This is a genomic window from Amycolatopsis thailandensis (assembly GCF_042723255.1).
GTDB lineage: Bacteria > Actinomycetota > Actinomycetes > Mycobacteriales > Pseudonocardiaceae > Amycolatopsis > Amycolatopsis thailandensis.
This window is the reverse complement of record NZ_JBHXJK010000018.1, coordinates 9,393-64,976: the sequence shown is the minus strand read 5'-3', so window position 1 is coordinate 64,976 and position 55,584 is coordinate 9,393. Positions and strand designations below refer to the sequence as shown.

The window sequence follows — 55,584 nt, the reverse complement described above, 5'->3', positions numbered from 1 at the left end:
GGACCGGGACGCGGCGAGCACCGTGTGCCCGCGCGCGGTGAGCGCTGACGAGACCGCGGCCCCGATCGTCCCGGTGGCACCGACCACGAGGATCTTCATCGGCGTCTTTCCCCCTTCAAGGTCGTCCGGGCGTGATGCCGGGAATGGACTTCAGCTCCCCCAGAAGCATCGAGCTGACCGCCACAGGATAGTCGTCGAGCGCGTACAGCGACCCGGCGAGCTCCACCCGGACCGGGGTCTCCCCCTTGTGTGCCAGCAAAGTCCGCCTCAGTTCGAGGACCACGTCCTCGGTCAGCCGCGCGGCGACGGCGTGCAACGTCAGGGGCGGTTCTTCGTCCCCGGCCGCGGAAAGATCCAGCGGCACCAGGCCTCCGCCGAACACGGACATCTTGTCCTCCCGCCAGTTCACCCGGCCGCTGACGCGGACGGCGTTGTCCTCGGTCAGATCCGCCACGAACAACGCGTACGCCTTGGGAAAGAACAGCACTTCGAGCGCGGCGTCCAGATCCTCGATCGTGCAGACGGCCCACGGCTCGCCCTTCTTGTTCACCCGCCGCTCCAAGGAGGTGATGAGCCCGGCGACGACCAGTTCCCCCTCCCTCGGCGGATTGTCGAGGATCGCGGCGATCGGGCGGGGCGCGTGCCGGCGCAGGACGCGTTCCGCGCCGTCGAGCGGATGCGCGGAGACGTACAGCCCGAGCATTTCCCGTTCGTGGGTGAGCAACTCCTTGCGCGGCCACTCCTCGACACCGAACCTGAGATGAGCCAAGGGTGAGGTGTCTTCTTCGCTCTCCTCGTCCGCGCCGAAGAGATCGAACTGGCCCATCGCCTGCTTACGTTTCAACGGCACCACGGCGTCCACCGCGTCCTCGTGCACCCGCAGGATCGAGAGCCGCGTATGCCCGAGCGAGTCGAAAGCTCCCGCCTTGGCCAGGGACTCGACGACACGTTTGTTGCAGGCCAACAACTCCGCCTTGTCGAGGAAGTCCGTGAACGACGCGTACTTCCCCTTCTCCCGCCGCGTCGCGATGATCGAATCGACGACGTTCGCGCCGACGTTGCGCACCGCGCCCAGTCCGAAGCGGATCGCGTCCCCGACCGCCGAAAACCGGAGCCCCGACTCGTTGACGTCGGGCGGCAGCACCTTGATCCCCAGTCTGCGGCATTCCGAGAGGTAGACCGCCGACTTGTCCTTGTTGTCCCCCACCGAAGTCAGCAGGCCCGCCATGTACTCCGCCGGGTAGTTCGCCTTCAGGTACGCGGTCCAATAGCCGACCAGGCCGTAACCCGCGGCGTGGGATTTGTTGAACGCGTACCCGGCGAACGGCAGGATCGCGTCCCACAGGGCCTGTACGGCGTCGCGCGAGAACCCGTTGGCGACGATGCCGTCCCGGAAACCCTCGAACTCCTTCTCCAGCACCTCTTTCTTCTTCTTGCCCATCGCCTTGCGCAGCACGTCGGCGCGGCCCATGGAATAGCCGGCGACGTCACGCGCGATCCGCATGATCTGTTCCTGATAGACGATCAGGCCGTGCGTCTCGGCCAGGATCTCGCGCAGCGGCCCGGCCAGTTCCGGATGGATCGACTCGACCGGTTGCCTGCGGTTCTTGCGGTCCGCGTAGTTGTTGTGCGTGTTCATCGCGATCGGACCGGGCCGGTACAGCGCGTTCACCGCGATGATGTCGCCGAAACCGGTCGGCCCCATCCGGCGCAGCAGATCCCGCATCGCGCCGCCGTCGAGCTGGAAGACGCCGAGACTGTCGCCGCGGGCGAGCAGTTCGTAGGTCGCCCGATCGTCGACGCCGAGCGTGTCGAGATCGATGTCCTCGCCGCGGTTTTCCTTGATGTTGTCCAGCGCGTCGCCGATGACGGTGAGGTTCCGCAGGCCGAGGAAGTCCATCTTCAGCAGGCCGATGTTCTCGCACGACGGGTAGTCCCAGCCGGTGATCACCGCGCCGTCGTCCCGCCGCCACAACGGGATCGCGTCGAGCAGCGGTTCGCTCGACATGATGACGGCGCAGGCGTGCACCCCCGCGTTGCGGATCAGCCCTTCCAGCCCGCGGGCGGTCTCGAAGATCTTGGCCGCCTCGCCGTCCCCCTCCAGCAGCGCCCGGACCTCGGCGGCTTCGGCGTACCGCTCGTGGTCCGGCTCGACGATCCCGCCGAGCGGGATGTCCTTCGCCGCGACCGGCGGCGGCAGCGCCTTGGAGATCCGGTCCGCGATCGCGTATCCGCTCTGTCCATAGTGGACGCGTGCGGAGTCCTTGATGGCCGCCTTGGTCTTGATCGTGCCGAAGGTGATGACCTGCGCGACGTGCTCGGCGCCGTACTTGTCGGTGGCGTAGCGGATCATCTCGCCGCGCCGCCGGTCGTCGAAGTCCATGTCGATGTCCGGCATCGACACGCGTTCGGGGTTGAGGAACCGTTCGAAGAGCAGGCCGAGGTCGATCGGGTCCAGGTTGGTGATGCCGAGCGCGTACGCGACGAGCGAGCCCGCCGCCGAACCGCGGCCGGGCCCGACCCGGATGCCGACGCGGCGGGCGTGGTTCATCAGGTCGGCGGTGATCAGGAAGTACGCCGGGAAGCCCTTTTCGGCGATCACGCCGATCTCGAAGTCGGCACGGGCGGCATAGGCGTCGGGGACGCCGCCCGGCAACCGGCGGCGGAGCCCGGCGGCGACCTCCTCGCGCAGCCAGGACTCCTCGTCGTGTCCTGCCGGGACTTCGAAGACCGGCATGCGGTCGACATGCCGGTACACGTCGTCGTACGGCTCGATCCGTTCGGCGATGAGCAGCGTGGAGTCCGCCGCGCCCGGGACCTCGGCGTCCCAGTACCGGCGCATCTCCTCCGCGGACTTGAGGTAGTAGCCGTCGCCGTCGAACTTGAACCGGCCGGGATCGTCGAGGGTCTTGCCGGACTGGACGCACAGCAGTGCCGAATGCGCGTCCGCCTGATCCTGGGTGACGTAATGCGAATCGTTGGTGGCCAGGGGTTTCAGGCCGAGTTTGCGGCCGATGTCCAGCAGCCCGTCCCGCACGGACCGTTCGATCGGGAGGCCGTGGTCCATCAGCTCCAGGAAGAAATCGTCCGCGCCGAAGATGTCGCGGTAGTCCGAGGCCGCCCGGATCGCCTCGTCCGGCTGACCGAGCCGCAGCCTGGTCTGCACCTCGCCGGACGGGCAGCCGGTGGTGGCGATGACGCCTTCGTGGTGCCGGGCGAGGAGTTCGCGGTCCATCCGGGGCTTGCGGTAGTAGCCCTCCAGGCTGGCCAGGGAGGACAGTTTGAACAGGTTCCGCAACCCGGTCGCGTTCTCCGCCAGCATCGTCATATGCGTGTAGGCGCCGCCGCCGGACACGTCACCGCCGTCGCCACGCCGTCCCCAGAACACCGGCTTCTTGTGGAAACGCGACTCGGGCGCGAGGTAGGCCTCGATGCCGATCACCGGTTTGAGCCCGGCACGGACGGACTGCCGGTAGAACTCGTCGGCGCCGTACATGTTCCCGTGGTCGGTCATGCCCACGGCGGGCATGCCGAGCCGTTGGGCCTCGGCGAACAGCGGCGCGATCTTGGCCGCGCCGTCGAGCATCGAATACTCGGTATGAACGTGCAGGTGCACGAAGGAGTCCACCGGCCACTCCCCACGGTTGTACGATTCCGGTCCGACACGGCGATTGGACCCAAGTCACGCAGGTGATGTCCAACAAGCGACACGCGATCGGCGACAACCAGAAGTTGTAGGGAGAGCAAGGTGGAGCTGGACCTGGGCGCGGTGCGCGCGTTCCTCGCGGTGGCCGAGGACCGGTACTTCAGCGAGGCTGCGATCCGGCTGGAGGTGAGTCAGCAGGCGATCTCCAAACGGGTCGCCAAACTCGAAGCGGATCTCGGCGTGCGGCTGCTTTCGCGGACCCGCGGCGGCGCCGAGCCGACCGAAGTCGGCGAGGAGTTCCTAGTCCACGCCCGGGCGCTGATCAGCCTCGCGGACCAGGCCGTCGAACGTCTTCAAGGCAGGCGCCGCCCCCTGCGTGTCGACGTCCTCGGCACCCGGCTGGCGACCATGGAGGTGATCCGTGCCTTCCACGCCGACCACGACGACGAACTGGAGCTCGTCACACCGGGTTTGGGCGCGGTGCGCCGGTCGATGCTGCCCGATTCGGTCGACGCGGCCTTCGCCCGCGTAAACACGGTGAAAGACCCCGGGATCGGCCGGATACCGGCCTACCTGGAGCCGGCGAACCTGCTGGTGGGGCGGCGGCATCCGCTCGCACGACGGCGCCGGGTCACGATGGCGGAGCTCGCCGGTCTGACGGCGTGGATGCCGTACAACGCACGGGCCAGCGAATGGGCGGAGTTCTGGCAGGAGCTGTGCCCGGCGTTCGGGATCCTCGTCGACACCGACGGCCCGAACTTCGGGCTCGAACACCACATCGAGGTGCTCGGCGAGTCGAAGGACCGCCTGGGTTTCGTCGGCGCGAAGATGCACGTGCCCTGGCATCCGGACGTCGTCCAGATCCCGCTCGTCGACCCGACGCCGGTGTACCCGTTCTCTCTGCTGTGGCGGCACGAGAACCGGCACCCCACGCTGCCGCTGCTGATCGAGCACGTCCGGTCTCATTACCGGCCCTTCGACCCGGATCGCCAGTGGCTCCCGGTGGCGGACCGCGAGGCCATGACCCCTGTGCACGATGCCAACGGTTCGGAAAAGTGAAGCCGTGGTCACCGGCGAGGACGTGCGGGCGAACCTGCCGGACATGCGGGTGTCCGAGAGCCACGCGCCGGGCGTGGACAAGGTGCGATATCCCGGTACCAGTTCATCGTAGACGCGGCACGACCCTGGAAGTCCGTGAAGGCCTCCTTCCCTACCTTCAGAGTAGGGAAGGAGGCCTTCACGGACCTCCAGGTTCAGCCGATGATGTCGATCTCGAACTCCACGTCCGAGCTGTATTCGTAGTCCGCCCACACCGCGCCCGGCAGGGCGTACCGCCGGTGCGACACGGTCTTGGGGTTGAATCCGGGTGTCTTCAAGGGATTCCCGCCGACGCCGACCTTGTCGCTGCCCCAGGCGTAGATGTTGCCCTGCCATACGGGCGAGTCGGTGACGCCGTCGCCGTCGACGCGCGGGCGGACGACGATCGCTGCCGACTCGCTGCCGGAGAGCAGCAGCCGCACGGACGTGGTGGCGGTACTCGCCGGAATGGTCCTGCGTTCCATGAGTTCTGAGCTCGCCTTCCGTTTCGGGGCGGCACCGCCGCCGGTCAAGTGGGCGTTCGTGTAGGACTCGTCGAGGTCGACACTGCTCGCGCGGATACCGGGGACCTGACCGGATTCCGTGAACTGGTGGATGTCGTAGCGGCCCGCGGCCGGATCGGGTTTCGCACCGAACCGCGCGATCCAGATGACCAGGTCCCGCACGCCGAACTGGTCCGGGCGCAGCATCTTGGCGTGCGCGTTGTTCATGTAGACACCGGGACGGAACCCGTGTTCCGCCACGCGGTTGCAGAACCTGATCGCGAAGTCGCGCTTGCGCCCGTCGGGGATGTCCGGCATACCCGAGCCGGGCGGGTTGTCTTCGAGGTCGAGCATCGGGACACATCCGGTCGCCCCGAGCCGCCGGACCTCGTTGATCAGCACGTCGGCCTGCGCTTCCGGCGAAGGATTCGCCTGGGCGAAGTGATAGCCGCCCACCGGGATTCCCACCGATTTCGCGCCTGCCACCAGCGCCTCGCCGGTGTTGCGGCCGCCGTTCGGCAAGCCACCACCGTCGGTGAGCTTGACGAAGACGAACGTCACCCCATGATCCTTGACGGCTTGCCAATTGGTAACGGTCTGAAAGCGACTGTAGATATCTATTCCCAGCGCCATCGTTACAGCCTGACGGGTGTACCTGTTGGACAAAAGGGCCTAGTGGGCGATTACAGGTACGTCCGATTCGCCCTTTTGGGCGGCCCCTCCCTGGCTGACCCGGCTCACCCATACCCGTACTGTGAGTGTCATGGCGTCTCGAAGCCCCTTTCGCTGGATGACCCGGTGGGCGGACTGGTTCGAAGAGCGCGGCGTCTACGTCCCGGGCGAGGAGAGCCGGGCGGTCGATCCGATGCGCGATTTCGGCTGGTTGATCGTGGCCTGGGTGTCCGGTCTGGCGATCTTCATCCTGTTCTTCGCCTTCGCCGTTTGATCTCGGCGGGTGTGTCACCGAGGTGACGGCTGTCACTAGCCGTGCCCTTCCGATCACGGATCGGCCACGGCTGTACACCAGGTGCGCGTCAACCCGGCCGTGCCGCTCCTCTCGGCTGCGGAAGACCGTCACTCTGGACTCTTCGGCACTAATGACTACCTCGAACGGCCCACCCGCACCGCCGACTGGAGTAACCGCACATGGCGCCCCCGCGCACCCCGAAGCTCTTGATCGCCGCCTGCTCACTGATGCTGGCGGCCGCGTGCGGGGTTCAGGCACCGGAAAAAGGGGCCGCCGTGCTCGGCGCGGACGCCCCGGCACCGGGGCTGGCGGCGACGCACGCGGAGGGTGACCTCGCGTTCGGCGCCCCGCACCGGTTCGCGACCGGGGTGACGATCGCCGTGTCCGCGCCGAAGTCGTTCCGCCCCAGCGCGTCGGCGTACCCGCAGAGTCCGCGCGCGGTGGCCTTCGGCATCGAGGTGACGAACGCGGGCGACGGCACGTACCGGCTCTCCGGCCTGTCCGTGACCGGCGAGGTGGACGGCGAAAGCCCGTCGGTCAAACAGGTCGTCGACCCCACACAGGGCTACAACGGCATCGCGGACGCCGGCAAGGACGTGGCGCCCGGCCGGTCGGTCCACTTGAACCTGGCGTTCGCCGTGCCGGACAGGCCGGTGAAGCTGCGCCTCCAGGTGCGGCCGAGCCCCTCGGAGCCGGTCGCCGCGAAGTACTGCGGGAAGGTCTGACGCCGCCGGTTCGCTACCGTGTGCGTCATGACCGAGCAGCGACTCTCCCCCGGCGACAAAGCGCCCGACTTCACCCTCCCCGACAGCGAGGGCAACGACGTCAAGCTCAGCGACTTCCGCGGCAAGTCGGTCGTCGTGTACTTCTATCCGAACGCCGGCACGCCGGGCTGCACGAAGCAGGCCTGCGACTTCCGGGACAGTCTCGCCCAGCTCAACGACGCCGGTTACCAGGTCCTCGGCATCTCGCCGGACAAGCCCGCGAAGCTGGCGAAGTTCGTCGAAGCGGAAGGGCTGACCTTCCCGCTGCTCTCCGACACGGAGAAGACCGTCCTCAAGGCGTACAGCGCCTTCGGCGAGAAGAAGAACTACGGCAAGGTCTACGAAGGTGTCATCCGCTCGACGTTCGTCGTCGACGCCGAGGGCAAGATCGCCGTGGCGCAATACAACGTGCGGGCGACGGGACACGTCGCGAAGTTGCTGCGGGACCTCGACCTGGCGTCCTGAATCGTGAGTGGCGATTCGGGTCAGAACCCGGATCGCCACTCACGACCACCTCAACCGGCCAGCTTCCGCAGCTCCCCCACCAACGCGCGCAAAGCTTTCCCCCGATGCGAAGCACCGTCCTTTTCGGACGGATCCAGCTCGGCCGAGGTCCGCGTCCCGCCCTCGGGCACGAAGATCGGGTCGTACCCGAATCCGTTGGCACCACGGCGTTCCCGGATCAGCGAACCTCGCCATTCCCCGCGCACCACGGTCTCGTCGCCGCCGGGGACGACCAGCGCGGCCGCGCAGACGAAGGCCGCGCCCATCCGCTCGTCGGGTGTGTCGGACAGCTGCGCCAGCACGAGGTCCAGGTTCGCTTCGTCGTCGCCGTGCTTGCCCGACCAGCGGGCCGAGAGCACGCCCGGCATGCCGTTGAGCGCGTCCACGGCGATGCCGGAGTCGTCGGCGATGGCCGGAAGGCCGGTCGCGGCGGCCGCGTCCTGCGCCTTCGCGAGCGCGTTGCCTTCGAAGTCCGGAGCGGTTTCGGGTGCTTCGGGGAACTCGGGGACGTCGGCGAGGCCGATGACCTCGACGCCTTCGATCCCTTCGGCCACCAGGATGCGCCGGAGTTCTCCGAGCTTCTTCGCGTTGCGGGTGGCCAGGAGCAGCTTGGTCACTTCGCGCCCTTCTTCTTGTCCGGGCGCGGCTCGGGGAGTTCGCCGGGATACGGCAGCGCGAGGGCCTCGGTCTGGAGCCGGGTCAGCTCCTCGCAGCCCGCCTGCGCTATGTCCAGCATGGTGTCCAAAGTGGACCGCGCGAAGGTGGCGCCCTCGCCGGTGCCCTGCACCTCGATGAGGGTGCCCGCGTCGGTGGCGACGACGTTCATGTCGACCTCCGCGCGCGAGTCCTCTTCGTAGGGCAGGTCGAGGCGCACCCGGCCGTCGACGACGCCCACGCTCACCGCGGCCACGGAGGACGAAAGCGGCTGCGGGTCGGCGAGGCGGCCCGCGGCGCCGAGCCAGGTGACGGCGTCGGCGAGCGCGACGTAGCCACCGGTCACCGCGGCCGTGCGGGTGCCGCCGTCGGCCTGGATGACGTCGCAGTCGATGACGATCGTGTTCTCCCCCAGCGCCGCCAGGTCGATGCAGGCGCGAAGGGACCGGCCGATCAGCCGGGAGATCTCGTGGGTGCGGCCGCCGACGCGGCCCTTGATGGATTCGCGGTCGCTACGGGTGTTGGTCGCCGACGGCAGCATCGCGTACTCGGCGGTGACCCAGCCGAGGCCGGAACCGGCCCGCCAGCGGGGGACGCCTTCGGTGACGCTCGCCGCGCACAGCACCCTGGTGTCGCCGAATTCGATCAACACCGAGCCCGCGGGCCACCGCTGGAAACCGCGGGTGATCTTGATGTCGCGAAGCTGGTCGTCGTTCCTGCCGTCTTTTCTCGCCACGGCCGCCACTCTAGAACCCCGCGTCAGAGGTCGTAGACGGCGCCCTGTTCGACCAGCTCGGCCGCGGGGTACGCGACGGCCGCCTCGGCGAGGACGGCGGCGCGGTCGGTCCAGGGCGCGACGTGGGTGAGCAGCAGCCGCCCCACCTCGGCCTTGCGGCCCAGCTCCCCCGCTTCCTTGCCGGACAGGTGGACACCGGCGGGCCGGTCGGGCGAGTCGGTCCAGGACGCTTCGGAGAGCAGGACGTCGACACCACCGGCGAGGTCGGTGAGGGTGTCGCAGACGCCGGTGTCGCCGGTGTAGGCGAGGGTCTTGCCGCCGTGCGCGATCCGCAGGCCGAACGCCGGGGTCGGGTGATCGACCGGGACCGCGGTGATCTCGAACGGACCGATCCGCTCGGGCTCCGCGCTCAGCGGGTGGAAGGCGAAGACGTCGGAGAGATCGGTGGTCGCCCGCTCCTCCTCGTTCGCCGCGTAGGCGTAGGCGAGCCGCTCGTGCACGTCGGACGGCCCGTACACCGGCAGCCGGGCCGGCCTCGCCGGATACGGCAGCGCCGGGTGGTAGCGCCGCAGCACGGTGAGCGCGCTGACGTCGGCGCAATGATCGGGGTGGAGATGCGAAAGGATCAGCGCGTCCAGGTCGAACGGGTCGCGCAAGGCCTGAAGCCTGGCGAGCGTCCCGTTGCCGAATTCGAGCCCCAGGACGAACCCGTCCGCCTCGAGCAGATAGCCGGACGCGGCGGCGTTGGGCCCGGGGATGCTGCCTGAGCAGCCGAGGATCGTGAGACGCACTGTGACACCTTAAGCACGGAATCGGCGATTTTACGCACTGGTGGGAGCGAGCACACCCGGCGCGAAGCCCATGAACCGCTGAGCGAGCCTGGTGAACGGCTCGGCGGATCCGGTGGCGACGAACTCGTGCCGGGGCGGGGTGTCGCGCTCGGCGAGGAGATCGTCCTCGGTGAGGACACGCACGAGGTCACGCGCGGTCTCTTCGGCGCTGGACACCAGCGTGACGTCCTGACCCATGACGATCTGCAGCACCCCGGACAGCAACGGGTAGTGCGTGCAGCCCATGACCAGCGTGTCGACTTGCGCGTCCAGCAGTGGTTCCAGGTAGCCCTGTGCGAGCCCGAGCACCTGACGTCCGGTGGTGATGCCGCGTTCGACGAAGTCCACGAACCGCGGGCACGCGACGCTGGTGATCTCGACGTCCTGCGCGGCGTTGAAGGCGTCGTCGTAGGCGCGGGACCGGACGGTGCCCTCGGTGCCGATCACGCCGATCCGGCCCGAACGCGTGGCGGAGACGGCCCGGCGCGCGGCCGGGAGGACGACCTCGACCACGGGGACGTCGTAGCGCTCCCTCGCGTCCCGAAGGCAGGCGGCGGAGGCGGTGTTGCAGGCGATGACCAGCGCCTTCACCCCGCCTTCGACGATGTCGTCCAGCGCTTCCAGCGCGTACTGGCGTGCCGTCGCGATGGGAAGCGGCCCGTACGGGTTGCGGGCGGTGTCGCCGACGTAGCGCAACTGCTCACCGGGCAGCTGCTCCAGGATCGCCCTGGCGACGGTGAGCCCGCCCACCCCGGAATCGAAGACGCCGATCGGGGCGTCGGCGCTCGGCTTGGTCACCCGGCGAGGTTACCGGGACCGGTCGCTTTCCTGGCCTGGGACCTGTCCATCCGCGCGACCACCCAGGCCGCGAAGATCCCGGACAGCGCGCCGAACAAGTGTCCTTGCCACGAGACGTTCGGCGTACCCGGAAGCAGTCCCCAGAGCATTCCGCTCCAGATGCCGAGCAGCACCACGGCGACCAGGATCTGCCCGGCCGCCCGATTGAAGATGCCCCTGACCAGCAGGAACGCGAGCCAGCCGAAGGCGACGCCGGACGCTCCCACGGTCACCGTGCCGCTCGGCGCGATCAGCCAGACGCCGAGGCCGGAGAGCACCCAGATGATCGCGGTGACCAGCACCCACCGGCCGATGCCCGCCGCCATCCCGAGGAAGGCGAACACCAGGACCGGGACGGTGTTGGAGAACAGATGCCCCCAGCCCGCGTGCAGCAACGGCGCCCACAGCACGCCGTCGAGCCCGGAGAAGTCGCGGGCGACGATGCCGCCCTGGTCGAGGTCGGCGGGCAGCACGACGTCGACCAGCTCGACCAGGTAGAGCAGCACGGTGAAGGCCAGCGCCACGATCGCGGCGGCCTTCGGGTTCGGCGGCAGGACGCGTTTGGCCGGATCCGCACCGGGCGACTCGCTCGCCGGGACCGGCTGGGGAGGCAAAGTGGTCACCACCCCAGGCTACGAGCGGAACACCGGGATCGCCTCCGTGAGAACCCTGAATTGTCGGTGGGTGCCGCTACGGTCGCTCGCATGGGGATCTCTGCTTCCGAGCACGTCGACGTGCCCGTCTACCTCGCGCGACTCGGCCTCGAACACGAGCCGCCGGGCCTCGACGCGCTCTTCAGGCTGCACAAGGCACACGTGGAGCGGGTGCCGTACGAAGATTTCGAAGTCCAGCTGGGCCGGGTGACGTCGCTGGATCCGGCGGTGTCGTTCGGCCGGATCGCCGCCGGTCGCGGCGGCTACTGCTACCACCTCAACGGCGCGTTCTCGGCCCTGCTGCGAGCGCTCGGCTACCAGGTCACCCGGCATCCGAGCGGAGCGCAGCTGGCCGGCGAACAGGCCGGGATCCACCTCAACCACCTCGCCCTGACGGTGACCGGGCTGCCGGAGGCACCCGAGGACGGCTGGCTGGTCGACGTGGGCCTCGGGGACGGCATCCACGAGCCGGTCCCGTTGCGTGAAGGCGAGTACAAACAGGGGCCGCTGGTGTTCCGCATGCGGGCCTCGGAGGTCACGCCCGGCGGCTGGCGGTTCGACCACGATCCGCAGGGCAGTTTCGTCGGGATGGATTTCGCGCCCGAGACGGCGGTGATGCCGGACTTCGCCGAGAAGCATGTCGAGCTGTCCACGTCCGAGGACTCCGGATTCGTCCGCACGCTGGTGCTCCAGCGGCGCGACGCCGAGGGCGTGGACTCGCTGCGCGCGCTGACCTTGAGCGGCCTGCCGGGCGGCAAGACCGTGCTGGAATCACCGGCCGAGTGGTGGACGGCGATCGAGGACGTCTTCGGGGTGGCTCGCGGCGGTTTCACCGGTGAAGAACAAGACAGGCTGTGGCGGCAGGCCGTCGGCCAGCACGAACGTCATACGGCGGGAGGGAGCGAGGACTTGCCCAACGCGTAGTCCACGGCCGCTTCGGCGTGCAGCCGGGTGGTGGGGAAGGTCGGCACCGGGCTGTCTTCGGGGCCGACGAGCAGTTCGATCTCGGTACAGCCGTAGATCACACCCTCGGCGCCTGCTTCGACGAGCCTCGCGATGACCTCGCGGTACCGCTCGCGAGAGTCCTCGGTGACGACGCCGTGGACGAGTTCGTCGTAGATGACGCGGTGCACCGTGTCGCGGTCGCGCTCGTCCGGGACGAGCACGTCGAGCCCGTGTGCAGCGAGGCGGTCGCGGTAGAAGGGCTGGGCCATGGTGAAGCCGGTGCCCAAGAGGCCGACTCTGTGGATGTTCGCAGCCTTGATCGCGGCGGCCGTGGCGTCGGCGAGATGTAGTAGCGGGACGCCGAGGCCTTCGGTGAGCTGATCGGCGACCTTGTGCATCGTGTTGGTGCACAGGACGACAAAGTCCGCTCCGGCGGCTTCGAGGGCGCGTGCGGCGCGGTTCAGTTCCCGTCCGGCTTCGTCCCAGCGGCCTTCGGCCTGCATCGCCTCGATCTCGGCGAAGTCCACGGAGTAGAGCACGGTGCGCGCGGAGTGGAACCCGCCGCGCAGCTCACGGACGCGCTCGTTGACCAGCCGGTAGTACCCGGCCGACGATTCCCAGCTCATCCCGCCCAGCAGCCCGATGACCTTCATGCCCGCCATCGTGCCAGCGCGTGTCATGAGGGGTCCCCATAGGACGAAATCTGTCCCATGGGGACCCCTCATGACATCCGGAAGCCAGGTCAGGCCCAGAGCTGCCCGTCGAGCCGCTCGGCCGCTTCGTCGAGCGAGCCGGAGTACGCGCCCGTGGAGAGGTACTTCCACCCGGCGTCCGCGACCACGAAGGCCACGTCGGCGGGCTTACCCGCGGCGGCGGCCTTCTCGGCGACCGCCAGCGCGGCGTGCAGCACGGCACCGGTCGAGATACCCGCGAAGATGCCTTCGTGCTCCAGCAGCTCGCGAGTCCGGCGAAGCGCGTCGTACGCGCCGACGGAGAACCGGCCGTTGAGCACGCTGGCGTCGTAGAGCTCCGGGACGAAGCCTTCGTCGAGGTTCCGCAGGCCGTAGACCAGCTCGCCGTAGCGCGGTTCGGCCGCGATGATCTGCACGTCCGGCTTCGCCTCGTGCAGGTACCGCCCGACGCCGACCAGGGTGCCGGTGGTGCCGAGGCCGCCGACGAAATGCGTCAGCGTCGGCAGGTCCTTGAGCAGTTCGGGTCCGGTGCCGCGGTAGTGCGCGTCGGCGTTGGCCGGGTTGCCGTACTGGTAGAGCATGACCCAGTCCGGGTTGGCCTCGGCCAGTTCCTTCGCCCGGCGCACGGCCTCGTTGGACCCGCCCGCGGCCGGGGAGAAGACGATCCGCGCGCCGTACGCCTGCAACAGCTGCTTGCGTTCGGTGGAGGTGTTCTCCGGCATGACGCACACCAGGCCGTAGCCCTTGAGCTTCGCGGCCATGGCGAGCGCGATCCCGGTGTTCCCCGACGTCGGCTCCAGGATGGTGGAGCCGCGCCGGAGGGTGCCTTCACGCTCGGCGGCCTCGATCATCGCCAGTGCGGGGCGATCCTTGATCGAACCGGTCGGGTTGCGGTCCTCCAGCTTCGCCCACAACCGCACGTCGTGGGTGGGCGAAAGCCGGGGAAGGCCGACCAGCGGGGTGCCGCCGAGCGCGTCGAGCAGCGACTCGAAGCGAGCCATCGATCAGCCACCGGCCACGGCGGGCAGGATGGTCAGGGTGTCGCCGTCCTTGACCTCGGCCTCGAGGCCACCGGAGAAACGGACGTCCTCGTCGTTGACGTAGACGTTGACGAAGCGGTGCAGCTTCTCTTCCTTGACCAGGCGGGCCTTGAGGCCGCCGTGGCGGGACTCGATGTCGTCGATCACCTCGAGCACGGTCTTGCCGGTCGCCTCGACGGACTTCTCGCCGCCGGTGTGCGTACGCAGGATGGTCGGGATGGACACGGTCACGGCCATGGTTTTCTACCTCCGGTGGTTTCTCTACTACGCAGACGTTCGGGCCGGTCCGGGTTATTCCGGACGGGGTTCAGCCGATGATCTCGACGGGCTCCTCGGTGATCTCCCCGTCCACGATCCTGTACGACCGGAACTGATGCGAATCGGGGTCCTTGGTGGAGACGAGCACGTAGTGCGCGTCTGGTTCCGAGGCGTACGAGACGTCGGTGCGGGACGGGTAGGCGTCGGTCGCGGTGTGCGAGTGGTAGATGACCACCGGGACCTCGTCGTTGGCGTCCATCTCGCGGTAGAGCTTGAGCAGGTCGCCCGAATCGAATTCGTAGAACGTGGGCGAGCGCGCCGCGTTCAGCATCGGGATGTATCGCTCGGGGCTGTCCGAGCCCTCGGGACCGGCGATCACCCCGCACGCCTCATCGGGATGGTCACGACGGGCATGGGCGACGATCTCGTCGACTAGTTCACGGCGGATCCGGAGCACACCGCACATCTTAGGTGCTGGACGCGGTCGGTCCACACTCTGAGATTGCCGCCACTCGATCCCGCGTTTCGTCCTCTGGATGCGGTCCTTGCGCGTGCAACTACCGCATCCAGAGGACGAAATGCGAAGTCAGTGGTCAGGAGAGGGCTTCGGGCCAGACGTCGCGGTACGCGCGCATGTCACCGGCCGAAGTGGCCGAAAGCACGCCGTGCACCATCGCCCGCCCGAACACCCGCGCGGCCGCCGAGCACAGCGTGTCCAGAACCATCGCGCGCCGCGCCGCCGCGACGGGACCCGCGCCGCCGGGCAGCTCGCGGTCGCCGGTCGCCAGCGCGAACACCGTGTCGCCGTCGAACATCGTGTGCGCCGGGCGGACCGCCCTGGCGAGACCGTCCTGCGCGGCCACCGCGAGCCGCCGTGCCTCCGCTTTGGACAGTGCCGCGTCGACAGCCACGACGCCGATGGTCGTGTTGAGCCCCGCCGCCTTCGTCTCGACGTCGCCGGGCCGGTCGGGCCAGCGGACACCGAACTCGCCGTCGACCTCGTGATCCGCCGCGAAGGCACGGCCGGTCGAGAGGTCGACGGCCTCGCCGGCGGCGTTCACGGCGGCGACGACGCCGACGGTGAACTCCCCGACCCGCTCCGAAGCGGTCCCGATCCCACCTTTGAGTGATCCTGCCTTCGCTCCGGCGCCCGCGCCGACGGTCCCCAGGGGCACAGGGCCCCCGGCGGCCGCTTCGCAAGCCGCGTAACCGAAGGAAGCGTCCGGACGGTTGCCCCAGTCACCGCGCGGCAGGTCGAACAGCACCGCCGCGGGCACGATCGGCACCACTTCGTGCGGCTGGGTCCCGACCGGGATCCCCAGGTTCCGCTCGGCGAGCCAGCGCATGACGCCGTCCGCCGCGGCCAGGCCGTACGCGCTCCCGCCGGACAGGCAGATCGCGTTCACGTGCTGGACCAGGTTCTCCGGCTCCAGCAGATTGGTCTCCCGCGTACCCGGCGCGCCACCGCGCTGGTCGACCGCGCCGACGGCGCCATCGGGGACCAGCACGACCGTCGTCCCGGTCGCCCAGCCGTCGCCGACCCGCTCGTGGTGCCCGACCAGCACGCCGGGAACGTCGGTGATCACGAGGTCAGCGACTGGATGAGGGTCTCCTGCACCCACGTCAGCCAGTGGTAGACGCCGAGATGCGGCGCGCGGGGATCGTCTTCGGGCAGCTCGTCGGGCATGTCCTCGGTGACGTCGAGCGCGGTGCCCAGCGCGAGCCGGACGTCGTTGAGCGCGCCCAGCCACGCGTCGGCCTGCTCGAAGGTCAGCCGCACGTTCCCGCCGTCACGCGGCAGGGTGTCCAGCACGATCTTGGCGACGCCGACCTTCTTGTCCAGCAGATCGGGCTCGTGGATCGACCGCATCGCGGCGGCCGAGTCGATGTCCTCGCGGGTCGGGTTGTCCGGGTCCAGCTTGTGGAAGTCCGGCAGCAGCCGGGAGAGCACCGGATCGTCCGGCGACTCCGTCGGTCCCGTCCGGATCCCGGTCAGCTCCGCCAGCTCGTCCTGCGGCGCCTCCTCGGCGCGCGCAGTGAGCATGTCCTCCAGCTGGCTGACCAGACCGCGCAGCACCGCGGCCTCCTGCTGCTCGAAACCGGCGACGATGGTCTCGCCCTTGCGGCGCCATCCGTTCATGAGGGCTGCTCCATAGTGGCCCAGAGGCCGGCCGCGTGCAGTTTCGCGACGTCGGTCTCCACCTTCTCCTTGGAACCGGAGGACACGATCGCCTTGCCCTTCTGGTGCACGTCGAGCATCAGCTTCGTCGCGTGGTCCCGGCTGTAACCGAACAGCTTCTGGAACACGTACGTCACGTACGACATGAGGTTCACCGGATCGTTCCAGACGACCGTCCGCCAGGGCTTGTCCTCAGAGACGACTTCTACTCCCTGTGGATCAACCTGCGTCTGCTCGGATGCGACAGGCGTGGACATGCACTCCATGGTGTCACGGGCCCAACCCGGTACGGGTTGGCAGGTCCGGCCATGTGGGTGAATAGGCTGGCACCATGGGTTTCCCCGAGGCGGCCACTGGCGCCAGCACCGCGCTGCTCACCGACCACTACGAGCTGACCATGCTGGCCAGCGCGCTGTCCGACGGGACCGCGGACCGGCCGTGCGTCTTCGAGGTCTTCGCACGTCGGCTCCCCGACGGCCGCCGCTACGGCGTCGTCGCGGGCACCGGGCGGGTCCTCGACGCGATCGCGGACTTCCGGTTCACCGACGCCGAGCTGAGCCAGCTGGAAGCGACGGCCGTCGTCGACGACGCCACCCTTTCGTGGCTCGCGGACTACTCCTTCTCCGGGAACATCGACGGCTACGCCGAGGGCGAGCTGTACTTCCCCGGCTCCCCGATCCTGACCGTCACCGGAGGCTTCGGCGACGCCGTCGTGCTGGAGACGCTGATCCTCTCGATCCTCAACCACGACAGCGCGATCGCGTCCGCGGCGGCGCGGATGTCGGGCGCCGCGCACGGCAGGCCGATCATCGAGATGGGCGGGCGCCGCACGCACGAGTGGGCCGCCGTCGCCGCCGCGCGGGCCTCGTACCTCGCCGGTTTCGCGACGACCTCCAACCTCGAAGCGGGCCGCCGCTACGGCATCCCGACGCGGGGCACCGTCGCGCACGCGTTCATGTTGCTGCACGACAGCGAGGAAGAGGCGTTCCGCGCGCAGGTCGGCAAGATGGGCGCCGACACCACGCTCCTGGTGGACACCTACGACATCACCAAGGGCATCGAGACCGCCGTGCGGGTGGCCGGGACCGAGCTCGGCGCGATCCGCATCGACTCCGGCGACGTCGGCCCGCTGGCGCGCAAGGCCCGCGAGCAGCTGGACTCCCTGGGCGCCAAGGACACCCGCATCGTGGTGTCCGGCGACCTCGACGAACACGCCATCGCGGCGCTGCGGGCGGAACCGGTCGACGCGTACGGCGTCGGGACCTCGGTCGTCACCGGCTCCGGCGCGCCGACCGCCGGGATGGTCTACAAGCTCGTCGAGGTCGACGGCAAGCCGGTCGCCAAGCGCAGCGCGCACAAGGAATCCCGCGGCGGGCGGAAATCCGCGATCCGGCGGCACCGCGAGACCGGCACCGCCGTCGAAGAGGTGATCTGGACCGCCGGCTCGGCGGTACCGGAACGGGGACCGAACGACCACGAATTGCAGATTCCGCTGGTCCGGGACGGCCGGACGGTGGATGATTTGCCCACGCTGGACGACGCGCGCCAGCGGCTCCGGCGGGCGCTGGTGAGCCTGCCGTGGGAAGGGCTCAAGCTCTCGCACGGGGAGCCCGCCATCCCGACCGTATTCGTCTGAAAAGAACTCAGGAGAAACACATGGGGACCGCCCTGATCGTGGTCGATGTGCAGAACGACTTCTGCGAAGGCGGGTCGCTCGGCCTGCCCGGTGGCGCCGCCGCCGCCGAAGCGATCTCCAAGCAGGCCGCCGAAGGTGGCTACGCGCACGTCGTCGCCACCCGCGACTACCACATCGACCCGGGCGACCACTTCAGCGAGACGCCGGACTTCAAGGACAGCTGGCCGCGGCACTGCGTCGCCGGCACCTCCGGCGCGTCGTTCCACCCCGCGCTCGACGTGGTCCCGATCAGCGAGGTCTTCTCCAAGGGCGAGTACTCCGCCGCGTACTCCGGCTTCGAAGGCAACGCGCGTGACGGCAAGACACTCGACACCTGGCTGAAGGAGCGGGACGTCACCGAGGTCGACGTCGTCGGCATCGCGGCCGACTTCTGCGTCCGCGCGACGGCGCTCGACGCGGCGAAGGCCGGCTTCAAGGTGCGGGTGCTGCTGGATCTCACCGTCGGCGGTTCGCAGCCGACGGTCGACGCCGCGCTCAAGGACTTCGACGAGGCGGGCGTCACCTACACCGGAAAGGCGCCGGTCCCGGCCGCATGATCCAGCACGACCTCCAGGACACCCTGATCGAGAACCGGCTTGTCGCGATCCTGCGGGCCGCCGACGCGAGCCGGTTCGCCGACGCCGCGACGGTGCTGCACGCGGCCGGGGTGCGGGTGCTCGAAACGGCGTTGACGACGCCGGGCGCCCCGGACGCCATCACGACCATCCGCAAGAAGCTCGGCGACGACGCGCACGTCGGCGCCGGGAGCGTCCGCGAGGTGTCCGATGTGGACCTCTCGGCGGACGCGGGCGCGACGTTCCTGGTCACGCCCACGGTGAACCCGCTGGTGCTGGAACGCGCGCACGAACGCGGGCTGCCGGTGATCTGCGGCGCGCTCACGCCCACCGAGATCGACCAGGCCTGGCGGCTCGGCGCGGCGGCGGTGAAGGTGTTCCCGATCGCCGCCGTCGGCGGGATCGCCTACCTGCGGGCGATCCGGGCGCCGATGCCGGACATCCCGCTCGTGCCGACCGGTGGCGTGCACCTGGCCGACGTCGGGAAGTACCTCGAAGCGGGTTCGATCGCCGTCACGGCCGCCACGCCGCTGCTCGGTGACGCGCTCACCTCCGGCGGGTCGCTGACGGACCTCGCGACCCGGGCGGGCGAGTTCGTCGCCGCGGCCGCGAAGTACGTCTCGCGCACCTGAGCCCCTTCCACGTTTCGGCTCGCGAAGTGTCATGAAGGGTCCCCATGGGACGAAACTTGTCCTAAGGGGACCCTTCATGACACTCGGGCGAGCGAAGGGGGTCAGGGCTTCTTCTTGCCGTAGGGGTCGCAGCGCGCGGTGCCGAGGTAGATGTCGCCCTTCGCCGGTCCGCCGCCCTGCGGGAACAACTTGATGTGCAGCATGTGCGTCACGAGGCTCCCGTCGGGCGGTGTCGGCGTGACGGTCTCGTTGACCGTGAGCGACGCCAGCGCCGTCCCGCCCTTGCCGCCCGCGATGGTCAGCCGGTAGTTCTGCGGGATGTTCTCCGGCAGGGTGAACCCGGTGACGTCGCCGAACTCGATGTAGCCGAGGCTGCCGTCCTTGGTGGTGCTGCACTTCGCCATGAACGTGCGAACCTTGATCACCGGGCCGCCGAAACGCTTGAGCAGCGTGGTCTCGAAGCGCCGCCCGGCCGCCTCGCCGACGGCCGCCGCGCCGTTGCGGCCGCAGCGCGACTCACCTCCGCCGAACCGGGCGAAGTCGCCGGTGGACCCGCCCCGGGTCGTCGCGGTCAGGGGACCGTCGACGTCACAGGGCGCGAGCTCGCCGGTGACCACGTGCTCGTCGCCGATCTCCACGTCGAGCGAACCCACCGACGCGGACGCCGTCGCGGGCGCCGGATCGGCCGACGCGATCGCCGGGCCTCCCGTCACCAGCGCCCCGGTCAGCATCGTCACCGACAACAGCCTCGAAACGGGTTTCCTCATGTCCGGCAGCCTCCACCAAGAGCCTGACCCGCGCAGGCCCACGCCACCCGGACGAGTGGACGGGCCATGACCGTGAGGTGGCCGACATTCGGTCCAAGGCCCGCCTTCTGCCGTTAACCTCGGTTCACATTCGTGTACTCATAGGAGGTCTGAGTGTCTTCGCTGTCTGTGGCCGGCACCCGTCCGGTTCTCGCCGACCTCGTTCCCGGCGCGCTGGTCCGTGACGCCGTCCTGGTCGCCGGTGGCGCCGCCCTGACCGGCGCGGCCGCCCAGATCCTGATCCCGGTGCCCGGCTCACCGGTGCCGATGACCGGCCAGACGTTCGCCGCCCTGTTCGTCGGCGCGGCGCTGGGCTGGAAGCGCGGCGCGCTGTCGATGGCGCTGTACCTCGCCGTCGGCGCGGCCGGCTTCGGCTGGTTCCAGAACGGTTCGTCGGGCCTGTTCGGCGCCAGCGCGGGCTACATCGTCGGCTTCGTCTTCGCCGGCGCGCTGGTGGGCGCGCTCGCCGGTCGCGGCGGGGACCGCACGCCGCTGCGCACCGCGGGGACGATGGTGCTGGGCAACCTCGTCATCTACTCGGTCGGGGTGCCGTGGCTGATGGCGTCGACCGGCTTCGGCCTGTCGACCGCGCTCGAAAAGGGTGTCGTGCCGTTCCTGATCGGGGACGCGCTGAAGATCGCCGTCGCGGCCGCGCTGCTTCCGGCCACCTGGGCGCTGGTTTCCCGCTTCCGCAAGGAGTCGTGACCGGCCCTTTCACCGCCCCACGCGCTGCAATGAAGGGGCCTTTCATAGCAAATTTTGCTATGAAAGGCCCCTTCATTGCACGGGGCGGACGATCTTGACGGTGCCCCCGGCTATCGTCTTGTCCCGTGCCCTCCCGTGCTGATTTCCCCGGTGTCCTCGAACTCCTGACCCACGCGGTCGAGTCCGTGGGCGGTGCCGAGCGCGAGGGCCAGGTCCAGATGGCGGACGCGGTCGGCCGCGCCATCCGCACCGGCGAGCATCTGGCCGTCCAAGCGGGCACCGGCACCGGGAAGTCGTTGGCCTACCTCGTTCCCGCGATCCGGCACGCGGTCGAGAAGGAAGCCACGGTCGTGGTCTCCACGGCTACCATCGCGTTGCAGCGCCAGCTGGTCGACAGGGACCTCCCCCGGCTGGCGAAGGCGCTCAAGAAGCCCCTGGGCCGTGAACCCACCTTCGCGATCCTCAAGGGGCGCCGTAACTACCTTTGCCTCCACCGGCTCGATTCCGGCGCCCCGGACGAGCCGGAGGATCAGCAGCTGTTCGACCCGTTCGCCGTCTCCCGGCTGGGCAAGGAGGTCACCCGGCTGCGGGAATGGTCGTCCGACACCGAGACCGGAGACCGTGACGAGCTGGTCCCCGGCGTCTCGGACCAGGCGTGGCGTCAGGTGTCCGTGACGGCCAAGGAATGCCTGGGCGCCTCACGCTGCCCCATCGGCACGGACTGCTTCGCCGAACGGTCCCGCGCCGAGGCGGGCAAGGCCGACGTCGTGATCACCAACCACGCGCTGCTGGCGATCGACGCGTTGCAGGGCTACCAGGTACTCCCGGACCACGACCTGGTGATCATCGACGAGGCGCACGACCTCGTCGATCGCGTGACCTCCGTGGCGACCGGCGAGCTGACCAGCGGCATGGTCTCCGCCGCCGCCCGGCGCTGCGGAAAACTGGTCGACGACGAGGTGGCGGACCAGCTGCTCGAGGCGGGCGACGGGCTGGCCCTGATCCTCGACGACATGCCGTCGGGCCGGATGGACTCGCTGCCGCAGGCCCTCAACGGCGCGATCCCAGCGGTCCGCGACGCCGCGCACCGCTGCCTCACCTCGCTCGGCAAGGACCGGAAGGAGGACGTTGACGAGGCCACCGCCCGCAAACTGGCGCGGTCGCTGCTCGAAGAGGTCCACGACACCGCGGTCCGGCTGCTCGAAGCCTTCGACGACGACAAGGCGCACCAGCGCGACGTCGTCTGGCTGACCGGGGACCGCTTCTCCACGAACCCGCGGCCGCCCGCGCTGAAGGTCGCTCCGCTGGGTGTCGCGGGTCTGCTGCGGGAGCGGGTCTTCAACCAGCACACGACCGTCCTCACGTCGGCGACGCTGACCCTGGGCGGCACGTTCGACACCATGGCCCGGCAGTGGGGTCTCCCGCCCGGCGGGGCCAGGGTCGAGAAGGCGCCGGGCGCGGCGACCGACAAGGCCGCCCCGGCCGACACCGACGACGCCGACGGCCCGAAGTGGACCGGTCTCGACGTCGGCTCCCCCTTCGACCACAAGCGCAACGGCATCCTCTACCTGGCCAAGCATCTGCCGCCGCCGGGCCGGGACGGGTTGCAGCCCTCGACGATGGACGAGCTGGCCGAGCTGATCGAGGCCGCCGGCGGGCGCACACTCGGACTGTTCTCCTCGATGCGCGCGGCGAAGCAGGCCACCGAAGAGATGCGGGAGCGGCTCGACCTGCCGATCCTCTGCCAGGGCGACGACGCCACCGGCCTCCTGGTGCAGAAGTTCTCCGAGGACGCGCGCACCTGCCTGTTCGGCACGCTGTCGCTGTGGCAGGGCGTCGACGTACCCGGTCCGTCGCTCCAGCTCGTGGTGGTCGACAGGATCCCGTTCCCGCGTCCGGACGACCCGGTCTCGTCGGCCCGGCAGCGAGCCGTGGAGGCCAGGGGCGGCAACGGTTTCCTCACCGTCGCGGCCACGCACGCCGCCCTGCTGCTCGCCCAGGGCACCGGACGGCTGCACCGCTCGGTCACCGACCGCGGCGTCGTGGCGATCCTGGACTCGCGGCTGGCCACCGCCCGCTACGGCGGGTTCCTGCGCGCGTCGCTGCCGCCGTTCTGGCCGACCATGGACCCGAAGGTCGCCCGCGACGCGCTGCGCCGCCTCGACGCCGCCGCCCCGGCCTGAGTGGCCTGGAACACGGCCGAGTACCGTTAACGGAACGCCGAAGACAGGGAGAACCGGTTGTCCCACGAGTCGCCCAACGCACAATCCCGGACGGTCAGCGTCGATGACACCGGAGTGCGGCGCCAGCTCGCGGACGGAAGCGAGGAAGCCGTCACGTGGTCCGAGCTGTCCGCGGTGGTGGTCAGAGTGATCCCTGAAGGCCCGTGGAAAGAAGACGTCTTCTTCATGCTCGCCGGCGCCGACGGGAAGGGCACCGCGATCCCCAGCGGCGACCCGGCCGCCGACGCGCTGATCGAGCGGCTGCAAACGCTGCCGGGCTTCGACAACGAGAAGTTCATCGAGGCCATGACCACCGATGCCGACGAGGCGTACGTGGTCTGGAGCTCCGAAGGCCACGCCGCGAAGCACTAGGACCCAGTGTCATGAAAGGGTCGTTCAGGACGAAAAACGTCTTGAACGACCCTTTCATGACATCCGGGAGACTTACGCGGTGGGGAAGCTTTCCGTGACCGGGATGCCCTTCTTGAGCGTCCGGCTCACCGTGCACAGCCGCTCGATGGCGCGGTCCACCGCCGTCGCGAGCGCCTCCCGGTCCTCGGCCGAGAGCGAGGACACGTCGACGTCGAAGGCGACGTGGACGGCGTCAAGCTCCGAAGCGCCTTCGCGCCTGTCCGCGGTCACGCCGACCCGGAACTTCGAGTCCTCCCCGATCCGGCGCGTGATGAGGTTCTCGGCGGTGACGGCCGAGCAGCCCGCGGCCGCGATCTGAAGCAGTTCGGCGGGTGAGAAGGCGCCCTCGGCGCCCTTGCGCCCGATCGCGACCTCGGCACCACGTTCGTTGCGGCCGATGAAGCGGTGCTCACCGTCGCGCTGGACTTCCAAAGACACGGCTTTCCTTTCAAAGGGGCGGCAGCCTGGGGGCGATCTCGCCGGCGAGCCGTTCCGCGGCGGGGCACATCTCCTGCGGCTGTTTGGCCTTGTCCGAAACGTAGATCTCCACCGTCTCGATCATGGCACGACCGTCGCCGGTGAACCTCCGGTGCGGGATCTCCGCCTGGCAAGCCTTCCACTCCGACGAGACTTCGACGAAGGCCTCCCGCGATCCGAGAGCGACGCGCCTGCCGTCGTCTTCGAACGGCGCCCACTCCCGTTCGAACCGGATCGTCACCTCCATGTCGCGATGGTTCCAGTAGCACTCCCAGTTGCCGAAGACCGGATCCGGCGTGACCGGTCCGCCGACGATCGCCTGCGCCGGACGCCCGCCCAGCTCGCAAGCGTCGAGACTCCCGAGCGTCCCGGCGGGGAAGGGCGTGGGACGTCGCTTGATCGGCTCCCGGTTCAGCACGGCCGCCGCGTGCGCGGCGACCGGATCGACGAAGTCGCACAGGTGCGCGTGCCAGTTCTGGATGTGCCGGGCGTGCACCCACAGCTGGTTGCCGTCCGGCAGCGGAATGGCCCGCTGGCACTTCTCTTCGGTGTCGCTCGGCAACTCGCGCACGCTCAGGTGCCCGGGCGCGGGCTTCTCCAGCATCGGCGATCCCGGAATCGTCAGTTCGAGCCGGACGTCGACGATGTCCCCGTCGTCGGGGCTCATCCGCAGCAGGACACCGCAGGAGTTGAAGGTGCCGTCGGCGGTGTCCAGGCTGGGAGTCCCGAACTGCTTCAGCACGGACGGGTCCACCAGCGAGCACGGGTCGGCCGTTCGCGGATCGCCGACCGAGTCCATCGGGGTCGTGGCGGCCGCCACCGACGCCGGTTCCCTCGTGACGTAGACCAGGCCGCCCGCCAGCACCAGCGCGGCCGCGACGGCTCCGATCACGACGGCCCGCCTGGTCACCCGGAACCGCCGCGACCGCGGGGGAGCGGCGACGTCCGCGACTTCGGACAGGAGTTCGGCGGCGCGGACGGCGTCCGGCCGCCCGGCGGGTTTGCGCCGCAGCAACTCGGTCAGCACCGACGCCAGCGGTCCCGCCCGGCGGATCGGCTCCAGCGTGTACGAGGTCGCGCGGCGAAGCTGGACGAACGGCCCCACGCTCGCGTCTCCCCACACCGAGGTGCCTTCGACGGCGGTGAACAGCGTCGCGCCGAGCGAGAACACGTCCGCGGCTGCCCCCGCCTGCTGCCCTTCGGCCATCTCGGGTGCGACGTAGCCAGGAGTCCCGACGTCGAGGCCGCCACCGGTCCGGGTGACCTCGGCCCACTGCGCGATGCCGAGGTCGGTGAGTTTGGCGGTGCCGTCCTCGGCCACCAGGACGTTGCCCGGTTTGAGGTCGCGGTGGACCATGCCCTTCTCGTGCATGGCCGCGAGCGCCGAGGCGAGCTGGACGCCGATCTTCGCCACCTTGCCGGGTGAGAGCGGCCCTTCGGCGTCGATGATGTCGGCGAGGCTGCGCGACGGCAGGTACTCCATGACGAGCCAGCGGTCGTCACCGTCGATCACGGCGTCGAACACGGTGACCACGTTCGGATGATGCAGACCCGCGCCGATCCGTGCCTCACGCCGGATCTGGCCGCTGTCCCCGGCCTGCGACCGTTTGAGGGCGACGACCCGCCCGAGGTCCTGGTCGGTGGCACGCCAGACCACGCCCATGCCCCCGGCGCCGATCCGCTCCTCCAAGCGATAGCGCCCGGCTATCAGCCGGTCACCCATGCGGGGAGTATAAAAGGTTAAGCCCTTTGGGCTAGGACCGTGACTGTTCCGGGATCGACTTCGGTGAAACCGGCGTCCCGGACCGCGACGACGCCGTCACGGCGCCACGAGCCCTCGGGATCCTCGATCGGGCACAACGCCTTCCAGGTCGCGACAGGAGGGGTCCGCACCGAGCAGCGGAACCCGGTCCCGGCCCAGGCGGCCAGTTCGGCCTCGTCCAGCAGCGAAGCCAGGATCATCGTCGCGTGCCCGACCTGGGCGGCCCCCTTGCCGACGGTCATCGTGACCTCGGGGTTCAGCAGCAGCCGGGGAAGCCCGTCCGGCGCCGATCCCGGCTCGTCGGCCGGGAGCTCGCTCCCGGAGATCTGGAGCCGCGAGACCTCTTTCGGCGTATCGACGACGCGGCCGGGGAGCAACGCCCGCGCCTCGGCGCCGTCCACCTCGATCGTGATACCCGGCAGCTCCTGGACCGCCTGCCAGTGCGCGCCACGCGCCCGCCGGGCGACCTTGCGGATCCGGCCGTCGACCCACGCCTTGAGCGGTTCGTGCCATTCGCCCTCGGGCGCGGCGCGTTCGTCGAGACAGACCGCGACCGCGGCCGCCGCGGCGGCCTCCAGCAACGCTGTCCTGGCGGGCGGTTCGGCACGTTCCATCCGCAGGATCACCGGCATGGCGCGGACCTCGGCGGGATCCTCGTCGGAGGTGTCCACCGTGTCTTCGGCGGGCAGACCCAGCCAGTACGCGTAGCGCGCGGCCAGCGGCTCCAGAACGCTCATGGGCGGGAAAGCTCGAGACCGTCGGCCGCGTCGGCCGCCTCGATCTCGGCCCTGGTGACCCCGAGCAGGAACAGCACGGCGTCGAGGTACGGGTGCGAAAGCGCGGTGTCGGCGACCTCGCGCAGCGCGGGCTTCGCGTTGAAGGCGACACCCATCCCGGCGACCGACAGCATGTCGATGTCGTTCGCCCCGTCACCGACCGCGACGCACTGCTGGAGCGAGATCTCGTACTCCTCGGCGAAGCGGCGCAGCGCGGTCGCCTTGCCCGCGCGGTCGACGATCTCCCCGACGACGCGGCCGGTGAGCTTGCCGTCGACCACTTCGAGCTCGTTCGCGGCGGCGAAGTCGAGGCCGAGGTCGTCCACGAGCGACTTGATGATCTTGGTGAAGCCGCCCGAAACGACCCCGCAGCGGAAGCCCATCCGCTTCAGCGTGCGGATCGTCGTGCGCGCGCCCGGGGTGAGCTCGATCGACGCGGCGACCTCGTCGAGCACCGTTTCCGGGAGCCCTTCGAGCAGCGCGACGCGGCGCTCCAGCGACTCGCCGAAGTTCAGCTCGCCGCGCATCGCGGCCTCGGTGATCTCGCGGACCTGCGGTTCGACGCCGGCGTGCGCGCCGAGCATCTCGATGACCTCGCCCTGGATGAGCGTGGAGTCGACGTCGAAGACGACCAGGCGCTTGGCGCGGCGGGCGAGCCCCGCCCGCTCGACCGAGATGTCGATCCCGGCCTCGACGGCGGCGTCCGCCAGCGCGGTGCGCAGCGCGGCGTCGGCCTCCGGGGTGTCCTGGGCGAGCGAGGCGTACAGCTCCAGCCCGGTCACCGGGTAGTCGGCGACGCTGCGGATCGAGTCGATGTTGACGTCCAGCGCGGCGAGGCGGCGCGCGACGTCGGAGAACGCCCGCGCGGTCACCGGGCGGCCGAGCATCAGCAGGACATGCGTCGAGTCCTTCTGGCCGATGGCGAACGGGTCCGCGCCGATGGCCGAACCGATCTTCACCTCGACGTCCATGCCGACCGACGCCATCGCCTGCTCGACGTACTCCTGCAGGCCCTCGGGGTCGCGGTACACGCCGGCCAGGACGCCGAGCACCAGCTGGCCGCGGATGACCACCTGCTCGACGTCGAGGACGTCGACGTCATGGCGCGACAGCACGGCGAACAGCACCGAGGACACACCAGGCTTGTCGGGACCGGTCGTGGTGATGAGAACTGGTGTCTGCGTCACCGGGTCAGTCTCCCTCAGGCAGGCATGAAAAAGGCGCGTGCCTCGCCTCGGTGTGAGGCAGGGCACGCGCCATTTCCGCTTATCGGGTCACTGCTCGCTGGCGTTGTCCTTGGAGTGATCACCCGGCATGGCCGCGTCGGTGAGCACCTGGGACGGCGCGCGGTGGGTGTTGACCTTCTGCTTCCCGAAGAAGCCGATCTCACCCTCCTTGTGGATGCGCTCGACCATATGCGGGTAGTGCAGTTCGAACGCCGGACGCTCGGACCGGATCCGCGGCAGCTCGGTGAAGTTGTGCCGCGGCGGCGGGCAGGAAGTCGCCCATTCGAGCGAGTTGCCGTAGCCCCACGGGTCGTCCACCGTGACGATCTCGCCGTACCGGTAGCTCTTGAAGACGTTCCAGATGAACGGCAGCGTCGAGGCGCCGAGGATGTACGCGCCGATCGTGGAGATCGTGTTCAGCGTGGTGAACCCGTCGGACTGGAGGTAGTCCGCGTACCGGCGCGGCATGCCTTCGGCACCCAGCCAGTGCTGCACGAGGAACGTCGCGTGGAAGCCGATGAACGTGGTCCAGAAGTGCCACTTGCCGAGCTTCTCGTCCATCATGCGGCCGGTGATCTTCGGGAACCAGAAGTAGATCCCGGCGAACGTGGCGAACACGATCGTGCCGTAGAGCACGTAGTGGAAGTGCGCGACGACGAAGTAGCTGTCCGACACGTGGAAGTCGATCGCCGGCGCGGCCAGCATGATGCCGGTCAGACCGCCGAAGAGGAACGTGACGATGAAGCCCATCGAGAAGATCATCGGCGTCTCGAAGGACAGCTGGCCCTTCCACATCGTGCCGATCCAGTTGAAGAACTTCACGCCGGTCGGGACCGCGATCAGGAACGTCATGAAGGAGAAGAACGGCAGCAGCACGGCGCCGGTCGCGTACATGTGGTGCGCCCACACGGCCACCGACAGCGCGGCGATCGCCAGCGTCGCCCAGACCAGGCCCTTGTATCCGAAGATCGGTTTGCGGCTGAAGACCGGGAAGATCTCCGACACGATCCCGAAGAACGGTAGGGCCACGATATAGACCTCTGGATGGCCGAAGAACCAGAAGAGGTGTTGCCAGAGGATCACGCCGCCGTTCGCGGGGTCGAACACATGCGCCCCGAGATGCCGGTCCGCCAGCAGGCCCATCAGCGCCGCGGTCAGGATCGGGAACGCCAGCAGGATCAGGATGCTGGTGACCAGGATGTTCCAGGTGAAGATCGGCATCCGGTACATCGTCATACCCGGGGCGCGCAGGCAGACCACCGTGGTGATCATGTTGACGCCACCGAGGATGGTGCCGAGACCGGACACGACCAGACCGGAGATCCACAGGTCGGCGCCGACGCCGGGCGAGTGGATGGCGTCCGACAGCGGGGTGTAGGCGAACCAGCCGAAGTCGGCGGCGCCACCCGGGGTCAGGAAGCCGGACATCACGATCAGGCCGCCGAAGAGGTACAGCCAGTACGAGAACGCGTTCAGCCGCGGGAAGGCCACGTCGGGCGAACCGATCTGCAGCGGCAGCACGAAGTTCGCGAATCCGAAGAGGATCGGCGTCGCGTACAGCAGCAGCATGATCGTGCCGTGCATCGTGAACAGCTGGTTGTACTGCTCCTGCGAAAGGAACTGCTGCCCGGGACGCGCCAGCTCGGAGCGGATCAGCATCGCCATCGCGCCGCCCACCATGAAGAAGGCGAACGACGTGACCAGGTACATGATGCCGATTTGCTTGTGGTCCGTCGTGCGGAACAACCGCAGCAGGTACGAACCCTTAACCGACTCGCGCGCGGGATACGGGCGCGTGGCGATCGGCTTGGGGGCTACGGCCGTCACTCCTGCCTCCAACACTCAAACCTTGTGGTGGTCAATGTTCTGCCGTCGGGCCGGGTCGGGGACCCATTTCGGCGGCTAGTGGGGATCGTAGCCCTCACTACCGACAGTCGCGCGCACCGGCTGGCAAGATCGGGCCGTGACCGACGAACACACCCGTGCGGGAGTGGCCGCGGCGATCGCTGTCGGTGACCGGTTCGGGCTTCCGACAGGGACTCCCGAGGTACTGCATTTCAAGTCGAACGTGCTGGTGAGACTGGGTCCGGTGGTGGCGCGGGTGCCGGGCACGACGCGCTTCGCCCGTCCGTCCCCGGAGGACTGGCTCGCGCGCGACGTCGAGCTGTCGAGGCACCTCACGGAACGTGATGTGCTCGTCGTCTCACCCACCACGGATCCCCCGGCCGGACCGCATTTCGCCGACGGCCTGCCGGTCACTCTCTGGCATTACACGCCGCATGAGCCGGGCCACACGCTGTCGCCGCGCGAGGTCGCGGTTTCGCTCGCCCGGGTGCACGACGCGCTCGCGGACTACCCCGGCGAGCTGCCCGGACTCGGGCCGGTCCGTGAACTCCGGACCTTGCTCGACCGGCACGGGCACACGATGGCCGGAGCCGCGCCCCGGCTGTACGAAGAACTCGAACGGGTCACCGCGGCCCTGCCGTCGGCCGGGGCCCGGCCGCTGCACGGTGACGCCCATCGGGGGAACGTCGTCGCGACGGCGGCCGGGCCCTGCTGGCTCGACTTCGAGGACACCTGGCGCGGGCCGCTCGGCTGGGACCTCGGTGTCCTCTACGCGGAGGCCGGGCCGGCGGCTCTGGAGGCGTACCCGGCGGAGGTCTCCCCCGAGTCGCTGGAGCCGTTCATCGCGCTGCGACGGTTGTTCGAGATCCCCTGGCGGTTCGTGATCGCGCGGCGGTTCCCGGAGCGACTCGGAGAGGCCGAAGCCGCCCTCGCGCGCTACCGGTGGTCGTGACTCGCGTGCTTGAAGACGTGACTCGCGTGCTTGAAGACGTGACTCGCGTGATCAGACGCGGAACACCCGAGTGCGGTGTCCAGTCACGCGAGTTCCGGGTCCAAGCACGTGAGTCACGTCCCTGAGCACGCGAGTCACGGGTTCGCGCACGCGAGTTCCGGGTTCAGGGCGCGAGTCAGACGGCCGCCATCAGGAGCTTCGCCGCCACGTCGACGCCGTCCGTCCGCACCTCACCACCGACTCGAGCGGCGCGCGAAGCGACGTCGGGCCGAAGCACCTCCTCCAAGGCGAGCGTCAGCGCATCGGCGGAAGGCTCCCCCGTGATCGAGGTCCCCACCCCGAGTTCACGGACACGCCGCGCGAAGTAGGGCTGGTCGAACATCTGCGGGACGAGCACCTGCGGCACCCCGGCCCGGGTCGCCGCCGTGGTCGTCCCGGCGCCGCCGTGGTGCACGACCGCCGCGACGCGCGGGAAGAGCGCCTGCTGGTTGACGTCCCCGATGGCGAGGCAGTCGGGTTCGTCGTCGATCAGCGCCAGTTCGGTCCAGCCGCGGAACACGATCGCCCGCCGTCCGTGCGCCCTCGCGGATTCGATCATCGCCTTCGCGATCTCCTCCGGCGCGCGGATGCTCCCGAATCCGAAGTAGACCGGCGGCTCCCCGTCGTCGAGGAACGCCTCCAGCTCCGGGGACAGCGGACTGTCGTCCGGCAGGATCCAGGCGCCTGTCTGGTGCACGTCCAGCGCCGACGGACCCCGCCACGGCGCCAGCACCGGATCGGCGGCCAGCCACGGCGCCTCGGTGAAGATGTGCCCGCGGACGTCGTCGACCGGCGGGAGGCCGAGCAGTTTCCGCCGCGCGCCGAGCACACCGCCCCATTGAGCGTTCCACCGTTCCGAGTCGTCGGCCCACAAGGCCGGGATGGCGGCGTCGGGATTCTCCGGCGCCCACCCCGGGAAAACGGGCGGACGATGGTGCAGGGAAGGCAGCGTTATCGGGCAGTAGGCGGTGAAGAAATAGGGAATCCCTTTTCGCTCGGCCACCGAATGGGCGGCGATGTTCAACGCCATTCCCGCGACGACGGCGTCGCAACCCTCGGCCGCCTCCGGCATCGTCTCGAACTGGTCGACGACCATGGCCTCGGCCATCTCGCGCCGCCCTTCGGGTGAAGCCATCGCCTTGGTCATCGCGGAATCCGGCTTCGCCGTCGACCGGAGTTCCGGCCCCAGCGGGGCGAAGGAGATCCCGAGACCTTCGGCCCAGTCACGGAAATCCGGCGGCGCGCAGAGCCGGACCTCCTGACCGAGTTCCCGCAATCGCACCGCCAATGCCACCAGCGGCTGCACTTCACCCCTCGTCCCGATCGTGGACAGGAGTACACGCATGGGAATCCCCCTTCGGCAAATACGTGAAGGCACGAATTGTGGACCGGGAATGGGGGCTTGCCGCAAGCCCCGGGGTCCGCTATACCTTTGAAGGGGCGAGGGAAACCGTTTCTTACGCGGGGTACCAGCCCAAGATCGCTTCGACGACTCCGGCCGGATCCTCCAGCGGCGTCAGATGTCCCGCCTCCGGAAGCACGACCAGTGTCGCGTCCGGCAGCGTTTCCACCAGGGTGTTCGCCGCTTCCAGCGGGGTAAGGCCGTCCTCTTCGCCGACCACGACCAGCGCGGGAACGTCGGCCGAGCGCAGCGTTTCGAGCGAATCGGGCCGGGCCGCCATCGCGCGCGCAGCCCACGCGATCCCCGACGGCGGCTGCGTCGTGATCAGTTCGCGAAGCCGCTCCGCGACTTCAGGCGCGGCCTTCTCCGCGAGCAGCCCGGGCGTGACGGCTTCGGGCATCCATCCGGCGCCTTCCGCCTCGACACGGGCCGCGACGTCGTGCCGGGCCCGCACGGCCTCGGGAGTGTCGGCCGTCGCCTTCGTGTCGATGAACACGAGCCCGCCCACGCGTTCCGGCGCGAGACGCAGTACCGCCATCGTCAGGTAGCCGCCCATCGAACAGCCACCGAGGACGACCTTGTCCAGTCCGAGCCGGTCGAGCAGCGCCACCACGTCGCGGGCGGCGTCGTCCAGGTCCGGCTCACGGTCGGTTTCCGGCAACGGGCTGCGGCCGAGACCGCGCTGGTCGGGGGTGATCAGCCTCAGGCGTTCGGAAAGCGGCGCTCGCACCCCGTCCCACATGCGGGCGTCGACGGGAAAGGCGTGCAGCAGTACCAGCGGGAGTTCCTTCATGGCGATAATTCTGTCGCACCCCCGCGCTACCGTCGGATCCGTGCTGACAGAGATCAAGACGGAGAGGTTGCTGCTGCGGCGGCTGCGCGAGGAGGATCGCGAGAACATCGTCGCGCTCCAGGCCGATCCGGAGACGAACAAGTTCAACCCGGTGCCGCACACCGTCGAGGGTGCGAACGAGCTCTACGACGCCTGGCTGAAGCAATGGGCCGAGCACGGCTTCGGCTATCTCGTGGTGTCCGCTTTGGACGATCCCGAGGTGATCCTGGGTTTCGGCGGCGTGCGGTATCACGAATGGAACGGCGAGCGCGTGCTGAACCTCGCGTACCGTTTCTGGCCGTCCACCTGGGGAAAGGGCTACGCGACGGAGATGGCGGCGGCCGTCGTCGAATGGGCGGAGCGGGAGATCCCCGATGTCCCGGTGATCGCCAACATCATGGTGTCCAACCAACCGTCGGTCCGGGTCGCCGAGCGGCTCGGCTTCAAGATCCACACGGAGGAGGAGTACGAGGGAGAACCTTCACTGCACCTGCGGCGCTGACTCACCAGCGGCCGGGGCGGCGCCGGGACCGCGCGTCCCAGCACGGCTTGTGCCAATGGCGGCGGTCGGCGACACCGCCGGTGTCGTCGGCGGGCCAGACGACCAGATGCGGGGTTCCCGGCCGGATCTCGTGGTCGCAGCCGGGACAGCGGTAGTCCTTGGTGGCCTGCGCGCCGGGCACCGTCCGGACCAGCCATTCCCCGTCGGTGGCCGATTCGGAGCGCGCCCAGCCGGTCGACGCGCCCAGGTCGGGGCGTCCACCGCGGTCGGGCCGATTACGTCGAGGCACGTCCGAAACGGTATCTGGCCCGTGCCGCACGTGTGCCGTCCGTCTGATCACACGTGCCGTCCGTCCAAGCACACGTGTCGTCCGTCTGATCACGCGCGCCGTCCCTCCAAACGCGCGCGCCGTCCGTCTGATCACACGCGATCACGTGCCGCTAACCGTCGAAGTAGGCGCCCGGCGTCACCCCGACGGCCCGGCGGAAGGCGACGACGAACGCGCTCGGCGAGGAGTAGCCGATCCGGCGGGAGACCGCGCTCAGCGGCATGCCCCCGGCCAGCAGCGGCAGCGACGCGCGCAACCGGGCCTGCACCCGCCACGCGCCGAACGTCGTCCGGCATTCGGCGAGGAACAGCCGCGCCAGCGTGCGTTCGCTCGCGCCCGCGTCGTGTGCGAAGTCCGCGAGCGACCGCCGGTCCGCCGGATCGGCGATCACCGCCCGCGCGACGGTCAGTGCGCGCTCGTCGGACGGCATCGGCACGTTGATCGGCACCACGTCGACCGGTTCGAGCAGGTCGAAGGCGACGGCTTCGGCCCGGCGGCGCGCGTCGTCGGTGAGGTCGGCCGCGCCGAGGTGCTCCAGTAGTTCCCGCAGCAGCGGCCGGACGGCGACGAGGGTCGGCGCGGGCCAGCGCACCGGGCACCGATCCCGCGCGGCGTAGATCCCCCGCAGCACGGTCTGCGCGGTGGCACCGGTCCGGTGGACGACCCCGGCCGGGATCCACAGCGCCCGCGTCGGCGGCAGCACCCAGTGCCGCTCGCCGACGTTCACGCTCAGGATCCCGCGTGCCGCCCAGGCGAGCTGGTGCCCGTCGTGCTCGTGCCACGGGAGCCAGCTGCCCGCGGGCAGGTCCATCTCGCCGAGCGTCATCGCCGTCGACATCGGCGGAAGGAGTCCGATATTCGACATCACTTGGCAGCCTATCGCCTGCCGGTCACCGTTAGCGTCGGATTCATGCCGATGAACCTGGTGCACCGCAAACTGTGCAGTTCCGCGCTGTGGGCGAAGGCCGTGGCCGCCGAGATGCCGGGCAACGTCGCGGGCTTCGACCTGGGCGAGTCCGTGCTGGAGATCGGGCCGGGCTTCGGCGCCACCACCCGGGCGCTCGTGGGGCTGGTCCCCGGGCTCACCGCCATCGAGATCGACGAGGCGTCGGCGGACCTGCTGAAGCAGGAGTTCGACGGCCGGGTACGGATCGTCCAGGGCGACGGCGCCGCGATGCCCTTCGAGGACGGCGAGTTCTCGGCGGTCGTCTGCTTCACGATGCTGCACCACGTGCCGACGACGGCGCTGCAGGACGCGATCTTCGCCGAGGCGTTCCGCGTGCTCCGTCCCGGCGGGATCCTGCGCGCGATGGACAGCCTGGAGAGCTTCCCGTTCCGGCTCCTCCACCTCGGCGACACGATGAACGCGCTCGACCCGGTTTCGGTCTGGCCCCGGCTCACCGGCGCCGGGTTCACCGACATCAAGGTCGGCCACGTTCCCAAGCGCAGCATCGAGTTCTCCGCCCGGAAGCCCGCCTGACGCATTTCGTCCTCTGAATGCGGTAGTTGCACGCGCAAGGACCGCATTCAGAGGACGAAGCGCGGGCGTCAGCCGCGCGCGAGGACCAACGGCACGAGTTGTTCGGCCGGGGTCAGCGAGCCGTGCTGACCGACGAGGGAGGACTCGACGGCCTCGGCCAGTTCCCGCACGAGCCCGAAGCGCCCCTTCGCCGCCACGACGACGTCGCCGATCCGCGGCCGGACCCGGTCGGCGACCGGTCCGAACCAGCCCGCGTCGACGGCCTCGTCGCGCGAGAGGATCCACGCCCGGTCGCCGATCACCTCGCGCCAGGCCGCCAGGACGTCGGCCTCCGCGCCCGGTTCGCTGTAGACGTGCCGGGCCCGGACCTCGCCCCCGATGGCCCGGACGCCGCCGAGCAGCGCGGGGGTCTCGTCGATGTCGAGCGCGCCTTCGACGGTCACCATGCCGTGGTCGGCGACGACCGCGAGGAGCGCGCCGGCGGGCAGGCCGTCCACGATGGACTCGACCAGCCTGTCGACGTGGCGCAACTGCATCCGCCACGGCGACGAACCCGGCCCGTAGATGTGCCCGAGCATGTCGAGTTCGCTGTGGTAGCCCCAGCAGAACGCCGGCCGCGCCGCGAGGCAGTGCAGGATGCAGGCGGCCAGGTCGCCCAGCGCGTGGACGCCCACATAGCGACCGCCGGACTGGGTCGCGCGGGTCAGCGCGGTGTCGGCGAACTTCGCCGAGGAGACCACGCTGGTCGTGATCCCCGCGGCCGCCGCGCGCTCGAACGTCGTCGGCAGCGGCTGCACCTCGCGTGGCGGAAGCGCGCCGCGGAGATCGCCGCCGTCAACGTGACTGCGCCAGCGCAACGCGTTCAGGACGCCGGCGCCCGGCACCTCGAAGCTGTAGCCGACCAGGCCGTGCTCCCCCGAGGCCAGCCCTGTGCCGATCGCACCGAGACCGGCGGCCGTCGTCGCCGGGAAACCGACCCGCAGCGGCGACTTCGCCAGTTGCGTGAGCACGGGCGCGTCGGCGGCGTGCTCGGCCAGCAGTTCCCAGCCGAGACCGTCGATGAGCAGGACACAGGCGCTGGACGCCTCGGACAGGCTCAGCGTGTTGGCGAACTCCGCGGCGCCGAGGGCGGAAAGCACGGACGGGACGACTTGGCCGAGGTGCGGCACATGCGCCGCGACAGGCAGTTCCACCCGGCCAGCTTGCCATCCCCCGGCGGATGAGGAGATGAAATAATGCCGGGCATGCCGACTTACGCCTACCGCTGCCGCGAATGCGCCGGAACCTTCGAACTGCTGCGGCCGATGAGCGAGTCCGGTGCGCCCGCGCCGTGCCCGGAGGGCCACCAGGACACCGTCAAGCTGCTGACGACCGTCGCGCTGACCGGGTCGGCGTCCGGCCCGGCCCCCGTCCCCGCGGGTGGCGGGGGCGGCTGCTGCGGCGGCGGCTGCTGCAGCTGATCACTCGACTGAGTGACCTAACGTGTGATAGCCCATTTGGCGGGTACCCCCTTCCCACCGGTCTGGAAGCTCCAGCGGTGGGAAGGGAGAACGTCCAGTGGCCACATCAGCACTGGCGGCCGTCGATTTCGGTCAAGGCGTGTCCAGCGCCTGGAGTTCGGTCGCCACCTTCGTCCCGAAACTGCTCGCGTTCCTGGTCATCCTGTTCATCGGCTGGCTGATCGCCAAGGCGATCTCCAAGGCCGTGAGCATGGTCCTCGAAAAGGTCGGATTCAACCGCCTCCTCGAACGCGGGGGCTTCAAGCAGATGCTCGCGCGGAGTCAGTTCGACGCGTCGAGCATCATCAGCAAGATCGTCTACTACGCGATCCTGCTGATCGCCTTGCAGTTCGCGTTCGGCGTGTTCGGCCCGAACCCGGTGAGCTCGCTGCTCAACGAGATCGTCGCCTGGCTGCCGCGCGCCATCGTCGCGATCGTCATCGTGGTGATCGCCGGCGCCGTCGCCAAGGCGGTCAAGGACCTGGTGGGCAACGCCCTCGGCGGCGTCTCCTACGGCAAGGTGCTCGCCACCATCGCCTCGGTGTTCATCTGGGGCCTCGGCGCGATCGCCGCGCTGAACCAGATCGGGGTGGCCACCGCGGTCACGCTGCCGGTGCTGATCACCGTGCTCGCCACGGTCGGCGGGATCGCCGTCGTCGGTGTCGGCGGCGGCCTGATCAAGCCGATGCAGCAGCGCTGGGAGACCTGGCTCGGCCGGGCCGAGGCGGAGATCCCCGCCGCGAAGGCGCAGGCCGAGGCCTATCAGCGCGGTCGCGAGGACGCGGGCCGCTCGGGTGACGTGCCGACCGAGCGGACGACCGCCCAGCCGGTTCCCGCCGGGCACCACGCGGCCGACCCGAACGCGATGACGCAGCACCAGCAGTTCCCGCCGAACCAGGGTCAGGTGCCGCAGCACCAGGATCCCGGCCAGCGGCCCCCCGGTGGGTCAATGCCCCCTCCGCCGGAGTACCGCTGACCTTCCACGGGAGCGGGTGGGGCGTCCGGCCGCCCTACCCGTTCCCGGTCGGCCTGGTCCGCTGGTCGTCCATCGTGGCGGCCAGCGAACACACGCCGACCAGGCGCGCGGTCAGCCAGTCGCTGGTGTTCCAGGCGGCCAGGTCGGCCGGAGCGCGGAACGTCCAGCCCTTGGTCTTCGCCTCGTCGAGCAGCCCGCGCGTGTAGCCGGCGAGCAGGACGACCCCGGCGACCGCCGCCGAACCTTCGACCCCGGCCGCGAGGATGTCCCGCACCGCCGCCGAGTGCTGATCGAAGACTGCCGAAAGCCCGGGAAGGGCCGCCGCGGCGGCCAGCCCGGCCACACCGATCTGCTGGTGCAGCCGGGAAAGCGTGCTACGAGCCGAAGATTCCACCCAGGACGAGACCAGATCTTTCACCCGACCAGGTTAGCCAGGCCGGACGATTTGTCGACATCCCGGTGATCACGATCGCAGTGATTCAGCACGCTTTGAGTGCCTGGTCCAGGTCGTGCCAGAGATCCTCGACGTCCTCCAGCCCCACCGACATGCGGATGAGCCGGTCGGTGACGCCCGCGCCGTGCCGGTCGTCCTCGGCGACGATCCGGTGACTGATCGACGCGGGATGCTGGATGAGCGAGTCCACGCTGCCGAGGCTGACGGCCGGGGTGATCAACCGGACCGCGCCGATGAGCGCGTGCGGATCGCCGTCGACCTCGAACGCGATCAGCGGGCCGCCGATGCCCGGGTAGTGCACGGCGCTCACGTTCGCGTGCCCGCGAAGCCGCTCGACGAGTTCGGCGGCCGTCGCGGACGCGGCGTTGACCCGCAGCGGCAAGGTCGAAAGGCCGCGAAGCAGCATGTACCCGGCCAGCGGGTGCAGCACGCCGCCGGTGGCGAAGCGGATCTGCCGCAGTATCCCGGCGTCTTCGGCGCCGCAAGCCACCACGCCGCCCATGACGTCGCCGTGGCCGCCGAGGAACTTGGTCGCGCTGTGCAGGACGAAGCGGGCGCCGTGGCGTCCGGGCCGCTGGAGCACCGGAGTCGCGAAGGTGTTGTCGACCAGCACCGGGACCTCGCCCGCGGCGCGCACGATCTCGGCGACGTCGACCTCGCGCAAAGTCGGGTTCGCCGGCGTTTCGAGCAGCACGAGCCCGGTGTCGGGACGCAGCGCGGAGGCGACGTCTTCCGGATCGGCCCAGGTCACCTCGGTGCCGAGGAGGCCGGACGTGAGCATGTGGTCGGTGCAGCCGTAGACCGGCCGGACGGCGACGACGTGCCGTTTGCCCTGCGCGACGGCGGCGAGCAGCGACGCTGACACCGCGGCCATGCCGGTGGCGAACGCGACGGCGTCCTCGAACCCTTCGAGCTCCGCCAGCGCCTTCTCGAACCGCTCGACGGTCGGGTTGCTCAGCCGCCCGTAGACCGGGAGCCCGGACAGCGAGCCCTTGGCGGCGAACTCGTCGATGCGGCCCGCCTCTTCGACGCTGTCCCTCGACGGGTAGGTCGTGGACAGGTCGAGCGGAGCGGCGTGGACGCCGAGGTCCGTGAGATCGTCACGGCCGGCGTGGACGGCTCGGGTGCGCAGCGTTGCGGTCATACCCCAGATGGTGCGATTTTCTCCGGATCCCCCGCAATATCCTCGGATATCATTCGCCAATGTCGGATTCTGTCGAACTGAGCACGGTCGACCTGCGGATTCTGCGGCTCCTTCAGAACGACGCACGGATCTCCAACAAGGACCTGGCGGCCGAGGTCGGCGTCGCGCCCTCGACCTGCCTCGACCGCGTCAACCGGCTGCGCGAACTCGGGGTGATCACCGGCCAGCGCGCCGAGGTGGACGCCGCCAAACTCGGCCGCCCGCTCGAAGCGCTCCTGTTCGTCCAGGTCCGCCCGCACCGGCGGGCGCTGGTCGACTCGTTCGTCGGGCACCTGCTGGCGCTGCCCGAGGTGCGCGCCGTCTACCACCTGACCGGCCCGGACGACTTCCTCGCGCATGTCGCCACCGCTTCGGCGACCGAGCTGCAACGGCTGGTCCTCGACGAACTGACCGCGCGCGACGAGGTCGCCAGGGTGCACACGAACCTGGTCTTCCAGCACTGGAGCGGGGGACCTTTGCTCCCGCCCGCCTGAGCCGGGTCAGTCGATGCGGACCTTGACCGGATGCGTGACGTCGGTGGGGCAGGTGAAGATGTTCAGCACATCCTGGCGGGCGAACGACCAGCCCGCGGGCTCGTCCTCGGCGACCTCGCACCCACAGCCGACCTCGTGTTCCACCGTGGACAGGGCGATCGTCTGCCGCAGTTCGGCGCCGCAGTCCCGGCAGCCGAGGTCGTCACGATCGGTGGTGTACCAGGGCGTCCAGCCGCCGATCTTCGAGTACTGGTCCAGCTCGGGCCAGCCTTCCGGGTCTTCGCTCGCGCCCTCGGGGATACCGAGGGCGGCGCGGGTCTCCGGCGGGAAGTCGCAGAGCCGGGGCAGTTCGTCGATCGAGCAAGGTTCGAAAACGCAGGGTTCCGGCAGGTAATCGGCCTTGGCGTCCTCGGGAGGAGGCGGCGGGACCGCGATGTCCCCCACCTCGCCGGAGTCGCGCCAGACCAGCCGGACCGCGGGGCCCTGATGGTAGGGGCTGTTGTGGTCCAGCGGGCAGAACAGGATCTGCAGGACGTCGGTGCCCTCCGGGAAGGGCAGCTCCGGGAAGTCGTCGCGGAAGAACTGCGCCGCGCTGACCATCGCCGGCACCGGCTCGTCGAGCGGATGCCCGCCCAGCCACGCGTCGTCGGACGCGTCCGGGTCGGGCGGCCAGGTCACCGGGCACTCCGGCCACGGCTCGTCCGACGGCCAGAGCAGCGGGCCGCCGAAGTGGCTTTCGTCGGGCCGGGGCTCGCCCGGCGCGGGGTGCAGCCGGATGGCCGTCCGGACCAGGTCGTTCAGGCCGGGGATGGGCATCCCGTCGTATGTCAACTGACGCACCCAGGGGAGCTTAGAGGTCCGGCAGCGGATCTACAGGTTTTGCCGCTTCCCGCATGATCTCCGCGTCTGCGGCGTGGACCACCGGGACGTACTCGTCGTCGATCTCGTAGTCGATGCCGTTGAACTTGAACCACGGGACCGTCGACGTGTCGACCGGCCCGATCCGCTGGTTGCGCAGGCCTGTCGAGACGACGCTCTTCGGCGTCTTCCGGCTCAGGTATCCGGTGGTCAGGATCGTGATCGTCTTGCGGGTCACCGCGAAGAACACGCCGGGATTGGTACTGCCGAAGACGTCCGCCGGGAACACGTAGTGGATCTCGTCGTCCGGATCGAGGAACTCCCCGATCCGCTTCCTGACCCCCGAGGAAACTGGCATGTCCTCCACGGTACCGATGCCCGGCCCCGCGCCGCCGGGACAAGTGTCATGAAAGGGTCGTTCAGGACGAAAAACGTCTTGAACGACCCTTTCATGACATCCGGGACGGCGTCCGCGCGCCAGAGACGCCTACCGGGCCGAGTAGTCCTTGAAGCCCTTCCCCGTCTTCCGGCCCAGCCGCCCGGCGGTCACCAGGTGCTCCAGCAGCGGCGCGGGCGCGAAGCCCTCTTCGCGGAACTCGTTGTAGAGGGTTCGCTGGATCGCCAGCGAAACGTCCAGCCCGACGACGTCGAGCAGTTCGAACGGCCCCATCGGCAGCCCGCAACCCACCTTCATCGCGGTGTCGATGTCGTCGGCCTCCGCGTAGTGCGCTTCGAGCATCTTCACCGCGTCGTTCAGGTACGGGAAAAGCAGCGCGTTGACGATGAACCCGGCCCGGTCGCCGCAGTGCACGGGATGCTTGCCCACCGCCGCGCAGACGGCGTCGACGGTCGCGATCACGTCGGGCGCGGTGGCGATGGTCGAGACGACCTCGACGAGTTTCATCACCGGCGCCGGGTTGAAGAAGTGCACGCCGACCACGTCCGAAGGCCGCGAGGTGGCGGCCGCGCATTCGATCACCGGCAGTGAGGACGTGGTCGTCGCCAGGACCGCGCCCGGCTTCACGACGTCGTCGAGCGCGGCGAAGACGGCCTGCTTGACGGCCAGGTCCTCGGCCACCGCCTCGATGACGAGGTCGACGTCGGCCAGTTCGTCGAACTCCACCGCGGGCGAGATCCGGCCGAGCGCGGCGGCGGCGTCCTCTTCGGACAGTTTGCCCTTGACGACGGCCTTGTCCAGCGACTTCTTCACCCGCGCGACCGAAGCCGCGGCCTTCTCCGCGCTCCGCGCCCGCAGGATGACCTCGTAACCGCGTTTCGCGAACACCTCGACGATGCCGGTCGCCATGGTCCCGGTGCCGACGACGCCGACCTTGCGCACCTCTCGCGGCGTCACAGTGTCCACTGTGGACTTCGTGACCGCGTCGGTCACCGTCGGCGAATCGGGCTCGTCGTAAGCGTAGAAACCCTGGCCGGTCTTCCGGCCGAGCAGCCCGGCGGTGATCATCTGCTTCAGCAGCGGCGCCGGCGCGTGCAGCCGGTTGCGCGACTGGTGGTACATCGTGTCGAGGATCTCGTACGCGGTGTCCAGCCCGATGAGGTCGAGCAAAGCCAAGGGCCCCATGGGATATCCGCAGCCGAACCGCATCGCCGCGTCGAGGTCCTCGCGCGTGGCGTAGCGCTGTTCGTACATCCGCACGGCGTGGTTGAGATACCCGAAGAGCAGGGCGTTCGCGATGAACCCGGCGCGGTCGCCGATCACCACCGGCGTCTTGCCGAGATGTTCGGCGAACGCGACGACGTCGGTGATCACCCCGGGTTCGGTGACGACGGTGCGGACGATCTCGACCAGCTTGAGGATCGGCGCCGGGTTGAAGAAGTGCATCCCGACGACCTTGCCCGGCCGCGCGGTGTGCACGCCGATCTCGGTGATCGACAGCGAAGAGGTGTTGGACACGAAGATCGTGTCCGGTCCGGTGATCTTGTCCAGCTCGGCGAAAACGTCGGATTTCGCTTCGAGGTTCTCCGGGATCGCCTCGATCACCAGATCCACATCGGACAGCTCGCTCAGCGACGTGGTGTACCGGATCCGGCCCAGCAGCTCACCCCGGCCGTCGGCGTCGAGTTTGCCGCCGGACACCGCCCGTTCGGTCGAATGCTCCAGGTGGCCCTGGCCCCGGCGCACGCCGTCGTCGTCGATCTCGACCGCGACGACGGACACACCGCTCCTCGCGAGTACCTCGGCGATCCCGGCGCCCATAGTGCCGAGACCGATGACTCCCACACTCGAGATTTCCCGCGCCACAACCGGCCTCCGGAGGTTACTCGCTGGTAGTTTCTCCGATCGTGCCATGCCGGGGTGTGGAAAGCAGCCGCTGTCACCCTCCGAATCGAGTAAGTGTCACTCGCGGACGAGGGCCGAAGGACGCTTTCCCCGCGTGTCATGCGGGGAAAGCGTCCTTTACACCCGTCCGACGCAAGGAAAGGCTCACTCCCCGAAGTTCTGGTCCACGAGGTCCTTGACCTTGGTGAGCGCTTCTTCGGCCTGCGCGCCCTTAGCCCGCACCTCGATCCGGTCGCCCTGGCGGGCGCCGAGCGCCATCAGCGCGAGCACGCTGTTGGCGTCCGCGGTCTCCTCGCCGAGCCGCACGGTGACCTCAGCGTCCAGCCCGGCGATGCTCCGGACCAGGACGGCGGCGGGCCGCGCGTGCAGTCCGACGTCGTTGCGCAGCGTGAGTTCGACACTGCTCTCGCCGTCGTGCACGCCGTCGTCGACCGTCAGGTCCGGCGGGGCGCCCGCCGACGCGGCGGCTTCGGAGACGGCCTGGCGATCCGCCCCGCCCTGCGCCGCGACGGCGGCGGCGATCGCGCCCTCGACGAGCGGCGCGTCCACGACGAGGGCGGCCGACGGGTCGGCGAGCGATTCGACGGCCAGTTCCGCGGTCATCTGCGCGCTGCCGAGGTCGTACAGCAGGACGACGCCGGCCCCCGAATCGGCGCGCTGCGTCGCGGCGACGACCTCGTCGTAATCCGTTCCGATCCCGCCCTCGGCGAGGCCGCCCGCCGCCACGATGGTGACGTCCGGGGCCATCTGCGCGGCGAGTTCCGCGAGTCCTTCGGCGAGTTTGGAGCTGTGGGAGACGAGCACGATTCCGACGCTCACCGGGCCGCCTCCGCGAACGCGCGCAGCAGCAGCGCCGTCGAGCGGGCACCGGGATCCATATGCCCCTTCGCGCGCTCTCCGAGGTACGACGCCCGCCCCTTGCGCGGCACGAGATCCACAGTGGACTCGGCCCCCTTGTCGGCGGCGTCGGCGGCCGCGGTCAGGATCGCCGCGACGTCCTCACCGGAAGCGGCCTCGGCGGCGGAGACGGCGGGGATGAGCGCGTCGACCATGGTCGCGTCTCCCCCGACGGCCTTGCCCCGCGCCTGCACTCCTTCGAGCGCGGCACGCAGGGCCTCGACCAGCAGCGCACCGTCCACTTCGGCCGCGTCGCCCAGTTTGACCGACGCCCGCAGGAAAGCCGTCCCGTACAACGGGCCCGCCGCGCCGCCGACCTTCGAGATCAACGTCGTGGCGGCGAGTTTCGCGACCGCGGCCGGGGTTTCGGGGGTCGCGGTGTCCAAAGCGGACACGATGGCGGTGAACCCGCGGTCCAGGTTCTCGCCGTGGTCGGCGTCGCCGATCGCGCGGTCGAGGTCGACCAGTTCGGCGCGATGCTCGGCGATCACCGCGGCCGCCGCCCGCAAGGCGGCGGCGAGCGTGTCGGCGGTGCAGGCCATCAGACTCCCCACCTCAGGGCCGGGGTGTTCACCGGCGCGTCCCACAACTCGGTCAGCTCGTCGTCCAGTTTCAGCAACGTCAGGCTCATCCCCTGCATCTCCAGGCTGGTGATGTACGGCCCCACCAGGCGGCGTTCGACCACGATCCCACGCTCGGCCAGCAGCCGCTCGGCGATCCCGTGGGCGAGGTACAGCTCGACCAGCGGGGTGCCACCCATCGAGTTCGTGAACAGCAGGACCTTGTCGCCTTCGCCGAACGGGAGGTCCGTGACGATCGCCTCGACCATGCGGGCGACGAGTTCGTCGGCCGTCACCACGGCCGTCCGTTCGATGCCGGGTTCACCGTGGATGCCGATGCCGAACTCGATCTCGTCGTCGGCGAGGTCGAAACTCGGCTCGCCCGCGTGCGGCACGGTCGGCGCGGTGAGCGCGACTCCGATCGAGCGGACCTGGCCGATCACCTTGCGCGCCAAGGCCTCCACCGCGTCGAGCGCGTCGCCTCGTTCGGCCGCGGCACCGGTGATCTTCTCCAGCAGCACCGTGCCGCCGACACCGCGACGGCCGGCGGTGTAGGTGGAGTCCTTGACCGCGACGTCGTCGTCGATGACCACGCTGCGGACGTCGAGCCCCTCGGCGGCGGCGAGTTCCCCGGCGGTCTCGAAGTTGAGCACGTCACCGGTGTAGTTCTTGACGATCAGCAGCGCGCCCGCGTCCCCGGTGGTGGCCTTGACGGCGGCTTCGACGGCGTCCGGCGTCGGCGAGGTGAACACCGCGCCCGGGACGGCCGCCGCCAGCATGCCCTGCCCGACGAAGCCGCCGTGCAGCGGTTCGTGCCCGGAGCCGCCGCCGGAGATCACCGCGACCTTGCCGGCCACGGGCGCGTCCACGCGCACCACGATCGCCGGGTCGTCCTCCACGCGCAGGACGTCCGCGTGCGCCGCGGCGAGTCCGCGCAAGGATTCCGCGACCACCGTTTTCGGGTCGTTGATGATCTTCTTCAAGGTGGCCTCCGGCCGTCGGCGGGTGGGGTGTCCCCTTCCTACCTCTCCCGGCCGGATGCCGCCAGCGTCAGCCCTTCGGCAGCTTGGAGATCACCGATTCGGCGATCTTGGCGGCCTTGCCGCAGGACGCCGCTTCGTCCTTCTTCTCGTCGTAGTTCTTGTAGATCACACTGACGATCTCGACCCCGTCGTCGGTCCACGGCCTGTGCTGCCACTCGATCTTGCACTCGGCGTCGCTGGTGGTGCCGATCTTCTGGTACGCGGGCGTGCCGTCGAGGTCGATCTTCTTGGTCCCGTCGCGTTCCTCCGGCGGCAGGCCGTGGCGGAAGCCGATGGAGATCCTCGGGTTGGAGCCCGGGGTCCAGTCGCAGGAGTGGAAGCTGCTCGGCGAAGTCGCGCCGTGCGGTACGACCTCGGCGAGGACGGCGGGGTCCGCGACGGCGCACGGGTCGACGGTGGTCAGCGAGCCCGCCCCGGCGGGGAACTTCGCCGGCGACGCGTGCAGGCTCTTCACGGCTTTGGCCGCCACCGCCCGCCCGGTCGCGCAGGGGTCACCACCGTCGTAGGTGACCAGGAAACTGATCCCCCGCTCGGGTTTGCGCAGCGTCATGATGCCGATGTCGCAGCTGTTGCCGTCCTTGTTCTTCCGCTCGATCTGCGGCAGTCCCTCGACCGCCGAAACGACCGCGTTGCTGGCCGAGGAGAAGGTCGACGAGCCGATGTCGATACTGACCGTGAGCTTCTTGCCACCGGCGTCGGTGGCCTTCCCGGTGCAGTTGCCGAAGGAGGTGAGCGACGGCCGCGGGTCCTCCGGGGTGCCGAGGCCGCTGAGCGCCTCCTTACCCACCAGCGGGCACGGGTCGATCGTGCGCATCACCGCGGGGGTGACCGCCGGGTCGTTGATGTCCCCGCTCGGCACCTCACCGCCGGAACCGGCTTCGGCGGCCACGGTGGTGCGGGCGAAGTTGGACTTGCCGAGGTTCTGACCGCAGGCCGACACCGCGCCGAGCGCGGCGACCAGGGCCAGCGCGGACGCGATCCGGCGACGTCGAGCGTTGAGCAGCACGAAGTGCACGGTAGCCGGACCGCCCCGGCGCTGTCCGGACAACCCGGCTATTCGCCCTCTCCGTCCTCGGTGGACGGCGGTACGACGATCGGCCGCAGCTTCGCCCACAGCATGAAGAGCGCCGCGAACACCAGCATGCCGATGCCCGCCCACAGGTTGATGTTGACGTCGGCCGCCTTGGCCAGCTCCTCCTCGGTGGTGAAGCCGATGCCCATGATCGTGAGCACCAGCCCGTAGCCGCCGATGAGCAGCGCGATGATCAGCCGGATGTCGAAGACGCCGGCCTTCTTGGGAGCTTGGGACGCAGCCATCTCCGGCCTCCTAGAAGATGATGTTGAGCGCGATGGTCAGGATCAGCACGATGCCCGCGAGCAGGCCCGGCTTGCGGTACCAGCCCGCGTCGTCGCCGGTCTCGTCGTGCTTCAGCGACTCCTTCGGGGTGAGGGAGTAGACGAGCCCGACCAGTTGCGACTCCGGCTTCGGCGCGGTGGCCAGCGAGACCCCGACGCTGACCGCGATGTCGACGACGAACGCCGTACCGGCGGCCACGAAGCTGATGCCCTGCCCGGTGAGCCCGAGAACCCCGGCCTGCGAAAGCAGCCACACGGTGATCGCGGACGCGGTACCGGCGACGAGGCCGACCCAGCCCGCCGTCGGCGTCATCCGCTTCCAGAACATGCCGAGGATGAAGGTGGCGAACAGCGGCGCGTTGAAGAAGGAGAACAGGTCCTGCAGGTAGGTCAGGATGTTCCCGGAGTTCGACGCGATGAACGCGGTACCGACGGCCAGCACGGTGCCCGCCGCGGTGACCACGCGGCCGAGGCGGAGGTAGTAGCCGTCCGACTCGTTCTTCTTCACGTACGACTGCCAGATGTCGTAGGTGAAGACGGTGTTGAACGAACTCAGGTTCGCCGCCATCCCGGCCATGAACGACGCGAGGAGACCGGCGATCGCGACGCCGAGCATGCCGTTGGGCAGCAGGTCGCGCATCAGCAGCAGGATCGCGTTGTTCGCGGTGACGCCGCTGGGCGCGTCTCCGCCGTCGAGCAGGATCTGCTTGTCCTGGACGTACTCGGACACGGTGACCGCGGCGATCATGCCGGGGATGATCACGATGAACGGGATCAGCATCTTCGGGAAGGCGCCGATGATCGGCGTCCTCCGCGCGGCCGACATGCTCTTCGACGCCATCGCGCGCTGGACCTCGACGAAGTTCGTCGTCCAGTAACCGAACGAGAGCACGAAACCGAGACCGAAGACGAGGCCGAGGACGGAGAGGAAGCTGTTGCCGAAGCCGGTGAGGTTGTCACCGGGCCAGGAGGACAGCTGCGCCTCGCCGCCGGGGTCGGCGCTGAGCTTGTCGACCAGGCCCTGCCAGCCGCCGACCTTGACCAGGCCGACGATGGTCAGCGGCAGCAGCGCCGCGACGATCACGAAGAACTGCAGGACCTCGTTGTAGATCGCGGCGGACAGGCCGCCGAGCGCGGTGTAGGAGAGCACGACCACGGCCGCGACGATGATCGACACCCACAGCGGCCAGCCGAGCAGGAGGTTCACCACGCTGGCGAGCAGGAACAGGTTCGCGCCGGCGATGAGGATCTGCGCGCTCGCGAAGCTGATGCCGTTGACGAGGTGGGCGGGTTTGCCGAACCGGCGGAGCATGAACTCCGGGACGCTGCGGACCTTCGAGCCGTAGTAGAACGGCATCATCACGATGCCGAGGAACAGCATCGCCGGGATCGCGCCGATCCAGAAGTAGTGGACGGTCGGCAGGCCGTAGAGCACGCCGTTGGCCGACATTCCCATGATCTCGACCGCGCCGAGGTTCGCGGAGATGAAGGCGAGGCCGGTGACCCAGGCGGGCAGCGAGCGGCCGGAGAGGAAGAAGTCGAGGCTGCTCGAGACCGACCGTCGCGCCATGTACCCGATGCCGAGCACCAGCGCGAAATAGAAGGCGAGCAGGACGTAGTCGATCGGGCTTGCGTCGAGTCGCAGGTTCGCATCGGCCAGCACGTGCAACCGACCCACCTCCATAGTGAAAATGTCCACGAGAAACGCCGGTATCGCGTCAATCGCGGACCATACTGCATGGATTCAGGAACGGCAGTGCGGGTGGGTGACGACCGCCCTCAAGTGTCTGTTTCGGGGCGATTCTTGACAATTCCTGTCCTGTCTCAGGGGCGTTTCACCTTTTCCGCGTCCGCGCCCAGCGCGACATAGACGTCGATCCACTGGCGGTCGACATCGGTGACGTCGTTGCCGTCGCAGTACGGTTTGGCCCCGTTCGCGGTGTAGTAGCGAAGCAGGGCGAGGGTCTCGTCGGTGCGCCGGATCGAGTCGTCGGTGTAGCGGGTGCCTGGCGCCCGCGGCTGATGCTTCATGCAGGTCAGTTCCGCCGCGACGCCGTCGGTGGTTTCGTCGTCGAACCGGGGTCCGGTATCGGGAGCCGTCGCCGAGCACGCCACGACGACGGCGAGAAAGAGCAGCGTGCTCAGGACGGTTCCGCGCGCTCGGCGCGGAACCCGTTCGGTGGGCAGATTACGCATGGGTCGGCAGCCTTTCCGGTCGTGTTCCCGTGGTCGCGGACTCATCCGGCACCGCCGAGGTTCGCCAGCGTGGTCCGTGCGGTCCGAGCGTCGGTCAAGGAGAAGTTCGGGTTGACGCGCAAGGCTTCGGCGAGTGCCTTGACGGCTTCGGCCGGCCGTCCGAGCGCGGCGAGGATCATGCCGCGGTGGTAGGCGAACGACGCGCTGCGCCAGCCGGTGCTCGCCGCGCGGTCGGCGAAGGTCAGGGCTTCGGCGTTCCGGCCGTTGAGGTGCAATGCCCAGGCCATGGCGTCCGCGACGAACACGGGCTGCCTGCGGTCCCACTCCGCCTGCGCGAACCGGAGCGCTTGCGCGGCGTCGCCGCGGTCGGCGGCGACCAGTGACGCTTCGAGGTCGACGTTCGCCCCGGATTCGACTTCGAGGCGCCGCTGCTCCTCGAAGAGCTCGTACTGACGCGCGGCGGATTCCGGCGCCCCCGCCGACGACAGCAGCAGGGCGTACTCCCGCAGGTTTCCCACGTTCGGCTGACGGGCCACGAGATCCTGGTAGCCGGCGAGCGCTTTGGCGGTCTGTCCGCGGGCCGCCGCGACCTTGGCTTTTCCTTGCTGTAGCGAGGTTTCCAGTGGCACCGCGCGCTGGCCCGCCTCGAAGTGCGACTGCGCGGTGTCGAGGTCCCCGTTGTCGAAGGCGAGTTCGCCGAGGAGGTTGCGGCAGAACGCGACGTCACCGGGATCGACGGCGTCGGCCAGCGCGCGATCGAGCGCGTGCCGGGCGTCGTCGACGCGGCCGTGTATTTCGAACTCGTAGGCGGCGCGGGTGAACGAGGAGACGCCCGGCTTGAGGTCGAGCATCCGCTGCAACGCGGCGGTGGCCGCGGCGGTGTCCCCGAGCTGCGTGTAGGCGTCGTTGAGCACGCCGTGGATCTCGGCGTTGTCCGGAAGCGCGGCCCTGGCCTTCTCACCCCAGTCGCGAGCGCCGACGAAATCGTGCCGCGCGTTGGCGAGCGCACCCATGCCGCCCAACGCGATCCCGTTGCCGTCGGGCTGCTGTGCCAAGGACTTCCGCAACGCCTCTTCGGCTTTGGGGAAGTAGGCCGGGTCGGCTTTGGCCCGCGCCACCTCGACATAGGCGGCGCCGAGTTCGGCCCAGGTCTGGGGGTCCTGCTGATGCTTCGCGAGCTTGGCTTCCGCTGTCCGGATCGCCCGGTCGAGGGTGCTCACACCACCCTGCGGTCCTCCGACGAGGACCGGGTCCGGTGAATCGGGCGGGAGGAACGCGGCGACACCGACGGTGAGCAGACTCGTGCCGAGAACGCCCAGGAGCGCGGCCCGGCGAGAGCGCTTCCCGAAGCGGGGGCGCTGGGTACCTGTGGTGCTTTCGGGGACGTCGTGGGACATCGGGTCCGCCTTCTGGAAGAGGAGAGGGGTGGCCGCCGCCGTTTCGACGGCGGCCACCAGGGGGAGGGGAATCAGCGGACTGACGAGTTGACCGCCTTGTTGTTCGGCAGGGCGAGGTACGGGAAGACGGTGCCGAACTGGACGTCGTTGCGGTCCACCCGGTCGACGGCGGCGAGCGCCTTGACGATGCCGCTGACCGCCGCGCCTTCCAGCGCCTGGATGCTGATGTCGAGCACGTCGTCGGCCGGCCTCCGGCCGTTCGGGAACCCTTGGAGGTCGCCACCGAGGACGCCGAGCCGGTTGGGTTGCGCGGTGACGGGGGTCGACGTGTTCAGCCGCAGCTGCTCCGACGGCGCGAACCGTGCCGGGTTGACGTCGGCGTTGTCGAGCTGCGAGTTGAGATCCAGGTTGATCTGGTCACCGGATTTCGTGGTGATCCCGGTCAGGAAGATCTCCGTCAGATCGTTGCGGGGTTTGGCAGGCGCCGGCACGCCGTAGATCCGCTGGACGAGATCCGGCACCTCCGGATTGGTCACCTTGTTCACCAGCGCGGGCACCGCCCGGTCCTGCTCCGGCAGGAGCGCGTTGAACCGGTCCTTGAGCCCGGCGGGCACGACGACCTCGTTCACCAGCGGGTTGCCCAGGCGCGAAACCTGGACGTCGGCGCCGAGCGCTCGCTCCGCACCGGGGGTGCGCAGCGTGATCGACTTGCGTTCGGTGTCGCTCCAGACCCCGATCACCGGGTTCCGGGCCGGGTTGCCGGCGAGCGTCAGCGCGCTCTTGGGCAGCTGCAACGCCACGGTGTTCACGTTGTAGCCGGCCAGCGTGTCCTGCCCGACCTCGGACAGGTTCTTGCCGTAGAGCAGGTCGAAGATCCGCAGGTCCAGGAAGAACGGGTCGTCGGCCTGCCCGGCGAAGGTCTGCCCGCCGCCGGGGACCGCGGTGATCGCCTGGTTCCGGAGCACGCCGTAGTTCGGCATCGACGCCGGGCCGACGTTCGACGGCGCGACCCTCCCATTGGTGACCAGGTTCGTGGTCCGCCCGCCCCGCCAGTCGATCACCGAGAGCGTGTAGAACTGGCGGTACAGCAGGTCCTCGTCGTCCAGCGAGGTGACCGGATCGTCGTTGTACTGGTAGGTGTTGTTCCCCCGCCGGTCTTCGGTGCGGAAGGTCCAGCGGTAGGTCAGGTCCGCTTTCGCGTCGCCGTCGTTGTCGATGTTGATGTCGTGGTTGGCGTCCGTGGCCCACGGGTAGAAGTTCGGTCCCCCATTGGGTTCCTCGAACGGGTACCAGTTCGCGATCAGCGTCACGGTGTCCGGCTTGTCAGGGCTGACGAACGCGTACACGTCGGTGTTGTCCACGGCCGGGTCGCCCGAGATCAGCGGGGCTTCCCGGTGACTGGAGGCGAGTGCCGGGCCGGCGTACAGCCCGGCGACCGCGCTCGCGAGCACCGTCGCCCCGACCGCGATGACCGAGACAGCCGCTCTCCGCCGGGACCCGAGCCGACGGCGAGCGAGATGGGATGCAGCCATTTCCATTCCCTTTCTGAAAACGCGTGGCGGGCAGGCTGTTCCGGAACCGAGTCCGGAGCCAGGGCCCTCCACCGAAAGCCGATGGTGCACGCCGTCGTCAGTGGGGATGTTGTGGAAGTGTTGTGGGCACGGGAAAGGGCACGAAAAAGGGCCGCTCCCGGCGTTTCCGCCGAGAACGGCCCCTTTTCCGCGACCGGTGGGGGTTTACCGGTCCGTGGGCAGGCCTACTTCGCCGTCCTCCTTGATCAACCGGGCGAGGACGTCGTCCGGCAGGAACGTGCGATGCGGGTAGCCCGGGCCCCAGGAGTTGAGGAACGGCACGGCGCCGAGTTCGTCGGCACGCGGGTTGCCGAGGACCTCGTGCACCTCGTCGACCGTCTTCGCCCAGCGATAGGCCTGGATGCCGTTCTTCACGTCGGGCGTGTAGGCGGCCCGCTTGACGTGGTCGTCGTCGGCGTAGGTCTCCGACCACGGGACGTGCCCCAGCTCCAGCAGCACCTCGGCCGCCGCGCGGACGGACGTGCCATTGTTGTCACCGGGATTGGTCTCGTCCCACTCGTCGCGCAGCTTCGACTGGTCCCACAGCCATCGCGCGGCGTAGAGATCGCCGTTGAACAACGTCATGCAGCGCGACCAGCCGAAGCCGACGCAAGCGCCCTCGCTGCCCTGGTCGTAGAAGGCGTATTGCTTGTCGCCGTCGGTCGATTCACCGGGTTCGAGGCAGACGCAGTGGCCGCCGCGGATCCGGGTGAGCGTTTTCGCGCCGCCCTTCGCGACGAAGAACTCGCCGGACTTCTCGTCCTTCTCCGGTACGTCGAATTCCTTGTACCAGTTGACACCGATGACCACCGGCGACCGGGTCGGCCGGTCCTGGGTGGCCAGCGCGGTCAGCGGATAGCGCTCGACGTGGCGCCAGTCGTCCGGGACGAACCGGCCGAGGCGGCCGTCCGCGGGGTCACTGCCGATCGGGCGATAACGCATGGGATCCTCCTATCCCTCGTCCCACCGGAATACCGCCGGCGAGTTCACTGCGGCACAATCTTTTCCAGGAACCGCCGTGCGGCCTCCCGCCCGTTTTCGAAGAGGCGCTTCTTCTCCTCTTCGCCGAGCCCGAAGTCGACGGCGGAAACCCCGGTCGTGTCGACGTACACCGTCCGCCGGTTCACACCCTCCTCGTGCAACCGGTAACGATTCCAGTCCGAAAGCAGGGTTTCGAGCGAACCGATGGCGATCCGCAACGCGCTCTTCACCGGTTTGTCCCTGCCGCCGGCCGGTTCGCCGGAAAGCTTCACCCCCCAGGTCGGCCAGCGCGGCTCCTTCTTGTCGGTCCGGTCGAAGACGGTGATGGGGAAGTTCGACAGCAGTCCGCCGTCGACCCAGGTGACCGTGCCCTCGGGGCGGACATCGAACTGCACCGGCCGGAAATAGAACGGGATGGACATCGACGCGCGGACCGCGTCGACGATCTTCTCTTCCCCGGGGTCGCGTCCGTACTGGGAATAATCCCAAGGAAGCCGGACCAGGACGCGGCGGGTCAGGTCGCTGACGTGGACGACGAGGGAATACCGTTGGTATGGAGCCAAAGTACTTTCGGGATCGTCGATGGCGAGATCGGCGAAAGTGTGCACGTCGACCTCGTCCAGCAACGGCGTGAGCCATTCGGCGAGATAGTCGCCGGTGTGCATTCCGTCGTGCAGGAGCAGGTCGACGCCATCGCCGACCGGCCCGGTGATCCGGTCGAGCAGGGACCGATCCTGGAACCGGCGGCAGTCCATGTCGTTCATCACCGCTTCCAGGCCGCCGAGGTCCTTCCCGGCTTTCTGATAAGCGGCGACCAGCGTCGCGACGATCGCACCCGCGCTCGTCCCGGCGATCCGCGGGAACGAATAGCCGGCGTCGTGCAACTCCAGCACGGCTCCCAGCAACCCGATACCTTTGACGCCGCCGCCTTCCAGCACCAGATCCACGCGCTTCGAAGAATCAGCCATGGCACATCACCCCTGGACCCGCGACCGCCGTATGTCGGCGATACCCCTCGCGGAAATCGAGTGTGACACAGCGCGAGACCGGCCAATCCGGCGTTCACCCGAATGGCCCGGAAACAGCTGGTTCTTTTGCGGGAAGAGTCGAGTTCGTTAATTTCCCGCCGCCCTTTGGGGCATTCTGTGGTGCGAGAAAGAATTCAGATACAAAACCGAGGACTCGATTGGATATCGGCTGTTCACCGGAGAAGGGCCGTCGCGAGTCGGCACCTACGCCGCTTCTCTCGAGGACGCGGAGAGCCGCGGTACGTCTAGGGCGACGAGGCTCGAGGTGCCGCGAAAGCCACTTTCGGGACGTCTGATGTCTCGAAAGTGGCTTTCGCGACGCCCGGAGCGGCGGCGGGGTGGTCCGGCGCGGATCCGCGGCGGTGTGTTGTGAAAGCCACTCTCGCAACGTCCAAGGTTGTGAAAGTGGCTTTCACAACCTCCCGAAGGAGCGGGTCCGAACAGGCGTCGACTGGAGACCCAGTGCGACCACCGCATCCAGAGGACTACTCGCGACAAGATCCGCTCAGAACAGGCGGAACTCGTCCGACTCGATGCCGCGCAGCGCGTCGTAGTCCAGCGTGAGGCACCGGATACCCCGGTCCTCGGCCAGCACCCGCGCCTGCGGCTTGATGATCTGCGCCGCGAAGACGCCCTGCACCGGCGCCAGCAGCGGGTCGCGGTTGAGCAGTTCGAGGTACCGCGTCAGCTGCTCGACGCCGTCGATCTCGCCGCGCCGCTTGATCTCGACGGCGACGCTGGCGCCGTCCGCGTCGCGGGCCATGATGTCGACCGGTCCGATCGCGGTCGGGAACTCCCGCCGCACCAGGGTGTAGCCGTCACCGAGGGTCTTGATGTGCTCGGCGAGCAGTTCCTGCAGGTGCGCCTCGACGCCGTCCTTCTGCAGTCCCGGCTCCGCGCCGAGTTCCTGGGCGTGGTCGTGGAAGATCTCGTCGATCGTGATGACGAGCTTCTCCCCTTGCTTGTTCTCGACGATCCACAGTTTGCCGTCCTCGATCAGCCAGCACGGCGGGCTCATCCAGTTCAGCGGCTTGTAGGCGCGGTCGTCCGAGTGCACGGACACCGAGCCGTCGGCCTTCACGAGCAACAGCCGGGTGGCCATCGGCAGATGGGCGGTCAGACGGCCGGCGTAGTCGACCTGGCAGCGAGCGATCACTAGGCGCACCACGCGAGGGTAGGACAAGCATGGCGATACTGTGCGCATGGACCCCGTTCAGCGTGTCAGCTCCCGTGAGGTGTACCGGAACAACTGGATGACCGTGCGCGAGGACGTCGTCCGGCGGCTCGATGGTTCCGAAGGGATCTACGCGGTCGTCGACAAACCCACGTGCGCCATCGTCATCCCGTTCGACGGCGCCCGGTTTCACCTGGTCGAGCAGTTCCGCTACCCGCTCGGGCTGCGGCGCTGGGAATTCCCCATGGGCACCGCCCCCGATCTCGCCGACCTCCCGGCGCCCGAACTCGCCGCCCGCGAACTGCGCGAAGAGACCGGGCTGATCGCGGGCGCGATGACCGACCTCGGCGTGACCGACGTCGCCGCCGGCCTGTCGAGCCAGCGCGGGCGCGTGTTCCTGGCCACCGACCTCACGCCGGGTGACGCCCAGCGCGAGGTCGAGGAGCAGGACATGCGGACGGCGTGGATCGGGCGCGACGAATTCGAGAAGATGATCGCCTCGGGTGACATCACCGACGCGCAGACGCTGGCCGCCTACACACTGCTGCTCATGCGGGAACGCCGCTGACCCGCCACCCGCGCGCGCAATGAAGGACGCGAAAGAATAGAAAAATTTTATGTCATCGCACGACCGATGGGGCCGCCCCCGGGGGGGCGGGGCCCACCCGGGAGGCGGGCACCCG

General features: G+C 69.2%; 61 protein-coding genes (1 of these 61 cut by a window edge). 18 read left to right on the top strand and 43 right to left on the bottom strand.

Annotated features, from left to right (window positions below; all coding sequences use genetic code 11):
- Together ACFWMR_RS10110 and dnaE are read right to left on the bottom strand one after the other, a co-directional pair.
- Positions 1 to 99: the 5' end (the start) of an SDR family oxidoreductase gene (locus ACFWMR_RS10110; RefSeq protein ID WP_378378129.1), read on the bottom strand. It extends 489 nt beyond the left edge of the window; the window shows 99 of its 588 coding nt (coding positions 1–99); it begins with the start codon at positions 97 to 99; its stop codon lies beyond the left edge, outside the window.
- Positions 100 to 115: 16 nt separating this feature from the next.
- Positions 116 to 3,628, bottom strand: a complete 3,513-nt coding sequence (dnaE, locus tag ACFWMR_RS10105; RefSeq protein WP_378378128.1) for a DNA polymerase III subunit alpha — start codon at positions 3,626 to 3,628, stop codon at positions 116 to 118.
- A gap of 120 nt (positions 3,629 to 3,748) precedes the next feature.
- On the opposite strand from dnaE, the gene ACFWMR_RS10100 reads away from it, so the two are divergent.
- Positions 3,749 to 4,705 carry a LysR family transcriptional regulator gene (locus ACFWMR_RS10100; protein ID WP_378378127.1) on the top strand — a complete coding sequence of 319 codons (957 nt, stop codon included), beginning with the start codon at positions 3,749 to 3,751 and terminating at the stop codon, positions 4,703 to 4,705.
- 194 nt (positions 4,706 to 4,899) lie between these two features.
- On the opposite strand, the gene ACFWMR_RS10095 is transcribed toward ACFWMR_RS10100, so the two are convergent.
- Positions 4,900 to 5,859 (bottom strand): glycoside hydrolase family 25 protein, encoded by a 960-nt coding sequence (locus ACFWMR_RS10095; RefSeq protein WP_378378126.1) that lies wholly within the window; start codon positions 5,857 to 5,859, stop codon positions 4,900 to 4,902.
- A 130-nt stretch (positions 5,860 to 5,989) separates the two neighbouring features.
- On the opposite strand from ACFWMR_RS10095, the gene ACFWMR_RS10090 reads away from it, so the two are divergent.
- The 3 genes from ACFWMR_RS10090 (at position 5,990) to bcp (ending at position 7,422) form a co-directional block, all read left to right on the top strand.
- Positions 5,990 to 6,172: a hypothetical protein gene (locus tag ACFWMR_RS10090; protein ID WP_026466904.1), complete on the top strand. Its 183-nt coding sequence runs from the start codon at positions 5,990 to 5,992 to the stop codon at positions 6,170 to 6,172.
- Positions 6,173 to 6,372: 200 nt separating this feature from the next.
- Positions 6,373 to 6,918, top strand: coding sequence for a hypothetical protein (locus ACFWMR_RS10085; protein ID WP_093937636.1), 546 nt, complete (start codon positions 6,373 to 6,375; stop codon positions 6,916 to 6,918).
- A gap of 27 nt (positions 6,919 to 6,945) precedes the next feature.
- A complete protein-coding gene (gene bcp / locus ACFWMR_RS10080) occupies positions 6,946 to 7,422 on the top strand; it encodes a thioredoxin-dependent thiol peroxidase (RefSeq protein ID WP_093937635.1) in 477 nt (158 codons plus the stop codon).
- Positions 7,423 to 7,472: 50 nt separating this feature from the next.
- Here bcp and rdgB read toward each other — a convergent pair whose 3' ends face one another.
- Genes rdgB through ACFWMR_RS10055 form a run of 5 tightly spaced genes read right to left on the bottom strand, consistent with a single transcriptional unit; the run spans position 7,473 to position 11,141 of the window.
- Positions 7,473 to 8,078, bottom strand: coding sequence for an RdgB/HAM1 family non-canonical purine NTP pyrophosphatase (gene rdgB / locus ACFWMR_RS10075; RefSeq protein WP_378378125.1), 606 nt, complete (start codon positions 8,076 to 8,078; stop codon positions 7,473 to 7,475).
- Entirely contained in the window at positions 8,075 to 8,851 is a 777-nt protein-coding gene (gene rph, locus ACFWMR_RS10070; RefSeq protein ID WP_378378124.1) for a ribonuclease PH, read from the bottom strand. Before rph ends, rdgB begins: the two co-directional genes overlap by 4 nt.
- Before the next feature lie 23 nt (positions 8,852 to 8,874).
- Positions 8,875 to 9,642 carry an MBL fold metallo-hydrolase gene (locus ACFWMR_RS10065; protein WP_093937633.1) on the bottom strand — a complete coding sequence of 256 codons (768 nt, stop codon included), beginning with the start codon at positions 9,640 to 9,642 and terminating at the stop codon, positions 8,875 to 8,877.
- Between the two features lie 30 nt (positions 9,643 to 9,672).
- Positions 9,673 to 10,479, bottom strand: a complete 807-nt coding sequence (gene murI, locus ACFWMR_RS10060) for a glutamate racemase (protein ID WP_093937632.1) — start codon at positions 10,477 to 10,479, stop codon at positions 9,673 to 9,675.
- Positions 10,476 to 11,141, bottom strand: a complete 666-nt coding sequence (locus tag ACFWMR_RS10055) for a rhomboid family intramembrane serine protease (protein WP_378378123.1) — start codon at positions 11,139 to 11,141, stop codon at positions 10,476 to 10,478. Before ACFWMR_RS10055 ends, murI begins: the two co-directional genes overlap by 4 nt.
- An 81-nt stretch (positions 11,142 to 11,222) precedes the next feature.
- Here ACFWMR_RS10055 and ACFWMR_RS10050 point away from each other — a divergent pair, with 81 nt between their 5' ends.
- Positions 11,223 to 12,095: an arylamine N-acetyltransferase family protein gene (locus ACFWMR_RS10050; RefSeq protein ID WP_378378122.1), complete on the top strand. Its 873-nt coding sequence runs from the start codon at positions 11,223 to 11,225 to the stop codon at positions 12,093 to 12,095.
- Here the strand turns inward: ACFWMR_RS10050 and ACFWMR_RS10045 are convergent.
- From ACFWMR_RS10045 to clpS, 7 genes are all read right to left on the bottom strand, one after another.
- Complete coding sequence (locus ACFWMR_RS10045; protein ID WP_378378146.1) at positions 12,056 to 12,769, bottom strand: aspartate/glutamate racemase family protein; 714 nt, start codon at positions 12,767 to 12,769, stop codon at positions 12,056 to 12,058. The genes ACFWMR_RS10050 and ACFWMR_RS10045 overlap by 40 nt on opposite strands.
- A gap of 89 nt (positions 12,770 to 12,858) precedes the next feature.
- Positions 12,859 to 13,809 carry a PLP-dependent cysteine synthase family protein gene (locus tag ACFWMR_RS10040; RefSeq protein WP_093937628.1) on the bottom strand — a complete coding sequence of 317 codons (951 nt, stop codon included), beginning with the start codon at positions 13,807 to 13,809 and terminating at the stop codon, positions 12,859 to 12,861.
- Between the two features lie 3 nt (positions 13,810 to 13,812).
- Positions 13,813 to 14,085 carry a MoaD/ThiS family protein gene (locus ACFWMR_RS10035; RefSeq protein ID WP_005165659.1) on the bottom strand — a complete coding sequence of 91 codons (273 nt, stop codon included), beginning with the start codon at positions 14,083 to 14,085 and terminating at the stop codon, positions 13,813 to 13,815.
- Between the two features lie 70 nt (positions 14,086 to 14,155).
- Entirely contained in the window at positions 14,156 to 14,563 is a 408-nt protein-coding gene (locus tag ACFWMR_RS10030) for a Mov34/MPN/PAD-1 family protein (RefSeq protein ID WP_007028263.1), read from the bottom strand.
- A 136-nt stretch (positions 14,564 to 14,699) separates the two neighbouring features.
- Positions 14,700 to 15,692, bottom strand: coding sequence for a P1 family peptidase (locus ACFWMR_RS10025; protein ID WP_093937627.1), 993 nt, complete (start codon positions 15,690 to 15,692; stop codon positions 14,700 to 14,702).
- Entirely contained in the window at positions 15,689 to 16,246 is a 558-nt protein-coding gene (locus ACFWMR_RS10020) for a DUF2017 domain-containing protein (protein WP_037320714.1), read from the bottom strand. Before ACFWMR_RS10020 ends, ACFWMR_RS10025 begins: the two co-directional genes overlap by 4 nt.
- Positions 16,243 to 16,542 carry an ATP-dependent Clp protease adapter ClpS gene (gene clpS / locus ACFWMR_RS10015; protein WP_005165655.1) on the bottom strand — a complete coding sequence of 100 codons (300 nt, stop codon included), beginning with the start codon at positions 16,540 to 16,542 and terminating at the stop codon, positions 16,243 to 16,245. Before clpS ends, ACFWMR_RS10020 begins: the two co-directional genes overlap by 4 nt.
- A gap of 74 nt (positions 16,543 to 16,616) precedes the next feature.
- Between clpS and ACFWMR_RS10010 the strand changes: the two genes are divergently transcribed.
- Genes ACFWMR_RS10010 through ACFWMR_RS10000 form a run of 3 tightly spaced genes read left to right on the top strand, consistent with a single transcriptional unit; the run spans position 16,617 to position 19,167 of the window.
- Positions 16,617 to 17,921 (top strand): nicotinate phosphoribosyltransferase, encoded by a 1,305-nt coding sequence (locus tag ACFWMR_RS10010; protein WP_378277607.1) that lies wholly within the window; start codon positions 16,617 to 16,619, stop codon positions 17,919 to 17,921.
- Between the two features lie 20 nt (positions 17,922 to 17,941).
- On the top strand, positions 17,942 to 18,517 hold the full coding sequence (locus ACFWMR_RS10005) for an isochorismatase family protein (protein WP_378277608.1): 576 nt from the start codon (positions 17,942 to 17,944) through the stop codon (positions 18,515 to 18,517).
- Entirely contained in the window at positions 18,514 to 19,167 is a 654-nt protein-coding gene (locus ACFWMR_RS10000; RefSeq protein ID WP_378378121.1) for a bifunctional 4-hydroxy-2-oxoglutarate aldolase/2-dehydro-3-deoxy-phosphogluconate aldolase, read from the top strand. The genes ACFWMR_RS10005 and ACFWMR_RS10000 overlap by 4 nt, the downstream gene beginning before the upstream one ends.
- Before the next feature lie 101 nt (positions 19,168 to 19,268).
- Here the strand turns inward: ACFWMR_RS10000 and ACFWMR_RS09995 are convergent, their stop codons facing one another.
- Positions 19,269 to 19,934, bottom strand: coding sequence for a choice-of-anchor P family protein (locus ACFWMR_RS09995; RefSeq protein ID WP_093937623.1), 666 nt, complete (start codon positions 19,932 to 19,934; stop codon positions 19,269 to 19,271).
- Between the two features lie 153 nt (positions 19,935 to 20,087).
- On the opposite strand from ACFWMR_RS09995, the gene ACFWMR_RS09990 reads away from it, so the two are divergent.
- The 3 genes from ACFWMR_RS09990 (at position 20,088) to ACFWMR_RS09980 (ending at position 23,272) form a co-directional block, all read left to right on the top strand.
- A complete protein-coding gene (locus ACFWMR_RS09990; RefSeq protein ID WP_093937622.1) occupies positions 20,088 to 20,678 on the top strand; it encodes a biotin transporter BioY in 591 nt (196 codons plus the stop codon).
- A 125-nt stretch (positions 20,679 to 20,803) separates the two neighbouring features.
- A complete protein-coding gene (locus tag ACFWMR_RS09985; protein WP_093937621.1) occupies positions 20,804 to 22,861 on the top strand; it encodes an ATP-dependent DNA helicase in 2,058 nt (685 codons plus the stop codon).
- 57 nt (positions 22,862 to 22,918) lie between these two features.
- The gene (locus tag ACFWMR_RS09980; protein ID WP_026466908.1) at positions 22,919 to 23,272 is read left to right on the top strand and encodes a hypothetical protein; all 354 of its coding nucleotides are present in this window, start codon (positions 22,919 to 22,921) and stop codon (positions 23,270 to 23,272) included.
- Positions 23,273 to 23,344: 72 nt separating this feature from the next.
- Here the strand turns inward: ACFWMR_RS09980 and ACFWMR_RS09975 are convergent, their stop codons facing one another.
- The 5 genes from ACFWMR_RS09975 to ctaD all read right to left on the bottom strand — a co-directional run bounded on the left by ACFWMR_RS09975 (position 23,345) and on the right by ctaD (position 29,379).
- Positions 23,345 to 23,749, bottom strand: coding sequence for an OsmC family protein (locus tag ACFWMR_RS09975; RefSeq protein ID WP_093937620.1), 405 nt, complete (start codon positions 23,747 to 23,749; stop codon positions 23,345 to 23,347).
- Between the two features lie 10 nt (positions 23,750 to 23,759).
- A complete protein-coding gene (locus ACFWMR_RS09970) occupies positions 23,760 to 25,511 on the bottom strand; it encodes a serine/threonine-protein kinase (protein WP_378378120.1) in 1,752 nt (583 codons plus the stop codon).
- Between the two features lie 17 nt (positions 25,512 to 25,528).
- Complete coding sequence (locus ACFWMR_RS09965) at positions 25,529 to 26,287, bottom strand: peptidyl-tRNA hydrolase (protein WP_378274589.1); 759 nt, start codon at positions 26,285 to 26,287, stop codon at positions 25,529 to 25,531.
- Positions 26,284 to 27,513, bottom strand: a complete 1,230-nt coding sequence (serB, locus tag ACFWMR_RS09960) for a phosphoserine phosphatase SerB (RefSeq protein ID WP_378378119.1) — start codon at positions 27,511 to 27,513, stop codon at positions 26,284 to 26,286. Before serB ends, ACFWMR_RS09965 begins: the two co-directional genes overlap by 4 nt.
- Before the next feature lie 87 nt (positions 27,514 to 27,600).
- Entirely contained in the window at positions 27,601 to 29,379 is a 1,779-nt protein-coding gene (ctaD, locus tag ACFWMR_RS09955; protein ID WP_093937616.1) for an aa3-type cytochrome oxidase subunit I, read from the bottom strand.
- 136 nt (positions 29,380 to 29,515) lie between these two features.
- Between ctaD and ACFWMR_RS09950 the strand changes: the two genes are divergently transcribed.
- Positions 29,516 to 30,349 (top strand): phosphotransferase, encoded by an 834-nt coding sequence (locus ACFWMR_RS09950; RefSeq protein ID WP_378378118.1) that lies wholly within the window; start codon positions 29,516 to 29,518, stop codon positions 30,347 to 30,349.
- A gap of 175 nt (positions 30,350 to 30,524) precedes the next feature.
- Here ACFWMR_RS09950 and ACFWMR_RS09945 read toward each other — a convergent pair whose 3' ends face one another.
- Positions 30,525 to 31,733, bottom strand: coding sequence for a glycosyltransferase (locus tag ACFWMR_RS09945; protein WP_378378117.1), 1,209 nt, complete (start codon positions 31,731 to 31,733; stop codon positions 30,525 to 30,527).
- A gap of 112 nt (positions 31,734 to 31,845) precedes the next feature.
- Complete coding sequence (locus tag ACFWMR_RS09940; protein WP_093937613.1) at positions 31,846 to 32,583, bottom strand: alpha/beta fold hydrolase; 738 nt, start codon at positions 32,581 to 32,583, stop codon at positions 31,846 to 31,848.
- Between the two features lie 40 nt (positions 32,584 to 32,623).
- Between ACFWMR_RS09940 and ACFWMR_RS09935 the strand changes: the two genes are divergently transcribed.
- Complete coding sequence (locus ACFWMR_RS09935; protein WP_378378116.1) at positions 32,624 to 33,124, top strand: GNAT family N-acetyltransferase; 501 nt, start codon at positions 32,624 to 32,626, stop codon at positions 33,122 to 33,124.
- A gap of 1 nt (position 33,125) precedes the next feature.
- On the opposite strand, the gene ACFWMR_RS09930 is transcribed toward ACFWMR_RS09935, so the two are convergent.
- Both ACFWMR_RS09930 and ACFWMR_RS09925 read right to left on the bottom strand, forming a co-directional pair.
- Positions 33,126 to 33,413, bottom strand: a complete 288-nt coding sequence (locus tag ACFWMR_RS09930) for a hypothetical protein (RefSeq protein ID WP_378274593.1) — start codon at positions 33,411 to 33,413, stop codon at positions 33,126 to 33,128.
- A 151-nt stretch (positions 33,414 to 33,564) separates the two neighbouring features.
- Entirely contained in the window at positions 33,565 to 34,317 is a 753-nt protein-coding gene (locus ACFWMR_RS09925; protein WP_378378115.1) for an AraC family transcriptional regulator, read from the bottom strand.
- 51 nt (positions 34,318 to 34,368) lie between these two features.
- Between ACFWMR_RS09925 and ACFWMR_RS09920 the strand changes: the two genes are divergently transcribed.
- On the top strand, positions 34,369 to 34,932 hold the full coding sequence (locus ACFWMR_RS09920; RefSeq protein ID WP_378378145.1) for a class I SAM-dependent methyltransferase: 564 nt from the start codon (positions 34,369 to 34,371) through the stop codon (positions 34,930 to 34,932).
- 68 nt (positions 34,933 to 35,000) lie between these two features.
- On the opposite strand, the gene ACFWMR_RS09915 is transcribed toward ACFWMR_RS09920, so the two are convergent.
- The gene (locus ACFWMR_RS09915) at positions 35,001 to 36,125 is read right to left on the bottom strand and encodes an alkaline phosphatase family protein (protein WP_093937610.1); all 1,125 of its coding nucleotides are present in this window, start codon (positions 36,123 to 36,125) and stop codon (positions 35,001 to 35,003) included.
- A 51-nt stretch (positions 36,126 to 36,176) separates the two neighbouring features.
- Here ACFWMR_RS09915 and ACFWMR_RS09910 point away from each other — a divergent pair, with 51 nt between their 5' ends.
- Positions 36,177 to 36,392 (top strand): FmdB family zinc ribbon protein, encoded by a 216-nt coding sequence (locus ACFWMR_RS09910; protein ID WP_191255089.1) that lies wholly within the window; start codon positions 36,177 to 36,179, stop codon positions 36,390 to 36,392.
- Between the two features lie 97 nt (positions 36,393 to 36,489).
- Positions 36,490 to 37,407, top strand: a complete 918-nt coding sequence (locus ACFWMR_RS09905) for a mechanosensitive ion channel family protein (protein ID WP_378378114.1) — start codon at positions 36,490 to 36,492, stop codon at positions 37,405 to 37,407.
- A 34-nt stretch (positions 37,408 to 37,441) separates the two neighbouring features.
- On the opposite strand, the gene ACFWMR_RS09900 is transcribed toward ACFWMR_RS09905, so the two are convergent.
- Positions 37,442 to 37,825, bottom strand: a complete 384-nt coding sequence (locus ACFWMR_RS09900; protein WP_378274594.1) for a DUF6401 family natural product biosynthesis protein — start codon at positions 37,823 to 37,825, stop codon at positions 37,442 to 37,444.
- A 61-nt stretch (positions 37,826 to 37,886) separates the two neighbouring features.
- A complete protein-coding gene (locus ACFWMR_RS09895) occupies positions 37,887 to 39,005 on the bottom strand; it encodes a trans-sulfuration enzyme family protein (protein WP_378378113.1) in 1,119 nt (372 codons plus the stop codon).
- Between the two features lie 59 nt (positions 39,006 to 39,064).
- Between ACFWMR_RS09895 and ACFWMR_RS09890 the strand changes: the two genes are divergently transcribed.
- Positions 39,065 to 39,538 (top strand): Lrp/AsnC family transcriptional regulator, encoded by a 474-nt coding sequence (locus ACFWMR_RS09890; RefSeq protein WP_005165609.1) that lies wholly within the window; start codon positions 39,065 to 39,067, stop codon positions 39,536 to 39,538.
- Positions 39,539 to 39,544: 6 nt separating this feature from the next.
- Here the strand turns inward: ACFWMR_RS09890 and ACFWMR_RS09885 are convergent, their stop codons facing one another.
- The 15 genes from ACFWMR_RS09885 to nucS all read right to left on the bottom strand — a co-directional run bounded on the left by ACFWMR_RS09885 (position 39,545) and on the right by nucS (position 54,892).
- On the bottom strand, positions 39,545 to 40,378 hold the full coding sequence (locus tag ACFWMR_RS09885) for a hypothetical protein (RefSeq protein ID WP_093937606.1): 834 nt from the start codon (positions 40,376 to 40,378) through the stop codon (positions 39,545 to 39,547).
- A 10-nt stretch (positions 40,379 to 40,388) separates the two neighbouring features.
- On the bottom strand, positions 40,389 to 40,754 hold the full coding sequence (locus ACFWMR_RS09880) for a hypothetical protein (RefSeq protein ID WP_378378112.1): 366 nt from the start codon (positions 40,752 to 40,754) through the stop codon (positions 40,389 to 40,391).
- Positions 40,755 to 40,883: 129 nt separating this feature from the next.
- Entirely contained in the window at positions 40,884 to 42,659 is a 1,776-nt protein-coding gene (locus tag ACFWMR_RS09875; protein ID WP_378378111.1) for a 3-hydroxyacyl-CoA dehydrogenase family protein, read from the bottom strand.
- A gap of 183 nt (positions 42,660 to 42,842) precedes the next feature.
- Entirely contained in the window at positions 42,843 to 43,517 is a 675-nt protein-coding gene (dhaM, locus tag ACFWMR_RS09870) for a dihydroxyacetone kinase phosphoryl donor subunit DhaM (protein ID WP_093937604.1), read from the bottom strand.
- Entirely contained in the window at positions 43,514 to 44,137 is a 624-nt protein-coding gene (gene dhaL / locus ACFWMR_RS09865; RefSeq protein ID WP_093937603.1) for a dihydroxyacetone kinase subunit DhaL, read from the bottom strand. Before dhaL ends, dhaM begins: the two co-directional genes overlap by 4 nt.
- Entirely contained in the window at positions 44,137 to 45,138 is a 1,002-nt protein-coding gene (gene dhaK, locus ACFWMR_RS09860) for a dihydroxyacetone kinase subunit DhaK (protein ID WP_378378110.1), read from the bottom strand. The genes dhaL and dhaK overlap by 1 nt, the downstream gene beginning before the upstream one ends.
- Positions 45,139 to 45,205: 67 nt before the next feature.
- The gene (locus ACFWMR_RS09855; protein WP_244199911.1) at positions 45,206 to 46,204 is read right to left on the bottom strand and encodes a DUF3558 domain-containing protein; all 999 of its coding nucleotides are present in this window, start codon (positions 46,202 to 46,204) and stop codon (positions 45,206 to 45,208) included.
- Between the two features lie 47 nt (positions 46,205 to 46,251).
- Complete coding sequence (locus tag ACFWMR_RS09850; RefSeq protein ID WP_093937600.1) at positions 46,252 to 46,515, bottom strand: hypothetical protein; 264 nt, start codon at positions 46,513 to 46,515, stop codon at positions 46,252 to 46,254.
- A gap of 10 nt (positions 46,516 to 46,525) precedes the next feature.
- Positions 46,526 to 48,223: a sodium:solute symporter family protein gene (locus tag ACFWMR_RS09845; RefSeq protein WP_378274606.1), complete on the bottom strand. Its 1,698-nt coding sequence runs from the start codon at positions 48,221 to 48,223 to the stop codon at positions 46,526 to 46,528.
- A gap of 155 nt (positions 48,224 to 48,378) precedes the next feature.
- The gene (locus ACFWMR_RS09840) at positions 48,379 to 48,750 is read right to left on the bottom strand and encodes a hypothetical protein (protein ID WP_093937599.1); all 372 of its coding nucleotides are present in this window, start codon (positions 48,748 to 48,750) and stop codon (positions 48,379 to 48,381) included.
- Between the two features lie 41 nt (positions 48,751 to 48,791).
- A complete protein-coding gene (locus ACFWMR_RS09835) occupies positions 48,792 to 50,204 on the bottom strand; it encodes a tetratricopeptide repeat protein (RefSeq protein ID WP_378378109.1) in 1,413 nt (470 codons plus the stop codon).
- A 14-nt stretch (positions 50,205 to 50,218) separates the two neighbouring features.
- Positions 50,219 to 51,679, bottom strand: a complete 1,461-nt coding sequence (locus ACFWMR_RS09830; protein WP_378378108.1) for a DUF4331 domain-containing protein — start codon at positions 51,677 to 51,679, stop codon at positions 50,219 to 50,221.
- Positions 51,680 to 51,883: 204 nt separating this feature from the next.
- Positions 51,884 to 52,660, bottom strand: coding sequence for a hypothetical protein (locus ACFWMR_RS09825; RefSeq protein ID WP_093937598.1), 777 nt, complete (start codon positions 52,658 to 52,660; stop codon positions 51,884 to 51,886).
- Between the two features lie 44 nt (positions 52,661 to 52,704).
- Entirely contained in the window at positions 52,705 to 53,667 is a 963-nt protein-coding gene (locus tag ACFWMR_RS09820) for a patatin-like phospholipase family protein (RefSeq protein ID WP_378274603.1), read from the bottom strand.
- Between the two features lie 565 nt (positions 53,668 to 54,232).
- On the bottom strand, positions 54,233 to 54,892 hold the full coding sequence (nucS, locus tag ACFWMR_RS09815) for an endonuclease NucS (protein ID WP_034308895.1): 660 nt from the start codon (positions 54,890 to 54,892) through the stop codon (positions 54,233 to 54,235).
- Between the two features lie 37 nt (positions 54,893 to 54,929).
- Here nucS and ACFWMR_RS09810 point away from each other — a divergent pair, with 37 nt between their 5' ends.
- Positions 54,930 to 55,469 (top strand): NUDIX domain-containing protein, encoded by a 540-nt coding sequence (locus ACFWMR_RS09810; protein WP_378378107.1) that lies wholly within the window; start codon positions 54,930 to 54,932, stop codon positions 55,467 to 55,469.
- Positions 55,470 to 55,584: the final 115 nt, after the last annotated feature.

Coding starts and splice junctions, on each gene's coding strand:
- ACFWMR_RS10095 (WP_378378126.1), bottom strand. CDS start 5,859: ATGGCGCTGGGAATAGATATCTACAGTCGCTTTCAGACCGTTACCAAT.
- ACFWMR_RS10090 (WP_026466904.1), top strand. CDS start 5,990: ATGGCGTCTCGAAGCCCCTTTCGCTGGATGACCCGGTGGGCGGACTGG.
- ACFWMR_RS10085 (WP_093937636.1), top strand. CDS start 6,373: ATGGCGCCCCCGCGCACCCCGAAGCTCTTGATCGCCGCCTGCTCACTG.
- bcp (WP_093937635.1), top strand. CDS start 6,946: ATGACCGAGCAGCGACTCTCCCCCGGCGACAAAGCGCCCGACTTCACC.
- ACFWMR_RS10050 (WP_378378122.1), top strand. CDS start 11,223: ATGGGGATCTCTGCTTCCGAGCACGTCGACGTGCCCGTCTACCTCGCG.
- ACFWMR_RS10045 (WP_378378146.1), bottom strand. CDS start 12,769: ATGAAGGTCATCGGGCTGCTGGGCGGGATGAGCTGGGAATCGTCGGCC.
- ACFWMR_RS10040 (WP_093937628.1), bottom strand. CDS start 13,809: ATGGCTCGCTTCGAGTCGCTGCTCGACGCGCTCGGCGGCACCCCGCTG.
- ACFWMR_RS10035 (WP_005165659.1), bottom strand. CDS start 14,085: ATGGCCGTGACCGTGTCCATCCCGACCATCCTGCGTACGCACACCGGC.
- ACFWMR_RS10020 (WP_037320714.1), bottom strand. CDS start 16,246: ATGAACGGATGGCGCCGCAAGGGCGAGACCATCGTCGCCGGTTTCGAG.
- clpS (WP_005165655.1), bottom strand. CDS start 16,542: ATGTCCACGCCTGTCGCATCCGAGCAGACGCAGGTTGATCCACAGGGA.
- ACFWMR_RS10010 (WP_378277607.1), top strand. CDS start 16,617: ATGGGTTTCCCCGAGGCGGCCACTGGCGCCAGCACCGCGCTGCTCACC.
- ACFWMR_RS10005 (WP_378277608.1), top strand. CDS start 17,942: ATGGGGACCGCCCTGATCGTGGTCGATGTGCAGAACGACTTCTGCGAA.
- ACFWMR_RS10000 (WP_378378121.1), top strand. CDS start 18,514: ATGATCCAGCACGACCTCCAGGACACCCTGATCGAGAACCGGCTTGTC.
- ACFWMR_RS09995 (WP_093937623.1), bottom strand. CDS start 19,934: ATGAGGAAACCCGTTTCGAGGCTGTTGTCGGTGACGATGCTGACCGGG.
- ACFWMR_RS09970 (WP_378378120.1), bottom strand. CDS start 25,511: ATGGGTGACCGGCTGATAGCCGGGCGCTATCGCTTGGAGGAGCGGATC.
- ACFWMR_RS09965 (WP_378274589.1), bottom strand. CDS start 26,287: ATGAGCGTTCTGGAGCCGCTGGCCGCGCGCTACGCGTACTGGCTGGGT.
- ACFWMR_RS09945 (WP_378378117.1), bottom strand. CDS start 31,733: ATGCGTGTACTCCTGTCCACGATCGGGACGAGGGGTGAAGTGCAGCCG.
- ACFWMR_RS09940 (WP_093937613.1), bottom strand. CDS start 32,583: ATGAAGGAACTCCCGCTGGTACTGCTGCACGCCTTTCCCGTCGACGCC.
- ACFWMR_RS09925 (WP_378378115.1), bottom strand. CDS start 34,317: ATGTCGAATATCGGACTCCTTCCGCCGATGTCGACGGCGATGACGCTC.
- ACFWMR_RS09920 (WP_378378145.1), top strand. CDS start 34,369: ATGAACCTGGTGCACCGCAAACTGTGCAGTTCCGCGCTGTGGGCGAAG.
- ACFWMR_RS09910 (WP_191255089.1), top strand. CDS start 36,177: ATGCCGACTTACGCCTACCGCTGCCGCGAATGCGCCGGAACCTTCGAA.
- ACFWMR_RS09895 (WP_378378113.1), bottom strand. CDS start 39,005: ATGACCGCAACGCTGCGCACCCGAGCCGTCCACGCCGGCCGTGACGAT.
- ACFWMR_RS09890 (WP_005165609.1), top strand. CDS start 39,065: ATGTCGGATTCTGTCGAACTGAGCACGGTCGACCTGCGGATTCTGCGG.
- ACFWMR_RS09880 (WP_378378112.1), bottom strand. CDS start 40,754: ATGCCAGTTTCCTCGGGGGTCAGGAAGCGGATCGGGGAGTTCCTCGAT.
- dhaL (WP_093937603.1), bottom strand. CDS start 44,137: ATGGCCTGCACCGCCGACACGCTCGCCGCCGCCTTGCGGGCGGCGGCC.
- ACFWMR_RS09850 (WP_093937600.1), bottom strand. CDS start 46,515: ATGGCTGCGTCCCAAGCTCCCAAGAAGGCCGGCGTCTTCGACATCCGG.
- ACFWMR_RS09840 (WP_093937599.1), bottom strand. CDS start 48,750: ATGCGTAATCTGCCCACCGAACGGGTTCCGCGCCGAGCGCGCGGAACC.
- ACFWMR_RS09830 (WP_378378108.1), bottom strand. CDS start 51,679: ATGGCTGCATCCCATCTCGCTCGCCGTCGGCTCGGGTCCCGGCGGAGA.
- ACFWMR_RS09825 (WP_093937598.1), bottom strand. CDS start 52,660: ATGCGTTATCGCCCGATCGGCAGTGACCCCGCGGACGGCCGCCTCGGC.
- ACFWMR_RS09820 (WP_378274603.1), bottom strand. CDS start 53,667: ATGGCTGATTCTTCGAAGCGCGTGGATCTGGTGCTGGAAGGCGGCGGC.
- ACFWMR_RS09810 (WP_378378107.1), top strand. CDS start 54,930: ATGGACCCCGTTCAGCGTGTCAGCTCCCGTGAGGTGTACCGGAACAAC.